A 54,083-nucleotide genomic window follows, 5' to 3' on the forward strand; every position below is an offset into this window, starting at 1 on the left:
CCGCCCATGCCTGCATCACGCCGTGGGTGAAGGCGCAGAGCTGGGCGGGCAGCTCCTCCTTGGCCAGGCCCTCGTAGGGGCCGGCGTCCACGTGCCGGACCAGCACGCCCGGCGCGAGCTCGACGACCGGGGCGAGACCGCCGGTGGTGGCCCGGGTGAAGATCTCGACCTCGATGTTGATCGCGGCCAGCCGCTTGGCCAGCTCCACGATGTAGACGTTCATGCCGCCGGCGTCGCCGGTGCCCGGCTGATGGAGGGGCGAGGTGTGGACGCTGAGCATGGCCACCCGGCGCGGGCTCCGGTGACGTCCGGGGAGCCGGAGCCTGGGCGGCGTCGCCAGGGAGCCGGCGAGCCGGGACACGTACTGGCTCACGTCGACGGTCCTTCCGCTGAGTGGGGGCGTAGCGGGCACTGCGGGCTGTGCAGGTACTGCGGGTATTGCTGACACTGCGGGTGCTGCGGGTACTGCGGGCACGGCAAAGGGGACAGCGCACGGCGCCCTCCAAGCGGCACAACACCGGAATGGCGCCATCCATTTCCGTTTTGCCAATTCATTGCCACCTCGCACGGCGCGTACCCTCGTGCCATGGCCCCGCGCACCACCCGTCCTGCCGCGATCCGTCCTGTCGGCACGGCGACCCGCGGGACCACCAACCCGAACCGGCTGCGCCGCATGGACCGCTGGATCGCCGCCGTCCACGGACCCGCCCTGCGCCGCTCCGCCGAGCCGCCCGTCGCGGTCGACCTGGGCTACGGAGCCGCTCCCTGGACCGCCGTCGAACTGCTCACCCGGCTGCGCACCGCCGACCCGCGCAGTGAGGTCGTCGGCATCGAGATCGATCCGGCCCGGGTCGCCGCCGCCAGACCGTACGAGCGCGAGGGCCTCACCTTCCTGCACGGCGGCTTCGAGGTCCCGGTGCCGGGCGCGGTCGCGCTGATCCGGGCCGCGAACGTGCTGCGCCAGTACGAGGAGGGCGAGGTGGCCGCGGTGTGGGCGCGGCTGTGCGCCCGGCTCGCGCCCGGGGGGCTGCTGGTGGAGGGGACCTGCGACGAGATCGGGCGGCGCCATGTGTGGGTGGCGCTCGACCGGACCGGGCCGCGGACGGTGACCTTCGCCACCCGGCTCGGCTCGCTGGAGCGGCCCTCGGACCTCGCGGAGCGGCTGCCGAAGGCGCTGATCCACCGCAACGTGCCGGGCGAGCCGGTCCACGCGTTCCTCCGCGACTTCGACCGGGCGTGGGCGGCGGCCGCCCCGTACGCCTCGCTCGGCGCGCGGCAGCGCTGGATCCGGGCCGTACGCGATCTGGCGGCGGACTGGCCGCTGACGGACGGACACCGGCGCTGGCGGCAGGGCGAGGTGACGGTGCGCTGGGAGGCCCTGGCGCCCGCGCCCCGCTGACCCCGCGCCAACTGCCGGTGAATTCACGGTAGGCCGGGAACGCAACTCGCCGATCACTCGTCCCCTCTGGGGGACATCGGCCGACAGGCCCCGGTATCCCCTGTTGCTTTCACGCTTCGCGTGGCACCATCACCAAGGTCACCGCCAAGTTACTGACGGTAAATCAGATATCGGTCGGGACCGTACAAGGGGGAGCTTGTGAACCGACGCCGCTGTGCCACCGCCGCGATCACCGTGGTCTGTGCCCTGACGGTGCTGGCCTCACCCGCCCTCACCCTCCAGGCCTCAGCCGCCCCGCGACCGCCGGCGGCGCCGTCGACCCCGCTGCCGCCCGCCCCTCCGAAGAAGACCCTCGAAGAGGTGCGCAAGGAGATCGACGGCCTGTACCGGCAGGCCGCCGCCGCCACCGACGCGTACAACCTCGCCGAGGAGAAGGCCAAGGAGCAGTCCGCCGAGATCGTGGAGCTGGCCAGGATGATCGTGGCCGGCCGCGAGAAGATCGACGCGCTCAAGGCGCAGGCGGGCGCGGCGGCCCGCGCCCAGTACCGCAACGGCGGGCTGCCCGACGACGCCCAGTTCGTCCTCACCGACGACCCGCAGCTCTTCCTCGACAACGCCGGCCGGCTCCAGGAGGGCCAGAAGGCCACCAAGGACCTGCTGGCCGAAATGGCCAAGACTCAGGCGCAGTTGACCGTCTACGCCAAGGACGCGGGCACCAACTGGACCAAGCTGGAGGCCAACCGCGTCAAGCAGGCCGAGGCGAAGAAGGACATCAACGACAAGATCGCCGCGGCCAAGAAGCTGGAGTCCGAGCTGGAGGCCGAGGAGCGGGAGCGGCTGCTGCGGCTCGAGGAGCAGGAGCAGTACAAGGCGCAGACCGCCTGGCTGAGCACCGGCGTCCTCAAGGGCCTGGACGGCAAGGCGACCGAGCAGGGCAAGCGGGCGGTGGAGTTCGCCACGGCGCAGATCGGCAAGCCGTACGTATGGGGTGCGGAGGGGCCGGGCTCGTTCGACTGCTCGGGGCTGACCCAGCGGGCCTGGGGCGTGGCCGGCCGGTCGATCCCGCGCACCTCGCAGGAGCAGTGGCGGCTGCTGCCGCGCGTGGACATCAAGGATATGCGGCCCGGCGACCTGATCGTCTACTACAAGGACGCGTCACATATCGGGATGTACGTCGGAAACGGGGCGATCGTGCACGCACCGAGGCCGGGGCGGAACGTGACGCTCGCGGGGGCGGGGTCGATGGAGATCCTCGGAGTCGTCCGCCCGGAGTGAGACCGGCCGGAGTGAGACCGGCCGGACCGAGACGCCGCGGAGTGATATCGGCCGCACTGAGACCGGCCGGAGCGAGGCGTTCCGCACCCGCCGCGCGCGTGATGTTCGTCATGGACTCCGGGGCAACAACCTCCCCATGCGCGGCATATGCCAATGGCTCATCGGTGCTCATACCGTGATCACCATTCCGTTGCCCGGCGGGGTACCGCTATGGTCCCGGTCTGGCGGGACGTCGTTCGTCGCCCTGCCGCGCCCTCGGGGGGAGGGAAGGAAACAAGACCGATGCCCGTACCCGTACCGCGACAGAGAAACGACTCTGCTGCGGCGTCAGGCGCTGCCACAGCTGTCACGGCTGCCACAGGCACCGATCTCACCCTCCTGGTCGTCGAGGACGACCCGGCGGGTGCCCTCGCCGTACCCGAAATGCTCGACGCCGACGGAACCCGAGTCCGTATCCGCACCGCCCGGAACCTCACCGAGGCCGAGCGGCTGCTCACCGACGACGTGCACTGCGTCCTGGTCGACCTGGCCCTGCCCGGGCCCCGGGCGGCCGGCGACGACCCCCTCGGGCCCCTGCGGCACGTCCTGCGGCTCGCACCGCGCCACGCCGTCCTGGCCCTCGCGGCCTCGGCCGACGCGGAGCTGGCGGCGGAGGCCGTACGGGTCGGGGCCCAGGACCACCTCTTCCGCGAGGAGCTCGACGGCCGGCTGCTGAGCCGGGCGATCCGGTACGCGGTCGAGCGCAAGCGGGCCGACGCCGTGCAGGTGAAGCTGACCGAGTCCCGGCTACGGGCCCAGGAGAACGCCCGGCTGGAACGCGGACTGCTGCCCACGCCCCTCCTCGAGGGCTCCGACCTGCGGTTCGCGGCCCGCTACCGCCCCGGCCGCTCGCGCGCCCTGCTCGGCGGCGACTTCTACGACACCGTCCGCACGCCGGACGGCACGGTCCACGCCATGATCGGCGACGTCTGCGGGCACGGCCCGGACGAGGCTGCGCTCGGCGTGGAGCTGCGCATCGCGTGGCGGGCACTGACCTTCGCCGGCCTGTGCGGGGACGAGCTGCTCTCGACCATGCAGCAGGTCCTGGAGCACGAGCGGGAGAGCGACGAGATCTTCGCGACGCTCTGCACGGTCGACATCGCCCCGGACGGCCGCCGGGCGGGCCTGTGCCTGGCCGGACACCCCTCCCCGCTGATCGCCCGGCAGGGGCGGGCGGCACGGCTGCTGCCGTACGAGGACGGCGGCCCGGCCCTCGGCCTGCTGCCGCGCGCCCGCTGGCCGCGGCGTCAGGTGGAGCTGGGCGGCTCGTGGAGCCTGCTGATGTACACGGACGGCCTGATCGAGGGCCGCTCGGCGGGTCCGGGTTCGCCGCGGCTCGGCCAGGACGGGATGGTCGAGATGATCAACCGGCAGCTGGCTGAGGGCCTGCGGGGCGAGGAGCTCCTGGAGGCGGCGGTGACGGAGGTGCGGTCGCTGAACGGCGGGGAGCTGACGGACGACGTGGCGGTCCTGGCACTGGAAAGGGCCCGGGGTTAGCCCCCGGGCCCGTTTCCGCGCTCGGTCGGTCAGCGTCCGCCGTTGTACGGACCGTACGGCCCGTCGCTGCTGGAGCCGCCGCGACGGCCGCCGCCCCCACCGGAGACCTGCTTGATGGCGGGCCGGACGTCGACCATGAAGACGATGGCCGCGATGAGTCCGGCGATCTGCAGGAAGAGCATCGGGAGCAGCAGGTTCAGGGCGAGGTTGATGCCCAGGATGATCAGCCAGAACTTCTTGGTCTGCTTGTCGGCCGCGCGGTAGGCGTCCTCGCGTGCCATGACCGCGAAGACGAGCGCGGCGACGGCCATGCCGATGAAGACCAGGCCGATCACCAGCCAGATGATGGAATCGAATCCCGCGCGCAACATGTCTGAACCGCCTCGTGAGTGGGTGGAGCGCCTCGCGGCCAAGGTACCCGGTACAACGCACCGGCCACCCTGATTGGTGCCCCGCCTGGCCCCGCCTTACTTCTCGGTGGCGCCGGCGGTCTTCTTGGCGGGGGCCTTGCGGGGAGCGGGCTTGCGGGCGGCGGGAGCCTTCCTGGCCTCGGGCTCCTCGGCCTTGGGCTCCGCCTTGGCCTCGACCTTGGGCTCCGGCTCGGGCTCGACGACGACGGCGATCTCGGTGATCTCCTCGGCCATCTCACCGCGCCACGCCTTCACGGCCTCCTCGCCGTGCGCGGCGACCTCCTCGTACTTCTCGCGCGCCTTGACCGCGTACTCGGCGGCGACGCCGACGCCCCGCAGGGCCAGGTCCTGGGCGGTCTCGCCGAGCTTCTTCAGGTCGGTGTCGAGGGTGCCGACGACCTCGGCGAACTTCGACTGGACGGTGGCCTGGGCCTCCTTGGCCCGGTCCGCCACCTTCTCCTGCACGGCCTTGGGGTCGGTCTTGCGCACGGCGTCGATCCGCGCGGGCGCCTCGGCGGCGATCTGCTCGATCAGCCCAGGGACCTTCTTGGCCTGCTGGACGGCGAGGTCGGCGGTGCCGGCGGCGAAGTAGAGGGGGGTACGCAGTTCTTCGATGATGGCCATGGGTGTGGTCCTCCCGGATGTGTACGTACTAGCTCGCGGTTCGTTCGGCATCGGGAGCGGTGTCGCCACCGTCGACCGCCTCGGCGGCGTTCTCCTTGCGGAAGGAGTCGTAGATCTGGAGCAGTACCTGCTTCTGCCGCTCGTTGATCGAGGGATCGGCAAGGATGACGGCTCGCGTCTCCAGCTCCTCCCGCTCCTTCTCGTCGAGAATCCCGGCCCGCACGTAGAGAGTCTCGGCGGAGATCCGCAGCGCCTTGGCGACCTGCTGCAGCACCTCGGCGCTGGGCTTGCGCAGCCCCCGCTCGATCTGACTCAGATACGGATTGGACACCCCGGCGGCGTCCGCGAGTTGCCGCAGCGAGAGCTGCGCGGTACGCCGCTGCTCGCGGAGGTACTCGCCGAGATTGCCGACGTTGAGTGATGCCATGCCACGAAGATGCCATCGCCTGCTAACTATTGCAAGCACATGCTTGCAATAGTGTCGTGTCTCACCGGGGCGGCCTCACCGCAGAGTTCGGCGCGGCGCTCCACGCGGGGCTCGACGCGGGTGCCCCATGGCCGAATGTGACAGACAGCCGTCATTGCGGTCACCCGGCGCCGTCGCGACGATGGACGCATGTCCCCTGCACACCGTGTCGTCATCGCGGTCTTCCCGGACGTCGACCTGCTCGACGTCACCGGCCCGGCCGAGGTCTTCGCCCTGGCCAACCGGGAGACCGGGGGCCGGGCGGGCTACGCGGTCCGGCTGGCGGGTCCCGGCACCGGACCGGTCACCACCTCGGCCGGGGTGCGTCTGGTGCCGGACCTGGACTTCGCCGACGTGGGGGCCGCGGTGGACACCCTGCTGGTGCCCGGCGCGGTGGACCTGCGCCCGGACGGTCCGGTGGCCAGGGTCGACGACACGGTGGTGGAGTGGGTGAAGGCCACGGCGCCGCACGCCCGGCGGATCGCCTCGGTGTGCGTGGGCGCGCATCTGCTCGCGGCCGCCGGGCTGCTCGACGGGCGGCGGGCGACCACGCACTGGTCGACCGCGGCGCAGCTCGCGGCCGACCATCCGCGGGTGCGGGTCGACGCCGACCCGATCTTCGTCCGCTCCGGCCGGGTGTGGACCGGGGCGGGCATCAGCACCTGCATGGACCTGGCGCTCGCCCTGGTGGCCGAGGACCACGGCGAGGAGCTGGCGCTTGCCGTGGCCCGGCAGCTGGTGATGTACCTCAGGCGACAGGGCGGCCAGAGTCAGTTCAGCGTGCCGCTGAGCCGGCCGGCGGCGGCCCGCAGGGACATCGACGAGCTGCGCGTGTTCATCACGGAGCACCTCGACGGCGATCTGTCGGCGCCCGCGCTCGCCGGGCGCATGTGTCTGAGCGAGCGTCATTTCGCCCGGGTCTTCCGCCAGGAGACCGGCACCAGCCCGGCCTCCTACGTGGAGGCGGCCCGGGTCGAGGCGGCCCGCCGCCTGCTGGAGACCACCGACCAGCCGCTGGACCGGGTCGCGGCAGCCGTCGGGATGGGCTCGGTGGAGACCCTGCACCGCGCCTTCCGCAAGCAGATCAGCACGACCCCGGCCTCCTACCGCCGCCGCTTCCGCACCACTTCCTGACCTTCTCCGTCACACGAGCGAGCCCTCACCCGTGGCTTCGCCATGCCCGCTCACCATCCGAAAGGAACCTTTTCTCCATGAATGCCTCCGCGACCCTGCGCGACGTCATCGGCCTCGACAACACCGCGCCCAAGCTCGGCGAGTCCACCCTGATCCTGATCGACTTCCAGAACACCTACCGCTCCGGCGTCATGGCCCTCGACGGCGCCGAGCCCGCCCTGGCCGCCGGGGCCCGCCTGCTCGCCGCCGCCCGCGCGGCGGGCACGCCGGTCGTCCACGTCATGGACGCCGGTTACGACATCACCTCCGAACTCGGCGCCATCAGCCCCGAAGTGGCGCCCGCCGACGGCGAACCCGTGGTGGTCAAGCAGGTCCCCAACGCCTTCCACGCCACCGACCTGGAGAAGACGCTGCGCGATCTGGACGCCGGACCCGACCTGGTCCTCGCGGGGTTCATGACCCACATGTGCGTCATGTTCAGCGCTCAGGGCGCCTTCAACCTCGGCTTCCGGCCCACCGTCGTCGCCGAGGCGACCGCCACCCGGGCCCTGCCCGGACCCGACGGCACCACCGTGTCCGCGGCCGCCCTCCAGACGGGCAGCCTGACCACCATCGCCGATCTCTTCGGCATCGTCGTACCGACCGTCGATCACCTCACCGTCGTGTGACCTGAATCACTCCTCGGGGATCGATGTCGCCGATGAGTTCGGAGGGGCCGGGGCGTCTCTATTGACGTACACACCCGGAGCGAAGAAGCGGAGCACGTCATGCGGATCGTCATCAGTGAGTTCATCAGCCTCGACGGCGTCGTGCAGGCCCCCGGCGGCCCGGAGGAGGACACGGACGGCGGCTTCGCGCACGGCGGTTGGACGCACCCCTTCTTCGACCCGGAGGTGGTGGGTGGGGCCTTCGACGACGCCGTGGCCAAGGCGGAGGGCCTGCTCTTCGGTCGGCGTACCTGGCAGACCATGGCCGGGGCGTGGCCCGAGCGGGCCGGCGACCCCTTCGCCGACCGGCTGAACGCCCTGCCGAAGTACGTCGTGTCCCAGACGCTCGGCGAGGACAAGCTCACGTGGAACAACACCACGCTGATCCAGGGCGACGAGGCCGTCGCCCGCATCCGGGAGCTGCACGCGACCGAGGGCGGCGACCTGGTCGTCATGGGGAGCGCCTCGCTCGTACGGACCCTGCTGAGCGAGGACCTGGTCGACGAGCTCCGGCTCATGATCATGCCGGTGCTCCTCGGTGGCGGTAAGTCGATCTTCCCGGCGGACGGCGGGCTGCACACCCTGGAGCTGGTCTCGACCGTCACCAGCGGCGCGGGCGTCAACGTCTGCACCTACCGCCGTCCGGCCACCGAGGGGTAGTCGGTGTAGCCCGTGACGAGGTCGGGGTTGGCCAGGAACGGGCCCTGTCGACCGCTCCCCTGTCGCCCACCAGCCTGTCGTCCTATTCCTGATAATCCGCGACGGATCGACTTTCGTTACCCTGGCAGGCATGACCGCCATGGCGCCCACGCGCACCGAACCGGACCTGTCCTTCCTCCTGGACCACACCAGCCACGTCCTGCGGACGCAGATGAGTGCGGAGCTCGGGGAGATCGGGCTCACCCCGCGGATGCACTGCGTCCTCGTCCACGCCCTGGAGGAGGAGCGCACCCAGGCGCAGCTCGCCGAGATCGGGGACATGGACAAGACCACGATGGTGGTGACCGTCGACGCCCTGGAGAAGGCCGGGCTCGCGGAGCGCAGGCCGTCCAGCACCGACCGGCGGGCGCGGATCATCGCCGTGACCGAGGAGGGGGCGAAGGTCGCCGCGGAGAGCCAGAAGATCGTCGACCGGGTGCACGAGAGCGCCCTGAACTCCCTGCCCGACGACGAGCGCGAGGTGCTGCTGCGGGCGCTGAACCGCCTGGTCACGGGACACCTGGAGACGCCGATGGAAGGCGCGAGGCCGGCCCGGAGGGCGCGCCAGAAGGGATGACGACCGAAGCCTCCGAGCCCCTCGATCCGTAAAAGATAGTCTGCAACAAAACTATCTGCTACGGTCTCTCCTGTTGCCTCCCAACGACAGGAGAGACCGCAATGCCCGCCACCTCCGCACCCGCACCCTCGCGCTCCCGCTGGCTCGCCCTCGGCGTCCTGGCCACCGGAATGCTGATGACGATCCTCGACGGCAGCATCGTGACCGTCGCCATGCCGGCCATCCAGAGCGATCTCGGCTTCACCCCGGTCGGCCTCAGCTGGGTCGTCAACGCCTACCTCATCGCCTTCGGCTCGCTGCTCCTCCTCGCCGGCCGCCTCGGCGACCTGATCGGCCGCAAGCGGATGTTCCTCGCGGGTACGGGGGTGTTCACCGCCGCCTCACTGCTCGCCGGCGTCGCCGGCTCCCCCGGTGTCCTGATCGCCGCCCGCTTCCTCCAGGGCGTCGGCAGCGCGATGGCCTCCGCCGTCAGCCTCGGCATCCTCGTCACGCTCTTCACCGCGCCGCGCGAACGGGCCAAGGCCATCGCCGTGTTCAGCTTCACCGGGGCGGCCGGCGCCTCGATCGGGCAGGTCCTCGGCGGCGTCCTCACGGACGCGCTCACCTGGAACTGGATCTTCTTCATCAACCTCCCGATCGGCATCGCGGCGATCCTCGTCGCCCTCCCCGCCCTGCCGGGCGACCGCGGCCCCGGGCTGAGGGCCGGAGGCGGCGCGGACGTCCTGGGCGCCCTGCTCGTCACCGCAGGTCTGATGCTCGGCATCTACGCGGTCGTCAAGATCGAGGAGTACGGCGCCGCTTCGGCCCACACCCTCGGCCTGGGCGCCCTCTCGCTCGCGCTCCTGGTCGGCTTCGTCGTCCGCCAGGCCAGGACCGCGAACCCCCTCATGCCGCTGCGGATCTTCCGCTCGCGCAGCGTCTCGGGCGCCAACCTGGTCCAGATGCTGATGGTCGCCGCGCTCTTCTCGTTCCAGATCCTCGTCGCGCTCTACATGCAGCAGGTCCTCGGTTACGGCGCCGCCAAGACCGGTCTCGCGATGCTGCCGGCCGCGGCCGTCATCGGCGTCGTGTCCCTGGGCGTCTCGGCCCGCCTGATCGCCCGCTTCGGCGAGCGCACCGTCCTGCTCACCGGCCTCGCCCTCCTCGTCGGCGTCCTCGGACTGCTGACCCGCGTCCCCGTGCACGCCTCGTACGTCACCGACCTGCTGCCCGTGATGCTGCTGGCGGCCGGCTTCGGCCTCGCCCTGCCCGCCCTCACCTCGCTCGGCATGTCCGGCGCGAAGGAGGAGGACGCGGGCCTCGCCTCGGGCCTGTTCAACACCACCCAGCAGATCGGCATGGCCCTCGGCATCGCGGTCCTCTCCACCCTGGCCGCCTCCCGCACCGAATCCCTCACCGAGGCGGGCCGCCCCGCCGCCGAGGCCCTGACCAGCGGCTACCACCTGGCCTTCGGGGTCGGAGCGGGTCTCCTCCTCGCCGCCTTCGCCGTCGCCCTCACGGTCCTGCGCCGCCCAGGGCAGGCACGGGTGGACGAGGCCCGGCAGCCCGCCCCCGCCGAGCGGGAGCCCCACCTCACCACCCTGTGAGACCGCGCACCCCCGCCCGAGGCCGCCCCAGGACCACCCTCCACGGTGCGCCCGGGGCGGCCTCGGTCGCTCGCACGGCGCCTGGGGCCTGTCCGGCCGACCACGGACCCGGCCGTGAGTCGACGAGACACCCCCTACGCCGGGGCGCGACCGCCGAAGGCCGCCAGGGTCCGCTCCAGCGCCGGCATCGCACGCACCACCCGGCGGGAGCGGATCAGCGCGTCCCAGGCCGGCTCGAACTTCTTCCAGCCGCCCGCGTACGCCAGGTGCCGCATCCGCTCGTGCGTCCCCGGCTGCGCCGCCGCGCCCCGCCAGATGTTGCGCCACCGGTAGAAGTCCCGGTACGCCCGCCAGTAGCCGTCCTCCAGCTGCTTCGGCGTCATCCCCGCCGGTCGGTACACGACATGCCGGGTGTCGTACAGATCCCAGTCCCGGTGCACGATCCGGTCCTCCGCCTCCAGCTGCTTCCACAGCCCTGTGGACGGATAGGGCGTCATGATGTGGAAGGTCGCCGTCTCGATGCCCTGCTCCACGGCCCACTCCACCGTCCGGTCGAAGACGTCCGGGCCGTCGTGGTCGAGCCCGAAGACGAAGCTCGCGTTCACCATCACGCCCACGTCGTGCAGCCGCCGTACCGCCGCCGCGTAGTCACGGCCGATGTTCTGGTTCTTCTTCCGCTCCGCGAGGTTCGCCCCGTTCACGGTCTCGAACCCCACGAACAGACTCCGCAGCCCCGCCTCCGCCGCCCGCTCCAGCAGCCCCGGTTCCAGGACCGACTTCACGGTCCCCGCCGCCTGCCACAGCCGGCCCATCCCGGCCATCCCGTCGAACAGGCCCTCGGCGAACCGCCGGTTGCCCAGCAGATGGTCGTCGAGGAAGTACAGATGGCGGCCCGGCAGCCGCTCGATCTCCGCGAGCGCGTCGTCCACGGCCTGCGTGTAGAAGGACTTCCCGCCCTCGAAGAACGCGTCCTTGTAGCAGAAGTCGCAGTGGTGCGGACAACCCCGCGAGACCACGATCGAGTTCGGCACCAGATACAGCTCGCGCTTGATCAGGTCCCGGCGCACGGGCGGCAGTCCGGCGAGCGTCCGACGCGTGGAGTCGTAGCGCCGCAGAGGCGCCCCGTCGCGGAAGTCCTTCAGGAACAGCGGCCAGGTGTCCTCCCCCGGCCCGGTGAAGATCGTGTCGGCGTGCGCGGCCGCCTCCTCCGGGAGCGAGGTGACATGCAGGCCGCCCATCGCCACGTGGACGCCGCGGGCACGGAAATGGTCGGCTATCTCGTAACTCCGCCGCGCGGAGGTGATGTACGGCTGCAGGACGAGCAGGTCGGGCGCCGGGAGGGACGCGATGTCGACCCGCTCGACATGTTCGTCGTACAGGGTCACCTCGTCGTCGGGGTCGAGGTAGCCGGCGAGGGTGGCAAGGCCGAGGGGCGGGAAGAGCGAGTACTTGATGGGCCGGAACAGCGGGCTCGTGGCCTCCGTCAGGGCGGGCAGGATCATCGTTACGCGCATGACAGCCCAGACTCGAACGGCTACGCGGCCGGTTCCAGGACTCGCGGGACCCGCCGCGTCAGCCCCACCCCCACCAGCACCACGACCATCCCGGCCACGACCCGTGGTGTCAGCGGCTCGTCGAGCACGAGGGCCCCGAGCGTCACCGACACCACCGGCAGCAGATAGCCGACCGTCGCCGCGCTCGTCGGGCCCTCTTCCGCGATCATCCGGTAGTTGAGGTGGAACGTGAGACCGGTCGCGAAGATCCCGAGCACGACGACCGCGAGCACCCCCGTCCACGTCGGCCGGGCCTCGCCGCCGGACGCCAGGGCGGGCACGCTCAGGACCGTCGCCGTCAGCAACTGCGCGGCGGAGAGCGCCAGCGGCGCAGTGCCCCGGCCGGTGAGACGGCGGGCCATGTACGCGAAGGCCACCGCGTAACTCGCCGACGCCGCAAGGAGTGCGAGCGCGCCGAGACTCATCAGGCCGCCGCCCCCGCTCCACGGGGCGAAGATCAGCAGGACACCGGAGAAGCCGAGCACCAGTCCGCCGAGCCGTGCCGGGGACAGGCGGCGCTCCGTGCCGAGGCCCAGGCCGATGAGCAGGGACCAGAGCGGGGTGGTGGCGTTCAGGACGCCCGCGACACCGCTGTCCACGGTCTGCTCGCCCACTCCGAACAGGAAGAACGGCAGGGCGTTGCAGAAGAAGGCCGCGACGACCAGCCGCCCCCAGATCCCCCGGTCCCGGGGCAGCCCCTGCCCCGCCGCGTACGCGAGGGCGAGAAGCACGCCCGCGCCCAGCAGGCACCGTACGAAGGTGATCCACCCGGGGGTGAGGCCGTGGTCGAGGGCCAGTTTGATCCACAGGAAGCCGGAGCCCCAGAGCAGGGCCAGGACGCCCATCCGTATCGCCGATGTCATGGCCTCCACGGTCCTCGCCCCGACTCGACAGGACAAGCGAAGAATCATGGGGTCGGCGTTAAGCTGTGCTACATGCTGGATGTCAGACGTATGCAGGTGCTCCGGGCGGTCGTCACCAGCGGCTCCATCACCGCCGCCGCGGCGAACCTCGGCTACACCCCCTCGGCCGTGAGCCAGCAGATCGCCGTCCTGGAGAAGGAGGCCGGCATCGCGCTGCTCGAACGCTTCGGCCGGGGCGTGCGTCCGACCGCCGCCGGGCGGCTGCTCACCGAGCACGCCGCCGAGATCGGCCGTCGGGTCGCCGAGGCCGAGACCGCGCTCGCCGATCTGCGGGCCGGCCGCACCGGGCAGGTGACCGTCCGCTACTTCGCCACCGCGGGCGCCGATCTCGTCGCCCCAGCCCTGGCCCGGTTCCGCGCCGAACACCCCGGCGTACGGGTCGACCTGAGGATCGCCGAAGGCCCGATGCCCGACGAGGAGGCCGACGTCACCCTCGTCGTCCGGCCGAGGGGAGCCACGGGCGGCGACGGCACGAGTCTGGTCCACCTCGTCGACGACCCGTACCGCGCCGTCCTCCCCAAGGGCCACCGGCTCGCCGACCGCCGGGTCGTCGACCTCGGCGAGCTCGCCGACGAGCCGTGGGTGGGCAGCGAGCGCCCCGGGCCGTGCCTCGACGCCGTGCTGGAGGCATGCGCGGCGGCCGGGTTCACACCGGACATCGCGGTGGAGTGCGAGGAGTACGCCACCGCGCAGGGCTTCGTCGCGGCCGGCCTCGGCGTCAGTCTGGTGCCCTTGACGGGCCTGGGCAGCCGGCACCCGAACGTGGTCGTCCGCAAGGTCCGCGGCCCGGAGCCGGTCCGTTCGATCCACGCGGCGGTACGGGAGTCCTCGCTGGCCCTGCCCGCCGTACGGGGTCTGCTGACCGCTCTTCAGGAAGTCTGAGCGGCAAGGCAGTCGGGCAGCGGCTCGCTGTGGACGATGTCCAGCCGGGAGACGGCGCGGGTCAGGACGACGTACAGCCGGTGCAGTCCGCGCTCCTCGGCCGCCACGATCGCGGCGGGCTCGGCGACGACGACATGGTCGTACTCGAGCCCCTTCGCCGCCGTCGCCGGCAGGACGGCCAGCCGCTCCCCGCCCCACTCGGCCAGCGCCCGTGCCAGCGGGCCGACGTGCTCCTGCGCCGCGATCACGCCCACCGAGCCCTCCTTCGTCAGCGCCGCGCCGACCGCCTCCACGACACGCGCCACCACGTCGGCGACCCGGGCGACCGTCACCTCCCCGTCCGGGCGCAGCGACCGTCCCGCCGGCACGCCCGCCCCCAGCTCCGGGAGCAGCCGGTTGGCCAGGTCCACGATCGCGGCGGGGACCCGGTAGCCGGTGGTCAGCGGCACGATCTCCGCCTCCGGCTTGCCCAGATGGGCCAGTTGCTCGCGCCAGTCGCGCGCCGCCCACGGGGTGGTCCCCTGGGCCAGGTCGCCGAGCACGGTCAGCGCGCCGAAGTCGGCGCGGCGGGCGATGGCCCGGCACTGCATCGGTGACAGGTCCTGGGCCTCGTCGACGACGACATGGCCATAGCCCTCGGGGCGTTCGATCAGCCCGGCCAGTTCGTCGAGCAGGACGAGGTCGGCGGCGCTCCACTTCGCCGAGCGGAAGGAGCGGGGCGGCTTCGCCCACCGGATCGCGGCCTGCTCCTCGGCGGTGAGCAGCGGGTCGCGGGGATCGGTGAGCAGGGCGGCGAGCACTTCTTCGGGTGTCGTCCGCGGCCAGCAGGCGTCCACGAACGCCGAGACGGGCCGCGCCCGTTCGGTCCTGCGCACCCAGGCGTTGCCCAGCGGCCCGGCCCGCCGTTCGGCCCTGAGCTGGAGGGCGCGGACGACCCGGGCCCTGACTCGTTCGCGGCCGGTGGCGTAGGGCGGCGCCTCCTGCCGTACCGCCGTGACGATCTCCGCGAGTTCCTCCGGCGCGATGCGCAGCCGGTACGAGCCTTCGGTGACGGCCAACTCGCCCTCGGGGACCGCCACGCGCGCGTACAGTGCCCGGCGCAGCACCTCGGCCATCCGTGCGTCGTGCTTGATCCGCGCCGCCGCCTCGCCGTCCACCGCGCGCACCTCGTGGCAGCCGATCTCCTCGTCGAGGGTGGACTGGCGGATCCCGGTCTCGCCGAGCGCGGGGAGGACCTCGGAAATATACGTCAGGAAGGTCCGGTTGGGGCCGAGGACGAGGAGGCCGGAGCGGCGGACGCGCTGCGGGTGGGTGTAGAGGAGGTACGCGGCCCGGTGCAGCCCCACGGCGGTCTTGCCGGTCCCTGGGGCGCCCTGCACGCACAGCGAGGTGGCGGGCCCCGACCGTACGAGGTCGTCCTGTTCGGGCTGGATGGTGGCGGCGATGTCCCGCATCGGGCCGACCCGCGGGCGCTCGATCTCCCCGGCGACGATGGCGCTGACGGCCTCGTGGCCGGCGGCCAGGTGCTCGTCCTCCAGGCCGGTCAGATCGGCCGATTCGCCCCGGCTGTACGGGGCCCAGCCGAACCGGCGCCGCCGGACCACGCCCTGTGGGTCGTGGGCGCCGGCCTGGTAGTAGGCGCGGGAGACGGGGGCGCGCCAGTCGACGACGAGGGGCGGGGCGGCCGGGTGCTCGGCGATCCGGCGGCGGCCGATGTGGTGGGTCTGGCCGTCCTCGCGGTCGAGGCGGCCGAAGAAGAGGGGTCCGGGCGGCTGCTCGCCGAACTCCTTGGCGCGGGTGCGCAGGTGGCGGCCGAGCACCTCGGCGTCGGCGCCGGAGGCGGCGACGTCCTCGCCGATGACGACCTGTTCGGCCACGTCCTCGGCCATCCGGCTCAGGGCGGCGTGGCAGGCGTCGTGATGGGTCCGTTCGCGAAGGAGTTCGAGGTCGAGATCGAGAGACGTCATGCGCCCAGGATAGGCGAATAACGTTACTGGGTTACATTTTTTACTTGGTTGCTAGTACGGGAGCCCGTCCCGCAGGCTACGGAAGGCCGCCTCGGCCGCCGCCACCGCATCCGGATACACGGTGTCCGCACTCTCCCCCGACGCGATCCGGCGCCCGTTCTCCTCCGCCAGGATCCGCAGGACGGCCACGATCTGACCGGCCGCGAGCCGCGCCTCCAACCCGCCCACCCCCAGCGCTTCCGCGAGCGCCTCCTCCGACCGGCCCTGATACGCGTACAACCGCGCGACGAGCGCCGGAGTCCCGTACAGCAGTCGCTGGAAGGCGAGGACGGCCGGGTGGTCACAGAGCCCGGTGACGGGTTCGCGCCGCTCCAGGCCGGCGAGGACGTGCGCCCGCAGCGCGTCGAGCGGCGACACCCCCGCGCCCCGCCCGGACACCACCCGCGCGGCCTCGTCCTCGTGGTCGGCGAACCGGTGGAGCGCCAGGTCCTCCTTGGCCGGGAAGTACCGGAAGAGCGTCGGCTTGGAGACGTCCGCGGCGTCCGCGATCTCGGCGACCGAGACGGCGTCGAAGCCCTTCTCCAGGAAGAGGGCGATGGCGGCCTCGGAGATGGCCCGCCGGGTCTGCTCCTTCTTCCGCTCGCGCAGCCCGCTCACTTCCCGCCCTCCCGCTCCACCAGCAGCGCGATACCGTCGAGGATCCGCTCCAGTCCGAAGCGGAACTCGTGGTCCGGCTCGTCCGCCTGGTCCATCACGCCCGAGTCGAGCATCCGCGCCACCGCCGGATAGCGATCCGGATCCGCGAGGCGCCGCAGGGTGTGGCCGTACCGGGAGAGCACCTCCTCGGGGCTCTGCCCGCTCGCGCCGATGACGGCGCCGAGGTCGGCCGTCATCAGCGCCTCGTTGCGGACGAATCCACCGACCAGCATGATCACCGAGACCTTGGCGCCCTCGTCGAGTCCGGTGCCCTCCAGGGCCACCATCGCCCGCTCCCACCAGGCGACCGTGTTCGGCGTCGCCGGCGGGCCGGAGAGCGGGATGCGGAGCATCCAGAGGTTGCGGTGGTAGACCTCGCGGGCGGCCCGGGCCCACTGCTCCACCGCCGTACGCCAGTCGGCGCCGGACCCGGGGACGAGGTCGGCGGGGGGCGGACCCATGGCCTCGTCCTGCATCAGGACGTACAGCTCGCTCTTGGCGCCCACATAACGGTAGAGGGACATGGGTGAGACGCCGAGCTCCTTGGCGATCCGCCCCATGGAGACGGCGTCGAGCCCCTCCACCGAGGCGACACCGACGGCCGTCGCCACGATCCGGTCGAGGGTGAGTCCGGGCTTCGGGCCCTTGGAGGGGCGCTCACGCAGCCCCCAGGCGGCCTCGATGCTCGCGGGCAGGAAGCCCCCGCCGCCCTCGCTCTTGCCGTCCGCCATCACAGCCGCCCTTCATCCGCTTGACGGCCATCCTAGTAATGCGTAACCCTTACACAGTAACGCGTAGGGCATACGCAGTACCGATCCCAGGGGGAACGTCCATGCCATCCGCCATCGAAGCCACCGGCCTGCGCAAGGCCTACGGAGACCTCACCGTCCTCGACTCCCTCGACCTCCGCGTCGAGCAGGGCACCGTCTTCGCCCTCCTCGGCCCCAACGGCGCCGGCAAGACCACGACCGTCCGCATCCTCGCCACCCTCACCGCACCGGACGCCGGGCACGCGCGCGTGGCCGGGCACGACATCGTCACCGAACGCTCCCGGGTACGCCGCGCCATCAGCCTCACCGGGCAGTTCGCCGCCGTCGACGAGACCCAGACCGGCGCCGAGAACCTGCGCATGATGGCCCGCCTCTCCGGCCTCTCCCGCGCGGCCGCCGAGCGGCGAGCCGCCGAACTCCTGGAGCGCTTCGGCCTCACCGCCGCCGGCGGGCGCCTCGCCCGGACGTACTCGGGAGGAATGCGGCGCCGCCTCGACCTCGCGGCCGGCCTGGTCCGTGACCCCGACGACACCGCGGTGATCTTCCTCGACGAACCGACGACCGGCCTCGACCCGCGCAGCCGCAAGGAGCTCTGGCAGGTGGTCAGGGACCTCTCCGACAGCGGCACCACCGTCTTCCTCACCACCCAGTACCTGGAGGAGGCCGACCGGCTCGCCGACCGCATCGCCGTGATGGACGCCGGCCGGATCGTCGCCGAGGGCAGCGCCGACACCCTCAAGTCACGCGTCGCCGGCCACCGTCTCGACCTCGTCCTGCGCGACGACGCGACCTATCAGCGGCTCGCGGGCCGGGCGAGCCACCACGCCCCCGACTCGCTCACCCTCGGCATCCCCACCGACGGCAGCGCCGCCCAGGTCCGGACCCTGCTCGACGAACTCGACCCGGACCGTACGGACATCGTCCGCTTCTCGCTCCACACCGCGACCCTCGACGACGTCTTCCTCGCCCTCACCGACAGGGAGCCCGCCCATGTCTGACGTCCTCACCGTGACCGGCACCCTGACCGCACGCGGCATCCGCATCAGCCGCCGCAACGTCGACGCCGTCATCACCTCGATGCTGCTGCCGATCATGCTGATGCTGATCTTCGTCTACTTCTTCGGCGGAGCCATCGACACCGGAACCGCGTACGTCACCTACGTCGTCCCCGGTGTCCTCATCCTCTGCTCCGGCTTCGGCTCGGCCGGCACCGCCGTCGCCGTCAGCGAGGACATGAAGGGCGGCATCATCGACCGGTTCCGCTCGCTCGACATCGGCGGCACGCCGATCCTCGCCGGCCATGTCGGCGCCAGCGTGGCCCGCAACCTCATCGCCACCGCGCTCGTCTTCGGCGCAGCCTTCCTCATCGGCTTCCGCCCCTCGGCCACCCCGCTCGGCTGGCTGGCCGCGATCGGGCTGCTCCTCGCCTTCATCACGGCGATCTCCTGGCTCTCCGCGGCGGCCGGACTGCTCACCCGCACCCCCGAGGCGGCGGGCGGAATCACCTTCTTCATGATGCTCCTGCCCTACCCGAGCAGCGCGTTCGTCCCGATCGAGACCATGCCCGGCTGGCTGCACGGCTTCGCCGAGCACCAGCCGGTGACCCCGCTCATCGAGTCTCTGCGCGGGCTCCTCCTCGACCAGCCGGTCGGCACCACCCCATGGATCGCGCTGGGTTGGTGCGCGGCCCTGCTCGCGCTCGCGGTCGCCGCGTCCGGAACGCTCTTCCGCCGCCGCACCGCGTGATCCGACCGCGTGATCCGACCACGTGATCCGACCGCGTGAACCGACCGTGCGGCGTCAGAAGATGTCGGGGCACCAGGGCCGGCGGGAGGCGCGCAGCAGGGCGTCCGCCCGGGCGGCCGCCCCCGGCGTGACCTCCTCGACCCGGCCGAGGGCCGCGAGCCGTACCACCGACTCGTCACCGAGCGAGAGGGTGCCCAACTCGGCTATGTCGAGGGCGAGATCGGCCGTCGCGGTGGACGGCGTACAGGTGGCGCCCTCCGGGGACGCGTCGAGGCGGTAGCGGCCGCCCGCCAGACCGGCGGCGTCCCGCAGATCGAGGACGAGGGTTCCGGAGGCTCCGTAACTACGGCCCTCCAGGACCTTGGCGACATCGAGGACCCGGACCCAGAGCATGTCGGCCAGCGTGGTGACGCGGGCGGCGCGCGGGTCGGGCAGCAGCAGCGGGAGAAGGTCGTCGGGCGCACGCTGGCCGGACTTGACCATCGTCACCCAGTCGATCGAGCACAGGTAGCGCCACAGCGCCCGCTCGGCCGCCGGCGTGACGGCGATCAGGTCCTTGACCTTGGCCGTGTTGAGGGGCTGCTTGCCGTCCTCCCACGTGTCGTCGCAGGTGTAGGAGACGAAGCCCTGGGGCTCGCCGGCCTCGTCGCGGTAGACGACGTAGAACGGCTCGGTCCATGGCGAGTTGTGGAAGGCGAGACCCGTCTCCATGTCCCAGCGACGGCTGTCACGCTCGACCATCCCGGCCCGGACTCCGGCGAGCCGGCGATGCAGCCCGGGGCCGATCTTGCGGATCTCCTCGCCGTCGGTGAGGTCGATCCGGCCGCCGTCCTCCGGCCGCCCGGTACGGCGCGGGTCGAGCCCCGCGCGGCGGACGTCCACGGTCCACTCGGCCGTCCAGGTCGCGGGGCCGAAGCCGAACCGGCCGTAGATCGGGTACTCGGCGGCGATGAGCGTGGCGACCGCGTCGCCCCGCTCCTTGGCCTCGGCGAGATCGTGCGCCATCATCCGGCTGAGCAGCCCCTGCCGGCGATGGGTCGCGGAGACGGTGACACCGCTGACGGCGTCGGCGACGAGCGAGCCGCCGCCGACCGTGCTCAACTCCTGCGTGAACGAACGGAAGGTGGCGACGACCCGGCCGCCGTCGAAGACACCCAGCACACGGGAGAGATCGGTGTGCGGCAGCCGGTCGGCGACCTCCTCGTCCGACACGACCGGTGGCCGGAGAAAGCCGGTGTGGACGGCCCGGAGCCAGTCGGGGTACTCGGACTCGACGACAGCACGCACCTCAAGACTCATCCTTCGAGGCTATGCCGGGCCCCCTGCCGTCGCACCCGAGTTTCCCGGGGCCCGCGAGGCACCGTCAGGTCAGCAGATCGTCCACCTGCGCCTCGCCCTCGCGATAGCGGCGGGCGATCTCCGCGCTGCAGTCGTCGGCCGTCCGCTGCAACTCCTGCCGCTGCCGCGAGACCTGCTGCTCGTACCCCGCGAGCCGCCCCATCGCCGTGTGCAGTTCGTCGTCCGTCCGCGCGCCGAGGTCCGACAGCTCCACCTCCGAGAGCATCTCCGTCGCCAGCCGCCGGTACTCCTCGCTGCGGGGCGTCGACAGCGTCACGTGCCGCGCCGAGGTCCGCAGCCGCGACGGCGCGTCCGCCAGGATCTCCGAGAGCCGGTCCAGGACCGGCGCCTCCGGATCCGTCCGCCGGGCCAGCTCGGCCCGCAGAATGTCGATCCGGCCCTGCAGCATCCGCCGTACGTAGCTGAGGTCGGCCTCGTCCCCCTGAGCGTCGCGGCGCAGCGCGCGCAGTTCCGGCAGCCGCAGGGCGGCGATGTCGGGCTGCGGCCGTTCCGGCAGCGCGGTGGCAGCCCTCCGCTGCGCGGGTGGGCGTACGGCCGCGACGGCTCGGGTCAGCGGTACGGGACCGGACGGCGTCTGCCCGGCGCCAGGTGCACTCATGTGAATCGTCCCCTCGACCGGTGCGGAACCGCACCGCCTCCAGGCATGGTGCCACTCCTGCATGTGCATGTGCAGGCGCTCTGCACCCGTTCAGCCCCAGATGCGTCGGTCTGTAGGTTGGTCCGTATGCGAGCAGTGGTACAGAGGGTCGACGGCGCGAGCGTCGTCGTCGCAGGGGAGACGGTCGGCGAGATCGTCGGCGAAGGCTTGTGTGTGCTGGTGGGAGTCACCCACGAGGACACGCCGGAGAAGGCGGCCCAGCTCGCCAGAAAGCTGTGGTCCGTCCGAATCCTTGAGGGAGAGAAATCCTGTTCGGACATCAATGCGCCCTTGCTGGTGATTTCGCAGTTCACCCTCTACGGGGACGCCCGCAAGGGCCGCAGGCCCACCTGGAACGCCGCCGCGCCCGGACCCGTCGCCGAACCCCTCGTCGACGAGGTCGTGGCGCAGCTGCGCGCGCTGGGCGCGCGGGTGGAAACGGGCCGGTTCGGAGCGTCCATGCGTGTCTCGCTCACGAATCACGGCCCGTTCACGGTCCTGATCGAGGTCTGAGGAACTACGGCTCGACGACGGTCTCCTGTGCGGCGGCCGTGTCGCCGGCGAGCAGCTCCGCGTCCACCGGCACGTTCCGCTTCACCATCGCCAGCGCGATCGGACCGAGCTCGTGGTGGCGGGCCGAGGTGGTGATGAAGCCGAGCTGCCGGCCCTCGGCGCCGTCCGACGCGAGCCGGATCGGGGTGCCGTGGCCCGGCAGATGGACCTCGCTGCCGTCCAGGTGCAGGAAGACCAGCCGCCGCGGCGGCTTCCCCAGGTTGTGGACGCGGGCGACGGTCTCCTGCCCCCGGTAGCAGCCCTTCTGCAGATGCACGGCGCTGCCGATCCAGCCCAGCTCGTGCGGGATGGTCCGGTGGTCGGTCTCGAAGCCGAGCCGCGGCCGGTGCGTCTCGATCCGCAGCGCCTCGTACGCGAGGATCCCGGCGGCCGGGCCGTGGGAGGCCGCGAAGGACTCCAGGTCGGCGCGGGGCAGGAACAGATCGCGGCCGTGCGGGGTCTCCCGTACGACCAGGCCCTCCGGCACCTCGGCGATGGAGCCGGCCGGCAGATGGACGACGGCGAAGTCGTCCGTACGGTCGGCGACCTCGACCCGGTAGAAGAACTTCATCGACTCCAGATAGGCGATGAGCTCCTCGCGCGTGCCGGGCTCGACGTGCGCCCATACCGTCTCGCCGTCGTCGACGAGGTAGAGCGCGTGCTCGATGTGGCCGTTGGCGGAGAGGATCAGCGCCTCGGTGGCCTGGCCGACCGGCAGGTCGCTGACGTGCTGGGTGAGCAGCAGGTGGAGCCAGCTCAGCCGGTCGTCCCCGGAGACGGTGACGACACCGCGGTGCGAGAGATCGACGAAACCGTCGCCCGCGGCGAGGGCGCGCTGTTCACGGAACAGATCGCCGTAGTGGGCGGCGACGCCTTCGTCACGGCCTTCGGCGGGGACGGCGCCGGGCAGGGCCAACAGAGGGCTGTGCGTTGAATGTCGCTGCATGGCGTCCAGCCTACGACTCGGCGGAGGCCGCCTTGCGGGAGCAGTCCTGACACCGGCCGAAGATCGCGAAGTGCTTCATGTCCGTCTCGAAGCCGAAGGTCTCCCGGAGCTTGCCGGTGAACTCCGCGGCCACGTCCACGTCCGCCTCGATGACGTTCGTACAGTCCCGGCAGACCAGGTGGAGGTGATGATGCCGATCGGCGAGGTGGTACGTCGGCGCCCCGTGCCCCAGATGGGCGTGGGAGACGAGACCGAGCTCCTCCAGGAGCTCCAGGGTCCGGTACACGGTGGAGATGTTCACACCGGACGCGGTCTTGCGGACCTCACCGAGGATGTCGTCGGGGGTCGCGTGCTCGAGCGTGTCCACGGCCTCCAGGACAAGCTGGCGCTGGGGCGTCAGCCGGTAGCCGCGCTGCCGCAGGTCGCTCTTCCAGTCGGTGCTCACCACGCCCCCCAGTGTAGGAGGGCGTGGCGGGAAACCGAGGGGCTCCAGAGGCTTACTTGAAGAAGGCGATGCCGTCGTCCGGCATGTCGGGGAGGTTGCGCGCCATCTCGGCGACCTCCTCCGGCGTCACGACCTTCTTCAGGTGCGCCGACATGTACGGGCGGAGCGGCACCTCGGGGGTGGCCTTCTCGCCCACCCACATCAGGTCGCCTTTGACGTAGCCGTAGAGCCGCTTGCCGCCGCTGTACGGGCCGGAGGCCGCGGTACGGGCCACCGCGTCCGTCACCAGGTCGATCTGGGGCTTCTTGTCGGCGAGGTCGCCGTACCAGATCTCCACGATGCCCTGGTCACGGACCATGACGGTCTCGACCTTGCGGTCCTTGTCGATCCGCCAGTAGCCGCTCTCGCTCTCCAGCGGACGGACCTGGTTGCCGTCGTTGTCCAGGACCCACGAGTGCGAGTGGTACTCGATGAAGTCACGGCCGTCGTGGCTGAACGTCACGGACTGGCCGAAGTTGCACTTCTCGGCACCGGGGAAGTCGGCCACGCCCGCGCCTTCCCACGTTCCGAGGAGGAACGCGAGGGGGACGAGGTCCGGGTTGAGGTCGGACGGGATCTCGATCATGAGCAGCTCTGTCGATCTGTAGAGGTGATTAGCGCTGGCCCTGGTACAGCTTCTTCACGGCCAGACCGGTGAACGCGAGCACGGCGACGCAGACCAGGGCCAGGAGGACTTCGAAGAAGATGATCACAGGTGCTCCTCGAATGAGCGGTGAAGGCAGAACGGGCCGGGCCCCAGCTTACTGGGCTGGTTCCCGGCCCCGCTCTGTGAGGTGCGTCCTGCGCGATCAGCCCAGGAGCTGGTTCTGGAGGGTGACGGTCTGCTGGAACGGGACCTCCAGCGCCTCCCCCTTCCGGGACTGGGTGATCAGCGCGAGGGTGTCGCCCGCCTGGATGTAGGCCCAGCGGGTCTGATCGGCGTTCTTCGGCAGCTCGACGAAGGTGTAGAGGGCGGTGTACGACACCCGGACCGCGGTCGCGATCTCGCTGTCCATCGTGATGCCCTCGACCCCGTCGAGGAGCGGGCCGTCGACCGAGCCGGCCTGGACGGCGTCGTCCTTGAAGGCCTCGGCGAAGGCCACCGAGTTGAACCGGAGCAGATACACCTTGGTCGTCGTGCCGTCGGGCGTGGTCCAGCCACGGGCCGCGATGTGCCGCAGCGCGGACTCGGTCAGCGCTTCCTTCAGCTCGGCGCGGTCGTCCTGCCGGTAAAGGGACAGGTACTGGTCCACGGTGACCCAGCCGCCGTTCAGCTTCGGGTCGGGCGTGGCGCCCACCGGGGCCGGCAGGAGGAGTTTGCGCAGGTCGGCGTGGTGGATCTCGCCCACGTTGTCCTGGGTGAAGGGGCGCGGGGCGTCGGCCGGGAGAGCGGGGAGGCTGAGCTTCGGGTACTCCCAGCGACCGTCGCTCTCGGTCGCGAGACCGGGCACGTCGGTGCGCTCCATGGAGGTGATCCCGAGCGCGCTCCCGGCACCGAGCCCACCGCACACGAGCACGGCGGCGGTCCAGCGGGCGACGGCCCACAGAACGCGGCGGGAGGGCCTCCGGGCGGGCGCCACCGGCGGCCCCGCATGGGTGAGCGGGACCTGCTGGGCCGGGATCGCGTCCTGCGGCTCCGTCTGGGACGGGATCCTCGCGTCCGCCTCAGTCTCCGTCTCCGTCTGCTCGGTCGTCATACGTACTCCCCCGGGGACTCGATGTGGTCCAGCTGCTTCCTCACCAGCTCCGCCACCGCGGACTTCTCGAACGGCTTGGCGCCCGCGGAGGTGACCGTGACGAGGACTTCGGAGTCGTACGCCACGCAGATCATCCCGTCCAGCTGCTCGTCCTGCTCCTTCTTGTCCAGGTCCTCGTCCTCCGGACGCATGAAGCAGGCGGAGTTCTTGTGTCCGTCGATCTTCGGCCCCTTCGGGAACTTCAGAAAACCGAACAGTTCCTTCTGGACCTGGAACATGTCGCGGATCTGCTTCTTGTCCTTCATCCGCGTGATGTGCACGGTGACTTCGAGACCCTGCGCCGGCCAGGCGTAGGAGCGGAACGCCGTCCCCTGCACGCCCAGCCGCTCGATCCGCTTCTCGTAGTCGCGGCGCTTCTTGCCGGAGAGACCCTTGCCCTCCTGCTTCAGCAGCGCGGTGGCCTCCTTCCCGCCCAGCTCGCCGTCGTTCCCGTTCCCCTCGATGTCGGGGCCGAGTTCGTAGGCGGACGGGACCGGCAGCAGCAGCTTGCTGAGCGGCGTCGACGCCTTGCCGCGGGCGGTGTCGAGCGCCGGGTCCTTCGGCGCCTTCGACATGTCCGGCTGCTCCCACACCACCGTCGGCGCGGTGCGGTCCGCGGAGCTCACGGTGACGCCCGTGTACGTGACGCCACCGCCGATCGCCCCGAGGACCAGTACGGTGGGCAGGACGACCGTCAGCAGCTTCCGCCCCCGGCCGGGCTTCTTCGGCTCCTCGGCGGGAACGGTCGCGGCGAACACGTTGTCCGCGTCGATCACGGTGTTCTGGTCCTCGGTCACAGGCGCCCCAACTGTCGCTCGGCCACCGAGGCGATCTCCTTCTTCGAGATCTTCTTGGTGTCGTAGATGAAGATCTCCACCGCGATGTCACCGCGGTGGAGATACGCCCGGGCCTCGTAGAGGTCCAGGTAGCCGGCCTCCTTCTGCACGGGGAAGACGTAGTAGTGACCGTTGGCCGAGCCCTTGACCGGATCGCCCTCGTTCTGGGCGTACTCCTCCTCGGGCATGTAGCGCATCTGCTCCTCGGAGTGGTCCTGCGCGCCGAGGAAATCGCTGGAGCGGTACTGGACGAGCCGGATCTCGGTGGTCTTGTACTCGCCCGTCTGCCATGACGTGGCCGCGATGCGCCGGACCTTGTTGTCCAGCTGGTACGTGAACGCGCGGCCGGGCTCGTTGTACTCCGTCGCGTACTCGGACAGCGACAGCCAGCCGTCCTCGTCCGTGAACTCCGCCTTCTTCGAACCGGCCGGCTTCGGCAGCAGCAGCTTGCGCAGATCGCCGTCCGTCTTGACCTTGCGGTCCTCGGCGGCCGTGAGCGGCGCCGGCTTCTGGCCCTTCGGGAGCGGCTTCGGGTAGGCGAGGTCCAGCTGGTTCAGAGCGGGCAGCGGTGTCGGCTCACGCTCGGCCTGGATGCCGTACCCCACCGCCGTACCGCCGACGATGCCGAGGACGGCGGCGACGGCGATCAGTGCGACCGTACGGCCGACCCGGCGGCGGCGCGGCGGCTCGGCATCCGATGCCGGAGCCGGAGCCGGTTCCGGGTCCGATGCCGGAGCCGGAGCCGGTTCCGGGTCCGCGACCGGTGCCGCTGCCGCTGCCGGCGCCGGTATCGGCTCCGGTATCGGCTCCGGTGCGATCCCGGCGTTCTCCGTTGTTTCTGTGGCTTCCAAAGGGTCCCCCCACGAGACCTGAAGCGCAGATTCCGTAACCCGCGCACCCAACTGACACACGAGGGGTGCATGAGGTTGCAGAGGCCCGCATTACAGTTCGGTATATGGCGAAGAAGCTCGTGATCAAGGTGACCGCCGGGGCCGACGCCCCCGAACGCTGCTCCCAGGCCTTCACCGTGGCCGCGGTCGCCGTGGCCAGTGGGGTCGAGGTCTCGCTCTGGCTGACGGGCGAGTCGTCGTGGTTCTCGCTCCCGGGGCGCGCGGCCGAGTTCGAGCTGCCGCACGCCGCGCCGCTGCCGGACCTGATCGACTCGATCCTGGCGGCCGGGCGGATCACGCTCTGCACGCAGTGCGCGGCCCGCCGCGAGATCACCGAGAAGGACGTCCTGGAGGGCGTACGGATCGCCGGCGCGCAGGTCTTCGTCCAGGAGGCCATGGCGGACGACACCCAGGCGCTCGTCTACTGAGCCAAAGCTTTCGGCTTCAGGGCTCGCAACGCCAGGCTCCCCGCGTCAGTGCTCGCGGCGCTTCTTGCCGTCGAGCTCGTCCCACCACTCGTCCGACTGCGGGTCCCCGGACGGGTCGTCCCACCAGCGGTCCTCGGGTCCCCGCCGGTTCGCGATCATCGCGGCGACCGGCGGGATGAGCATGGCGACCACGCACATCCCGATGGCGACCGGCATCGAGAAAAGCCGCACGACGGCCCACGCCCCGATGAAGAGCACCAGACAGATGCCCATCATCCAGAAGTACGTATGTCGCCGTCGCGCGTACATACCTTCAGATTACGACCGGACGTCGACCCCGGTCAGATCGGCGGTGGCGGCACCCTTGCCGTCCCGCTCCCGCGAGGGGACGAGCTCGGTCCGCGCCGCGGCGCCGTCGTTCCCGTCCACACCGGTCGCACTCGTGCGCCCCAGCCAGAGCAGCAGGAGGGCGAGCGCGCCCGCGAGCGCGGGCCAGTAGAAGTACCGGAAGTCACCGGCGGGCACCGTCGGCAGGTAGCCGGCGAAGTACGCCACCGCGCTGATCCCCAGCACGCGGATCGGCATCGCGTACTGACCGCGGCCCGGCCGGAACATCAGCGTGAGACCGACGGCCAGCCAGAACCAGCCCGCGAAGAGGAACGGCAGGTCCTGGCCCATGCCGACGACGTAGTAGCGGAGCATCGCTGTACGCCGCTCGTCCGGCTCGCCGATTCCGGGGATGTTGTCCAGGCTGCCGTTCTGGTACGTGTACCGGCCCTGGAACAGCACCTTCGAGAAGACCTGGAGGCGGTACTCGGCGTACTGCGGCAGATGGCTGGGCATCTCGCTGACCCACATCGAGGTCAGCTCGTCCGCGTGCCTGCCGAGATCGGCCAGACCCGCAGCCTTGTCGCGCGGGTAGCAGCGCCAGTAGGCGTCGGACAGGTTCTTCTCCGGCTGGCACGCCTTGGCCGTGACGACCATGTTCTGCTGGAAGTCCGGCGTCGTCGCCGCCTTTCCGGCCGCCTTGCGTACCTCGTCCACCGTCAGGACGTGCACGAGGTCGTCCAGCAGGATCTGCGAGAACTGGCGGGTCTCCACCGGCTTCGCGACGCCGGAGACGACACCGCTCGACACGGCGAAGGCCGCGATCAGGGCGCCGGCCGAGATCAGCCACTTCCGCCGTCCGGGCGCGGGCCACAGGGCGCGTACGAGCATGAAGAAGACCGGGATGCCGGCGAGCACCGCGTTCTTGCGGACCAGCAGCGCGTAGGCGATGAGGAGCACGCCGAGGGCCAGGAGCGCCCAGCGCGTGCGGGTGCGGTCGGCCGGCAGATCCCGGGCGACGAAGGCGACGGCGCAGGCGGCGAGGAGGGCGAACGCCATCTGGACGTCCTTCCACACCACCCCGGTGAAGTTGATGACGAACGGGGCGAGGCCGAGCGCGAGGATCGCGAGCGAGCCCACGCGCTTGCCGGTGCGCATCCAGACCCGCCAGGCGATGGTCCACAGCGCCGCCCACAGGACGGCGGACTGCAGCGCGGCCATGGCGCCGGGGCGGCCGGTCACCTCGATGAGCCCGCGCCACAGCAGCGCCATCACGGGCGGGTGCCAGTCCGTCATGGTCTGGTTGCCCAGCGCCTGCTGCAGCTGGTCGGAGCTGTCCAGGCTCAGGAAGCCGGGAGAGAAGAGGAGGGCGGTGCCCCAGCCGCAGAACACGGCGATGACGGCGAGAGCCCAGGGCCAGAGCCGACGATCTGTCAGATTGGACCACATCCGCGAGATCGGTCGCACGGGTCGCTCAGGTCTCATGGGGCGGGAGCCTAACAGCACAAGGTCGACACGCTTCACCCACCGAACGCGCATCGGGTACGCACGTCCGCGGGACTTCTCCGCGGTCTACGCGGCCTGGAACACGTACCGCCGGTAGACGACGAATCGGACCAGGGTGGCCACCGCCCAGCCGAAGAGACGGGTGATGTTGTCGGTCAGCGCCGAGTCGAAGCCCAGCTCCCTCGACAGGAAGACCGGAGCGGCCGTGATAACGATCCCGGCAAGATTCACGAGGACGAACACGACGACCTCGCGGGGCGTCGTCTCCGTGCGCTGCTCGCGGTACGTCCAGTGCCGGTTGCCGACCCAGCTGACCACCATCGCCGCCGCGGTGGCGACCACCGACGCCATGACCGGCAGCGATGCCATGGGCCCGTCGATCGCCCCGGGAAGGCCGAAGACGAGAAGGTTGTAGCCGCCGGCGTCCACGACGAACGCGAGCGCCCCTACGACCCCGAACTTGGCCACTTCCCGCCACAGAGCACGGACGACATCGCGCAGGCGGAGGCGCAGGGAGACTTGATCGGACATGAAAAAGAGAGTAACCGCAGGGTATTCTCACCGGTCTCCACACTATGCCCACTCGTCGTATCGATGCCCCGCTCGCGTCGTGGGTATACGACAAGTCCGAAGGACCAACAGATGAGACCCACGATCGCCTGCGTCGTCCCCTGCTACAACGAGGAGGCGGCCATCGGCAAGGTGGTCCGTGATCTCCGGGCAGCGCTGCCCGAGGCAGAGATATACGTCTACGACAACGCCTCGACCGACCGCACGGTGGAAGTCGCCCTCGAGGCCGGCGCGATCGTCCGGCACGAGAAGCGCAAGGGCAAGGGCAACGTCATCCGTCGTGCCTTCGCCGACGTGGACGCGGACGCGCTGCTCATCATCGACGGTGACGACACCTACGACGCGTCGCGCGCCCGCGACCTGGTCGACCTGCTCTTCGAGGGCCCGTACGACCACGTCGTCGGCGCTCGCCGCGAGACGGTCGAGGGTGCGTACCGCCCGGGTCACGCGGTCGGCAACAAGATGCTGACGGGCGCCGTCCGTACGCTCTTCGGCAATGACGTCACCGACATGCTGAGCGGTTACCGCGTCTTCTCGCGGCGCTACATCAAGTCGTTCCCGGCGCTGTCGCACGAGTTCGAGACCGAGACCGAGATGACGGTCCACGCCCTGAACCTGCGGCTGCCCACGGCGGAACTGCCCGTCGACTTCAAGGACCGCCCGGCCGGCAGCGAGAGCAAGCTGCGCACCTACCGGGACGGCTGGCGCATCCTCAAGATGATCCTCGGCCTGGCCCGCCGTCAGCGTCCCTCGCTGTTCCACAGCGTGCTCGCGGGCCTGCTCGCCCTGGTCTCCCTGGGCCTCGGCACGCCGGTCATCGTCGACTACATCAACACGGGCCAGGTGCCGCGCTTCCCCACGGCCATCCTCGCCGCGGCGATCATGACCATCGCGGTGCTCGTGCTGCTCGTGGGGTACATCCTCGAGTCGTTCATGCACCTGCGCCAGGAGCAGTCCCGGCTCGCCCACCTCGCCTACCCCGCCCCGAGCCGCTCCCCGCAGCAGTTCGACGCGGACAAGGCCGCGGGCCGTCAGGAAGAGACGCTGGCCCGTTCGTAGGTCCTCGGACATACGGAACAGCCCCCGCCGGGCGTACCCGGCGGGGGCTGTTCCGTTCGGCGCGAAGGGCCGCGGCTGCTTGTTTCGGTGGCGTCCAACCCCCGGAAGCCGCGGCCCTCCGGCCTGCTCGGCGTCGCGGCGTCACACCGCGATGGCGACCTCCGCGAGACCACCGTGCTGCGCCACGACCTGGCGGTCGGCGGTGCCGCCCGGGACCAGGGCGCGGACCGTCCAGGTGCCCTCGGCCGCGTAGAAGCGGAACTGGCCGGTCGCGGAGGTCGGGACCTCCGCGGTGAACTCGCCGGTCGAGTCCAGGAGGCGGACGTAACCGGTGACGGGCTGGCCGTCCTTGGTCACGTAGCCCTGGATGGTGGTCTCACCGGGCTTGATCGTCGAGGCGTCGGGGCCGCCGGGCTGCGCACCACACATGTCTTCTGTCCTTACGGTCGGGAGGTCCGGGGAGGGGTCCGGAGGATTACTTGTTGGCGCCGAGCTCGATCGGCACGCCGACGAGGGAGCCGTACTCGGTCCACGAGCCGTCGTAGTTCTTGACGTTCTCGACGCCGAGCAGCTCGTGCAGCACGAACCAGGTCAGCGCGGAGCGCTCACCGATGCGGCAGTAGGCGATGGTGTCCTTCGCCAGGTCGACCTGCTCGTCCTCGTAGAGGGCCTTGAGCTCGTCGTCCGACTTGAAGGTGCCGTCGTCGTTGGCGTTCTTCGACCACGGGATGTTGCGGGCGCTCGGCACGTGGCCGGGGCGCTGCGACTGCTCCTGCGGGAGGTGGGCCGGGGCGAGCAGCTTGCCGGAGAACTCGTCGGGCGAGCGCACGTCGACGAGGTTCTGGGCGCCGATCGCGGCCACGACGTCGTCGCGGAAGGCGCGGATCGAGGTGTCCTGGGCCTTGGCCTTGTACTCGGTGGCCGGGCGGGACGGCACCTCGGCGACGAGGTCGCGGGAGTCGAGCTCCCACTTCTTGCGGCCGCCGTCGAGGAGCTTCACGTCCTGGTGGCCGTAGAGCTTGAAGTACCAGTAGGCGTAGGAGGCGAACCAGTTGTTGTTGCCGCCGTAGAGGACGACCGTGGTGTCGTTCCCGATGCCCTTCGCCGAGAGGAGCTTCTCGAAGCCCTCCTGGTCGATGAAGTCGCGGCGGACCGGGTCCTGGAGGTCCTTGGTCCAGTCGATCCGGATCGCGTTGCGGATGTGGTTCTTCTCGTAGGCCGAGGTGTCCTCGTCGACCTCGACGACGGCGACCTGCGGGTTGTCGAGGTTCGCCTCGACCCAGTCGGCGTCTACCAGGACGTCGCTGCGGCTCATGCTGTTTCTCCTCCGGGGCAGTGTTCGGCGGTCTTGCGCAAGGTGGTGCGGGTACGCGTCATCGCGGTGCACGTGGTGCGTACGGCTACACGGGGGTGGCCCCGACTGTTCGTCGAAGGGCCTGAGGAATACGGGAGTCGGGCGTCCCGCTCAGACTGAGCGACAGAGCATGGCGGCGACGCGGCACAGGTCTACTGCCCGCCGCTTCGTGAGATCCGCCTGTCGCTTCATGCCCACGATCGTAGGGACGGACAGGCGGCCGTGTCACCGGTGTGTCGTATTTTGAGACGCGATCGTCCGAGATGTGGGACGCGATCACAGGGAACGGGGCTGCGGCCCCGCTCCGGACCATGGTGTCCCGGTTCCGCTTCTACGGTTCGGACGGGGCCGTCTCACCATGTGGCCGAACCTGGGTTCGAAGGGCACCGAAGGGGGCGGAAGGAGGCCGAAAGGGGCGATGCGGGGGCGGGTCAGCCCGCCAGCACGACGTCCTTGCCGGTGACCGTGATGGCCACGCCGTCCTCACGGGCCTCGACCTTCTCCAGCTTCATGCCCGCCGGAAGGCCGCCGATCTCCCGGTCGAAGTCGGTGCGCTGCCGGACGAGACGCTCCAGTCCGGGGATGCCGTCACCGGGCACGCTGTCGGCCCTCACCCGGATCGTGTCCCCGTCGATCAGCGTCACCGTCGAGACGACGCTGCGGTTGACCGTGCGGCCCAGGATCTCGACCCCGCCCGTGACCTTCAGCTTGCCGTTGCCGCCGTAGGCGACCTTCACCTCGCGCTCGGAGGCCGCGGCGAGGTCCTCGTACGAGATCAGCCCGGTACCGCTGACGGTGCCCGCGCGGGCGCTCGTGTAGTCCCCGTTCAGCGTCACGTCGTGGAGGGAGGCGGTCAGCTCGCCGATCCGGATCTTCCGGCCGCCGGCCGTGGCCTCGACGCCGGTCAGCTTCACGTCGACCTCGTCGAAACGCTTGTCCATGATCTGCGTCAGGAAGGGGAAGCCCTTGATGTCGACGTCCGTCGAACCGGCCCTCGCGGGCCCGAGCCGGACCCGGTCGGCGGCCTCCGACTCCGCGTAGGAGACCGCGAGCCGGTCGATACCGACGAAGATCCCCCCGAGCAGTACGGCCACGATCAGCAGTACGCGCAGTGCTCGCATGGCCTGTCCGCCCCCAAAAAGTCTCCGGCCCCCGACACCAAGATCGACGTGTCGGGGGGCCTGATGGTTCCCGCGGGGCATGTGAGGAGCGCTACGCGAGCGCGCGGCCCAGCAGATAGACGGCGGGAGCGGCGACGGTCAGCGGAAGCGCGACGCCGGCGGTCATGTGGACGAAACGGGACGGGTAGTCGTAGCTCGCGGCCCGCAGCCCGACCAGCGCGCACACCCCGGCGCCCAGGCCGAGCAGCGCTCCGGAGGCGCCCAGGTCGGTGAACCCGCCGGCCGCGATGCCGGCGCCCGCGGCGGCGAGGAGCGCCACGACGACGGAGGCCGGACCCGGCAGCGGGAGCGCCTTGGCGAGGACGGCGGCGGCGACGGCGGTCCCGCCGACGACCACGGCGTCCGGGGCGGCACCGAGGTGCCCGGTGGCCACGATGGTCAGCGCCGCGGAGGCGACGGTCGCCATCAGGCCGTACATGCGCTCGTCGGGGTCGGCGTGGCTGCGCAGCTGGAGGACCAGGGTGAGGAGCACCCAGACACCGAGGGTGCCCATGATCGCGGCGGGGGCGTGCTCCCGGCCCACGGCGAGCAGCGCGACGTCGGCGGTCAGGCCGCCGGCGAAGGCGAGGGCGATGCCCTGCCGGGCCGGCCACATGCCGTTGAGCCGGAACCAGCCGGCGGCGGTGACGGCCTGGAGCAGGACGAGCGGCACGAGCAGCCCGTACGGGCCGACGGCCGCGCCGGCGGCGAGCAGGACGCCGAGGGCCGCGGTGAGGGCGGCCGGCTGCATCCCCGGCTCGATGATCGGCGAGCGGCCCTCGGCCCTGGCGCGCTGGGCGTCGGTGACCCGGGTGTTGCCGGAGGTGGTGGGCGCGGAGTACGCGGGCGCGGCGGCCGGGTCCGCGTAGGCCATGTCCCCGGCCGGCGTCTCGGGCGGCAGCGCGTGCGCCGCCTGCGGCGGCAGGTACGCGGTGTCGTACGCCACCGGCTGCGGCGCGGGCTTGGCCGTGGGCTGAATCGCGGGCTGGTACTGGGTGTCCCAGGTCTGGCCCTCCCACGTCTGTGTGACGTTGGGGTCCTGGTACTGGTACCCGTGCTGCTGCTGCCCTGCGTACGGGTCGTGGCCCGGATCGTACGGCTGCTGCTGATCGCTGCTCATGCTGTGCGGTTCACCCTCCTGCGAACGGCGGGAGCACCTCGACCGTGCCGCCCTCGGCAAGGCGTACGGTCTCATGCGGGCGGGTCCCGACGGGGTCACCGTCGATGAGGAACGAACACCGCTGGAGTACGCGGACGAGCTCGCCCGGGTGCTTCTCGCGGGCCGTCTCCAGCGCCTCGGCCAGGGTCTCGGCGGTGTACGGCTCCTCGGCGACACCGGCGGCGGCCTTGGCCGCGGCCCAGTAGCGGATGGTTCCCGCTGCCATAGCGGCGCTCCCTTCGTTCGTGTGCGCGCCGCTGTCCATGATGGGCTATCGGCGGGTGAGCCAGTCCCCCAGCCGGGCGAGCAGCTCCTCGCCCGCCGCGTTCTCCGCGTGCCCCATGCCGTGCTCCAGCCACAGCTCGCACTCGCCCGCCGCCGCCAGCATCCGCGGGTGGTCGACCGGGAAGTACGGGTCGCGGTCGCCGTGCACGATCAGCAGCGGGGTCGGCGCGATCATCGGAACCGCCTCGACGGGTGACAGCGGTACGGGATCCCAGTCCTGGTTGTGGATCCGCGTCCGCAGCCCGTAGCGGCCGACCAGCCGGCCCATCGGCCGGGTGATCACCCAGTGGACCCGCCGCATCGGGGGCGTACCCCGGTAGTACCAGCGGGCGGGGGCGCTGACGGCGGCGACCGCGTCGGTGTGCCCGCCCGTGTCCCGTTCCAGGGCCGCGTGGCGCAGGACGATCGAGCCGCCCATGGAGAAGCCGACCGTCGCCACGCGCGCGTGGCCCAGCTCCCGGGCCCAGCGCACCGCGGCGGCGAGGTCGAGGACCTCCCGGTCGCCGACGGTGGAGCGGCCACCCGAACGGCCGTGTCCGCGGAAGGAGAAAGTGACGACGGCCGCGCGCCCGGCGAGGGTCCTGGCGGCCCTGCGGACGGCGGGCCGGTCGGCCGAGCCGGTGAAGCCGTGGGCCAGAACCACGGCCGTGTCGGTGACACCCGCCGTACAGGGTTCGTAAACAGCTTCGATACGGACACCGTCATCTGTCAGCAAAGTGGCACGCTGGGGTCGAGGAGTGATCGAGGAAACATCCACGATGTGAAATCGGCCCTCTGCCTCGGAACTCATGTGAGCTATTCTGCTTGCCAGAGGATCCGGGCAACGCAGCCCCCGGGTCCTTTTGTGTTTTCCGACCGTTGTTACGGACGGATGAACAAAAGCTCTCAGGGCGCGAGAGCCAGCAGAGATGCGTACGAAGCAGTGCCGTAGTCCTCGCAGGGACCGAGGAGGAACCGACGTCATGGACGAGCGAACGAAGCACGACCGACCGACGACCGAGGTAGGTGGAGCGCAATGAGCTCACTGCTGCTCCTGACCAACGCACTCCAGCCGTCGACCGAGGTGCTTCCCGCACTCGGCCTGCTGCTGCACAACGTGCGGGTGGCCCCCGCCGAGGGCCCCGCGCTCGTGGACACCCCCGGCGCGGACGTCATCCTGATCGACGGCCGGCGTGACCTCCCGCAGGTCCGCAGCCTCTGTCAGCTGCTCCGCTCCACCGGGCCGGGCTGCCCGCTGATCCTCGTCGTCACGGAGGGCGGTCTCGCGGCCGTCACCGCCGACTGGGGTATCGACGACGTGCTCCTCGACACCGCCGGACCGGCCGAGGTCGAGGCCCGGCTGCGGCTCGCGATGGGCCGCCAGCAGATCGTCTCCGACGACTCCCCGATGGAGATCCGCAACGGTGATCTCTCGGTGGACGAGGCGACGTACAGCGCCAAGCTCAAGGGCCGGGTCCTGGACCTGACCTTCAAGGAGTTCGAGCTCCTGAAGTACCTCGCGCAGCACCCCGGCCGCGTCTTCACCCGCGCACAGCTCCTCCAGGAGGTGTGGGGGTACGACTACTTCGGCGGCACCCGAACGGTGGACGTCCACGTACGGCGTCTGCGGGCGAAGCTCGGCCCCGAGCACGAGTCGCTGATCGGCACCGTCCGCAACGTCGGCTACCGCTTCGTCACCCCGGAGAAGGTCGAGCGGGCCGCCGAGGAGGCGCGCGCCAAGGAGGGCGCCCGCACCTCCCAGGTCAAGGAGGCGGACCGGGATGTCGCCCCCGCGGAGGACCTGAACGTGGTGTAAGCCACAGTGTGACCTGCCGGTAGGTAGGTCACCCCGCGTAGACTGCCGCGCGTGGCCAAGGTGACGCGGGATGACGTAGCGCGACTGGCGGGTACTTCGACCGCGGTCGTGAGTTACGTCATCAACAACGGACCCCGGCCGGTTGCCCCGGCCACGCGCGAGCGTGTCCTCGCCGCCATCAAGGAGCTGGGCTACCGGCCCGACCGGGTGGCCCAGGCGATGGCGTCCCGCCGCACGGATCTCATAGGCATGATCGTCCCGGACGCGCGCCAGCCGTTCTTCGCCGAGATGGCGCACGCCGTCGAACAGGCGGCCGCCGAGCGCGGAAAGATGGTCCTGGTCGGCAATTCGGACTACCGCGACGAGCGCGAGGTCCACTACCTCCGCGCCTTCCTCGGGATGCGGGTCTCCGGTCTGATCCTGGTCAGCCAGGGCATGAGCGAGCGGGCCGCGAGCGAGATCGAGGCCTGGGACGCCCGGGTGGTGCTGCTGCACGAGCGGCCCGAGGCGCTGGACGACGTGGCCGTCGTCACCGACGACATCGGCGGCGCCCAGCTCGCCACCCGGCACCTCCTGGAGCACGGGCACGAGTACGTGGCCTGTCTCGGCGGCATCCCGAACACCCCGGCGGTGGGCGACCCGGTCGCCGACCACGAGGAGGGCTGGCGGCGGGCCATGCTGGAGGCCGGCCGTTCGATCGAGGGCCGGCTCTTCGAGGCCCCGTACAACCGCTACGACGCGTACCAGATCGCGCTGAAGATCCTCTCCGGCCCCGACAGGCCGCCGGCGATCTTCTGCTCCACCGACGACCAGGCCTTCGGTGTGCTGCGCGCGGCGCGCGAGCTGCGTATCGACGTGCCGACCGAACTGGCCGTGGCGGGCTTCGACGACGTGAAGGAGGCGGCCCTCACGGACCCGCCGCTCACGACGGTCTCCTCGGACCGGCCCGCGATGGCCCGGGCGGCGGTGGACCTCGTCCTGGACGACTCGCTGCGGGTGGCGGGCTCGAAGCGCGAGCGGGTGAAGCAGTTCCCCTCGGCCCTGATCGTCCGGCGCTCCTGCGGCTGCCACGGCTAAGTCTTTATTTAGGGCATACGGGGTTCTGTCGGGCTTCTCAGGCCGTCCTCAGAGAGTTCTCATGTACGGCTCCGAGAGTCGTACCCATGACGGACTACCAGCAGCCGCAGCAGCAGCCGTACTACCCGCCGCAGCCTCCGCGCCCGCCGTACGACCCGACGCAGCCGGTCACCACCGAGCCGGGTACGACGATCTGGCCGTCCGGCGGGCACGTACCGCCCCCGGTCGCGCCCACCGCCCCCGGTCCGGCCCACGCCTCCCCCGAGCCGCGCCGGCGCGCCAGGCGGGGCGTCGGGCTGATGGCCGCGGTGGCGATCGCCGCGGCCGCCGTCGGCGGCGGCACCGCGACGCTGGTCCAGCAGCTCACCGCGGACACCACCACGAGCGCGTCCCCTGTGAGCGGGACGACCGTCTCCGCGAGCAGCAAGGGCACGGTCGCCGGCGTCGCCGAGGCCGTCTCCCCGTCGACCGTGGAGATCTCCGCGAGCTCGACGTCCGGCAAGTCCACCGGTTCCGGCGTGATCATCACCGGCGACGGCGAGATCGTCACCAACAACCACGTGATCTCCGGCGCCTCCTCGATCAAGGTCCAGCTGTCCAACGGCAAGACCTACGACGCGGAGGTCGTCGGCACGGACCCCGACAAGGACCTGGCGCTGATCAAGCTGCAGGGCGCGTCCGGGCTGAAGGCGGCCACGCTCGGGAACTCCGACAACGTCAAGGTCGGCGATCAGGTCGTCGCGATCGGCTCCCCCGAGGGCCTGACCGGCACGGTCACCAGTGGCATCGTCTCCGCCCTCGACCGCGATGTGACCGTGGCCAAGGACGACGGCCAGGAGCAGCAGCAACAGCAGTACGACCCGCGGCAGGGCTGGCCGTTCGAGTTCGGCGGGCAGCAGTTCAACGGCGACACCGGCTCGTCGAAGACGACGTACAAGGCGATCCAGACGGACGCCTCGCTCAACCCCGGGAATTCCGGCGGCGCGCTGATCAATATGAACGGCGAGATCATCGGGATCAACTCGGCCATGTATTCGCCGAGTGCTTCCAGCGGTTCTTCGGCCGGCAGCGTCGGACTCGGCTTCGCGATCCCGGTCAACACCCTCAAGGCCGACCTGGACAACCTCCGGTCCGGCGACGGCAACTGAACACGTGCGAGGCTGGCCCCATGACTGGCCCGGTGAATGAAGGCGACCGCATCCTGATCGTCGACGACGAGCCCGCCGTGCGGGAGGCGCTGCGGCGCAGCCTGGCCTTCGAGGGGTACGGGACCGAGGAGGCCGTCGACGGTGTCGACGCCCTCGCCCGGATGGAGTCGTACGCCCCCGATCTCGTGGTCCTCGACATCCAGATGCCGCGCATGGACGGTCTGACGGCGGCCCGCCGCATCCGGGCCTCCGGTTCGACGGTGCCGATCCTGATGCTCACGGCGCGGGACACGGTCGGTGACCGGGTGACGGGGCTCGACGCCGGCGCCGACGACTACCTGGTGAAGCCCTTCGAGCTGGACGAGCTGTTCGCCCGGATCCGGGCGCTGCTGCGCCGCAGCTCGTACGCGTCGGCCGGCGAGCCGCAGCCCGAGGGCGATGTGCTGAGCTTCGGCGATCTGCGGATGGACCTCGCGACCCGCGAGGTGACGCGGAGCGGGCGGCCGGTGGAGCTGACCCGGACGGAGTTCACGCTCCTGGAGATGTTCCTGGCGCATCCGCGCCAGGTGCTGACGCGGGAGCAGATCCTGAAGGCGGTGTGGGGCTTCGACTTCGAGCCGAGCTCGAACTCGCTGGACGTGTACGTGATGTACCTGCGCCGGAAGACGGAGGCGGGCGGCGAGCCGCGCCTGGTGCACACGGTGCGGGGCGTGGGGTACGTCCTGCGCGGCGGAGGCCCGGAGTGAGCGGTCCTGTGACGTGGTTCCGGTCGCGGCCGCTGCGGTCCCGGCTGGCGCTCCTGACGGCGACCGCGGTCGCGGTGGCGGTGGCGGCGGTGTCGCTGGCGTGCTGGTTCGTGACGCGGGCGCAGCTGGAGGCGGAGCTGGACTCCTCGCTGCGCAACATCAAGCTGGACGACCGTTCGGTGACCGACCTGACCCTCGCCTGCGCGCGGGGTGTCGACGCGCCCGTGCAGTTCGCCGGTTCGTACACCGTCCAGATCGTGATGAGCAGCGGCAAGCTCTGTACGTACGGCCCCTCGCCGATTCCCGTCCAGGCCCTTGACCTGGCGGTGGCGCGCGGGCAGTTGCCGTACGCGCTGCACACGACGAAGGCCGAGAACGGCGGCGAGATGCGGGTCTACACCTATCCGCAGCCCGCCGCGTTCCAGGAGGTGGTCGGTGTCTCCGTCGCGCGGCCGCTGTCGGAGATCGACAACTCGATGTCCACCCTGCGCTGGGTCCTGCTCCTGGTCTCCGGGATCGGTGTCGTCGGCGCCGGAGCGGCCGGCCTGTGGGTGGCGCGGACCGGCCTCGAGCCGGTGAACCGGCTGACGGACGCGGTCGAGCACGTGACCGCGACCGAGGACCTGACGATGCGCATCCCGGTCGAGGGCGAGGACGAGATCGCCCGGCTGTCGCGCTCCTTCAACGCGATGACGGCCGCGCTGGCCGTCTCCCGGGACCGTCAGGCACAGCTGATCGCGGACGCGGGCCACGAGCTGCGGACCCCGCTGACCTCGCTGCGGACGAACATCGAGCTGCTCGCCCGCAGCGAGCAGACCGGCCGTGCGATTCCGCCCGATGACAAGCGGGCGCTGCTGGCCTCGGTGAAGGCCCAGATGACCGAGCTGGCCGCGCTCATCGGCGACCTTCAGGAGCTGGCCCGCCCGGACGCGGCGCAGCCGGGCCCGCTGGAGGTCGTACCGCTCCACACGATCCTGCGCTCGGCCCTCGACCGGGCGCGGCTGCGCGGCCCCGAGCTGACCTTCCGTACCGACCTGGCGCCCTGGTACGTCCGGGCGGAACCGGCGGGTCTCGAGCGCGCGCTGGTGAACGTCCTGGACAACGCGGTGAAGTTCTCGCCGCCTCGGGGCACGGTCGAGGTGACCCTGATGCGGGGCGAACTGACGGTCCGCGACCACGGCCCCGGGATCGCGCCCGAGGAACTCCCGCACGTCTTCGACCGCTTCTGGCGCTCCCCCTCGGCCCGGAGCCTCCCCGGCTCGGGCCTGGGCCTCTCGATCGTGGCCCGCACGGTCCAGCAGGCGGGCGGCACGGTGACCCTGACGGCCCCGGAGGACGGCGGCACGTCGGCGGTCCTCCGCCTGCCGGGCGCGCCGACTCCGCCGCCGTCAGTTGTGGCGGATGAGGGACTCGACCAGGCCTGAGCGGGTGTTCGGGAAGTCCAGGGGGACGATGCCCAGGCCCTTCCAGCCGCTCGCCGTACCGTCCAGGAAGCCGTGGACGCGCGGGTTGAGGTTGTCGGAGTTCCAGCGCGGCGGCAGATAGGCGGACGTGCTGACGAAGTTGATGTACAGCTTGCCCGGCTGCTCGACGGCTGTGCGGAAGTGTGCCTCGATCTTGGGGTACTTGGCGTTCGGTGCGGCGTTCCAGTCGTCCTGGATGGCGAGGACGCCGCCGTCCCACCACTTGAGGCCGGGCAGCCCGCCGTTGTCGGCGATGAGGACGACCTTGCCGCGCGCCTCGCCGAGCACGGGGAGCGTGTCGCCGATGCGGAACAGCGAGCGCCAGCCCCGGTTGTCGAGGTAGTCGTCGAAGATCCGGCGGAAGGTGGCGTCGGACTCCCCGGAGTACTCCTGCTTGACCCGCATCAGGACGGTCTCGGATGGGTGGGCGGCCAGGAAGTCGCGGCAGGCGATGAGGACGTCGCCGAACATCATGTTCTGGTACGAGGCGCCGTGGTGGATGGCGAAGGAGCCGCCGGTGACCCGGCAGCGTATGTCGAGGAACCGGATTCCGGAGGCGAGCTGCTGCGCGATGGTGGTGTTCTGGCACTCGGACCAGAGGCCGCCGTAGCGCGCGCCGGAGTCGTGGGTGCCGGGGATGGTGAGCTTCTGGAGCGGGGTGGGGTCGCCGTGGCCGGCCATCCAGTCCTGGAGCCCGAGGGCCCCTCGGGTGCGCGCCCGGGCGGGCGCTCCGATGAGGACGGTGGCGGTGGTCGCCACGGCTCCCGCGAGAAAGCTTCGTCGGTCCATGCGCGGAGTATGACGCGTACGCGTCAAGCTTGCCAGAGTGCGGCGTGCACGAAAGGGGCGGCGGACCGTCGGAACGGTCCGCCGCCCCTCCCGGGGTGCTACGGAGCTACTTCACGATCGTGATCCGGCCCGTGGCCGGCGCGGCCAGCGGGGAGGTGGCGGTGGAGTGGGCCCCCAGGTAGGCGGTGAACAGGTCCAGGTCGGACGCGCCGACCAGCTTGTTCTTGTGCTCCTTCAGGACGGCGAAGCCGTCACCGCCACCGGCCAGGAACTCGTTCATCGCGACCCGGTAGGTCTTCGACGGGTCGATCGCCTCGCCGTTCAGCTTCACCGAGGAGGTGACGATCCGGTCGGCGCCGGTCTTCGTCATGTCCAGGGTGTAGGTGAAGCCCTTCGAGACCTGAAGGATCTTCGGCGCCACCTGGTTCGCGCCGCTGACCTGCTGCTGAAGCGCGGTGATGAGCTGGGCACCGGTCAGGTCGACCGCCGTCATCATGTTGGTGAACGGCTGGACCGTGTACGCCTCGCCGTAGGTCACGACCCCGTCGCCCTCGGCGCCGGACGCCTTGTGGACCAGGGGCGCGCGGACACCGCCCGGGTTCATCAGCGCGAGCTGGGCGCCGCCCTTGTCGGCCGGGGCCATGCCCTCGAGCTGCGCGTCGGCGATCAGGTTGCCCAGCGGCTTCTCGGGCGCCTCGGCGGGGTTGTCGATGTCGCCGGCGATGTAGCCGACCGGCCGGGACGCAATCGGCGCGGCCAGCGTCTTCCAGCGGTCGATCAGCTTGGTCATGTCCTCGGCCTTCGGCACGTCACGGGTGACGACGTGGTTCGCGGAGGCCACGGCCGTGCGGACGATGTCCTTGGAGCGACGGTCGTAGGTGAGCGTCGTGTCGGTGTAGAGCTTGCCGAACGAGGCCGCCGAGGTGACCGTGCGCGGCTTGCCCGCCGGGTCCGGGATCGTGCACGCGTACGCCTGGTGGGTGTGGCCGGTGACCAGGGCGTCGACCTGCGGGCTGACGTTCTTGGCGATGTCGACGATCGGGCCCGAGATGCCGTCGCCGGGGCCCGGGCTGTCGCAGTTGTAGTTGTACGCGCCGGAGGCCGGCAGGCCGCCCTCGTGCAGCAGGGCGACGATCGACTTGACGCCCTTGCGCTCCAGCACCTTGGTGTACTTGTTGATCGTCTCGACCTCGTCGCCGAACTTCAGGCCCTTGATGCCCTCCGCGGAGACGATGTTGGCCGTGCCCTCCAGGGTCACGCCGATGAAGCCGATCTTGACGCCGTTGCGCTCCCAGATGAAGTACGGGTCGAGCAGCGGCTTGCCGGTCTTCTCGTCCGCCACGTTGGCCGCGAGGTACGGGAAGTTCGCCCCCTGGAAGGTCTTGCCCTCCTCGAAACAGCCGGCGGTCGGGTGACAGCCGCCGTTCTGGATGCGGGCCAGCTCGCGCGCGCCCTCGTCGAACTCGTGGTTGCCGACGGAGCTCACGTCGAGCTTCAGCTTGTTCAGCGCCTCGATGGTCGGCTCGTCGTGGAAGAGCCCGGAGACCAGCGGGGATGCGCCGATCATGTCGCCCGCGGCGGCGGTGACGGAGTACCGGTTGCCCTCGCGGGCCTGCCGCAGGTGCGTGGCGAGGTACTCGACGCCACCGACGCCGTCGATGGTCCTGGTCGTGCCGTCCTCGTTGAGGTGGGTGAGCCGGCCGGCCGAGCCGGTCGGCGGCTCCAGGTTGCCGTGGAGGTCGTTGAAGGAGAGCAGTTGGACGTCGACGTAACGTCCGTGGCCGCCGCCCCCGCCCTTGGTCCCCGAGGCGCCCGCGGGCAGCGCGGCGACGAGCGCGCCGACGGTGGCGAGCCCCGCGCCCACGGCGAGTATCCGCCGCGCCGTCCTGTTCTTCTTCGGTGTCGCTGACATCGCTCCCCTGTCCCCTCGCCCCTTTTGTGGCGCTGCTCGACTCCTGCTGTGCCAGCGCAGCCTAGAGTCAACGCGCGTAGCGCAACAGGGGGTACCGGGTTACAACTCAGTTGATTCCGTAGGCTCGGAGCATGACTCCTGACCCGACACCGGCCCTTGAGCCCGGACGGCAGATCCTCACCCTCGACGAGCTCTCCCCCGAGCAGGTCCAGGACGTCCTCGACCTGCTCGAAGCAGCCGACCGCGGCGACGGGCTGCACGCCGTGTCCGAGCAGGGGCGGCTGTATCTGCGGCACGGCAGGCGCGAGGGCGTACGGCACTTCCTGCTCACCGTCGGATCGCACCTCTACGGCTACGCCCAGCTGGAGGACACCGACCCGGTGGAGGCCCCGGCCGCCGAGCTGGTCGTGCATCCGTCCCACCGCGGCCGCGGACACGGGCGGGCGCTCGGGGCGGCACTGCTCGCGGCCTCGGGCAAGCGGCTGCGGGTGTGGGCACACGGCGGGAAGCCGGCGGCGCGACACCTGGCCCAGGTGCTCGGCCTGACCCTGTTCCGCGAACTGCGTCAGCTGCGCCGCCCGTTGGTGCCGCTCGACATCCCCGAGCCCGTGCTGCCCGAGGGCGTCACCGTCCGTACGTTCACGCCCGGCCAGGACGACGCGGCCTGGCTCGCCGTGAACGCGGCGGCCTTCGCCCACCACCCCGAGCAGGGCTCGCTCACCCAGCGGGACCTGGACGACCGCATGTCCGAGCCGTGGTTCGACCCGAAGGGCTTCTTCCTCGCGGAGAAGGAGGGGCGGCTGATCGGCTTCCACTGGACGAAGGTGCACGCCGAGGAGCAGCTCGGCGAGGTGTACGTGGTCGGGATCCTGCCCGAGGCGCAGGGCAGCGGCCTCGGCAAGGCGCTCACCGCGATCGGGCTGCGGCATCTGGCGGCGCAGGCGCTGCCGACCGCGATGCTCTACGTGGACGCGGACAACAAGGCCGCGGTGACCGTGTACGAGCGGCTCGGGTTCGTCACGCACGAGGTGGACCTGATGTACCGCACGGAGTCCTGAACGCGCGGATGAACGGGCCCCGCAGGGAGTCCTGAACGCGCGGTGAGCAGGGGGCGGTTGACACCGCCCCCTCTCTTCCACCACCCTTTCACTACTTGATTAGTGAAAGGGTGGTGGAAGGAACGTGCTCGAATACCGGATCGACCGGCGCAGCGGGGTCGCCACCTACCTCCAGATCGTCCAGCAGACCAAACAGGCCCTGCGCATGGGCGTACTGGAACCCGGCGACCGACTGCCCACCGCACGCGAGGTCGTGGAGGCGACGGCCATCAACCCGAACACGGTCCTCAAGGCCTACCGCGAACTGGAGCGCGAAGGGCTCGTCGAGGCCCGCCGCGGCCTCGGCACCTTCGTCCGCGCGACGCTCGGAACCGGCCCCGCCGACTCACCCCTGCGGGGCGAACTCGTCGACTGGGCGCGCCGGGCACGGGCGGACGGCCTGGACCGGGACGACGTGGCCGCGCTCTTCACATCCGTACTGAAAGAACACTTCGAGGGGGACGACGCATGACCGGCGACATGGCTCTGGAGGCCAGAGGGCTGGGCAAACGGTACGCGGGACGCAAGCGGAGATGGGCCCTGTTCGACTGCTCGTTCCAGCTGCCCGCCGGCCGCGTCTGCGCCGTAGTCGGCCCCAACGGCGCCGGCAAGTCCACGCTCCTCGCCCTCGCCGCGGGGCTGCTCAAGCCCACCGAGGGCACGATCCACGCCCCCGCCCGCGAGAACCTCGCGTACGTGGCCCAGGACAAGCCGCTCTACCCGCAGCTCACCGTGGCCGAGACGCTCCGGATGGGCCGCGAGCTCAACCCGGACCGCTGGGACGCGGCCCTCGCGGAGCGGATCGTCGCCGCCGGGCCCCTGGACCCGGACGCCCGGATCCGTTCCCTCTCCGGCGGTCAGCGCACCCGCGTCGCGATGGCCCTCGCGCTCGGCAAGCGGCCGGAACTCCTGCTCCTGGACGAGCCGATGGCCGACCTCGACCCGCTGGCCCGCCACGAGCTCATGGGCATCCTGATGGCCGACGCCGCGGAACGCGGCACGACGGTCGTCATGTCCTCCCACATCCTGGGCGAGCTGGAGGGCGCCTGCGACCACCTCATCCTCGTCGAGGACGGCGGGGTCCGCCTCGACGGCGCCATCGACGACCTCCTCGCCGGCCACACCCTGGTCAGGGGCCCGGTGGCCGACCTCGCCCCGCACACCGTCGTCGACTCCCGCACGACGGGCCGTCAGCTCACCGCCCTCGTCCGGCGGGAGGGGCCGCTCGAAGGCGCCTGGCACACCTCCACGCCCACCCTGGAGGAACTCCTCCTCGCCCACCTCCGCGCCGCCCGCACCCCCGAAGGAGCCTCCGCATGAGCAGCCTCGCGTTGAAGGGCCCGTACTGGGTGACGGTCCGCCAGCACCGGCGCGCGCTGCGGGTGGCGGCGGTCGCCGTGGCCGCGGCCCTCGTCGTCGTCGGTGGGCTGCGCCTGTGGGACGCCATGGTCCCGGACATGGTGATGGAGGGCGGTGACAAGGTCCCCGCCGACGACGACCACGGCTACGGACTGCTGCGCTGGGGCATGGAGTACTTCTCCGTCGCCATGGTGCTGCTTCCCCTCCTGGTCGGCGCGTTCGTCGCGGGCCCCATGGTCGCCCGCGAGCTGGAGTCCGGGACGTACAAGCTCGCCCTCAACCAGTCGGTGGCCCCCTCCCGGTGGCTCGGCGCGAAGCTGCTGACGGCGGCCGGGGCGACGGCGGTGATCATCGCCGCGCTGATGGCCGTCTACCAGGTCGGTCTCGCCCGTGTGGAGGGCTCCCTCGAGCTGCACTGGGCCGACCGCGGCGCGTACGAGGCCTCCGGCACGACCCTGCTCGCCCAGTGCCTGCTGGCGATCGCGGTGGGCGCCCTCGTCGGGCAGCTCGTCCGGCGCACGGTCCCGGCCATGGCCGTCACCGGGATCTTCGTGGGCCTGCCGATCCTCCTCCTCGGTGCGTACCGCTGGGACTTCCTGTCCGTCGAGACGATCACCGGACCGATCAACGTCTCGACCGGGATCCTCGTCGCACCCGGAGACGGATTCATGACCGACCACGGCCTGCTCGCCGCGGACGGGGGGCGCATCACCGACTGGCCGTGCTGGGGCAACGAAGACACGTACACCTGCCTCGCCAGGCAGGGCGTCACCGGCCAGTACCTCGACTACCACCCGGCCTCGCACTTCTGGCCGACCCAGCTCATCGAGACCGGCATCGTCCTCGCCCTCGCCGCCCTCGCCCTCCTCGCCGCCTTCCGCGTCCTGCGCGCCCGGCACCCGTAACCCACGGAACAAGGCACCGAAAACCGCCCGGCGGGGCCCTTCAGGGGCCCCGCATCCGATTCCCGCCCACGACGCCCCCGAGCGGACCCACCGCCGCCGCCCGACCCACGACGCCTCCGGCACAGGTTGCCCACGGTCGCCCGCACGACATGTCGTTGTTACCGGCCATTCAGACGCGCTTGCGACGCTCACGCAATGAAGCCTGCCGTGCCTCCTCTCGCCAAGGGGCTCCCCAAAGGGAGACTTCCCTCGCCCACGGCCCGCTCCGACGCGCCCGACCACCCCTTCGCGCGGAAGAATGGGGCCATGAGCCAGCAGCCTGCCGAGGTCCCGGTCCAGTCCTCCGCCAAGCCGTCCGCGAAGAACGCCAAGAGCGCCAAGGCGTCCGCGAAACCGGCCGTGAAGCCGTCCGCGCAAAGCGCCCAGAACGGTGAGCCGACCGCGCAGCCGTCCGTCGGCTCCATAGCCGCGCACCGGCCCCACACCGTGAACGCGGGCCCGGCCTCGGACCTCGAGCCCGAGCTGGACACCGACCTCGACGCGTACGAGGACGACGGCGCCGCCGGCGAGCTCCCCCAGGGCCGCTTCCTCGACCGCGAACGCAGCTGGCTCGCGTTCAACGAACGAGTCCTCGAACTGGCCGAGGACCCCACCACACCCCTCCTCGAACGAGCGAATTTCCTCGCCATCTTCGCGTCGAACCTCGACGAGTTCTTCATGGTGCGCGTCGCCGGCCTCAAGCGCCGGATCGCCACCGGGGTCGCCACGCGCTCCGCCTCCGGACTGCAGCCCCGCGAGGTGCTCGACCTGATCTGGACCCGCTCGCGCGAGCTCATGGCCCGGCACGCCGCCTGCTACCAGCAGGACGTCGCCCCGGCCCTCGCCGACGAGGGCATCCACCTGATCCGCTGGCCCGAGCTGACCGAGAAGGAGCAGGCGCGGCTCTTCACCCTCTTCCGCCAGCAGATCTTCCCGGTCCTCACCCCGCTGGCCGTCGACCCCGCCCACCCCTTCCCGTACATCTCCGGCCTGTCCCTGAACCTCGCCGTGGTCGTACGCAACCCGGTCAGCGGCCACCGCCACTTCGCCCGCGTCAAGGTGCCCCCGCTGCTCTCCCGCTTCCTGGAGGCCTCCCCGCAGCGGTACGTCCCGCTGGAGGACGTCATCGCGGCGCACCTGGAAGAGCTCTTCCCCGGCATGGAGGTGCTGGCCCACCACATGTTCCGGGTGACCCGGAACGAGGACCTCGAGGTCGAGGAGGACGACGCGGAGAACCTGCTCCAGGCCCTGGAGAAGGAGCTGCTGCGCCGCCGCTTCGGGCCGCCGGTCCGCCTGGAGGTCGAGGAGTCCATCGACCCGTACGTCCTCGACCTGCTCGTCCGCGAGCTGAAGGTCTCCGACGCCGAGGTCTACCCGCTGCCCGGCCCGCTCGACCTCACCGGCCTCTTCGGGATCGCCTCGCTTGACCGGCCCGAGCTGAAGTACCCCAAGTTCGTCGCCGGCACCCACCGGGACCTCGCCGAGGTCGAGTCCGCCTCCGCGCCCGACATCTTCATGGCACTGCGCGAGCGGGACGTCCTGCTGCACCACCCGTACGACTCCTTCTCCACCTCCGTCCAGGCGTTCCTTGAGCAGGCGGCCGCCGACCCGGACGTCCTCGCCATCAAGCAGACCCTGTACCGGACCTCCGGCAAGTCCCCGATAGTCGACGCCCTGATCGACGCCGCCGAGAGCGGCAAGCAGGTCCTCGTCCTCGTGGAGATCAAGGCCCGCTTCGACGAGCAGGCCAACATCAAGTGGGCGCGCAAGCTGGAGGAGGCCGGCTGCCACGTCGTCTACGGCCTCGTCGGCCTCAAGACCCACTGCAAGCTGTCGCTCGTCGTCCGGCAGGAGGGCGAGGTGCTGCGCCGCTACTCGCACGTCGGCACCGGCAACTACCACCCCAAGACGGCCCGGCTCTACGAGGACCTCGGCCTGCTCACCGCCGACCCGCAGGTCGGCGCGGACCTCTCCGACCTGTTCAACCGGCTCTCCGGCTACTCGCGCCGCGAGACCTACCGCCGGCTGCTGACCGCGCCCAAGTCCCTCCGGGACGGTCTCGTCTCCCGGATCCACAAGGAGATCGCCCACCACCGGGCGGGCCGGCCGGCGTACGTCCGGATCAAGGTCAACTCGATGGTCGACGAGGCCGTCATCGACGCCTGCTACCGGGCCTCGCAGGCGGGCGTCCCGGTCGACGTCTGGGTCCGCGGCATCTGCGCGATCCGCCCCGGCGTCGCCGGCCTCTCCGAGAACGTCCGGGTCCGCTCGATCCTCGGCCGCTTCCTGGAGCACTCCCGGATCTTCGCCTTCGGCAACGGCGGCGAGCCCGAGGTCTGGCTGGGCAGCGCCGACATGATGCACCGGAATCTGGACCGGCGCATCGAGGCCCTGGTCCGGGTCTCCGACCCGGCCCACCGGGCGTCCCTGACCCGGCTGCTGGAAACCGGAATGTCCGATACCACCACTTCCTGGCACCTCGGCCCGGACGGGAACTGGACGCGGCACGCGACCGACCCGGAGGGCCAGCCGCTACGGCACGTCCAGGAGATGCTCATCGACGCGCGGAGGCGCCGGCGTGCACAACCCTGACCACCTTTCCGTCTCCACGGGCGTCACGGCGGGAGAGGTCCTCTCCCCCTACCTCCAGGCGCGGGCCGGAGACTTCCTGCGGGGCCTGCGCCTGCACACCGAGAGCGGCGCGGACACGGCGGGCTCGGAGGAGGCCGCCCGGTCGCTCCGGGCCGCCGCCCGCCGTATCAGCGGCACCCTGCACACCTTCCGGCCGCTCCTGGACGCCGCCTGGGCCGACCAGCTGCGCACGGAGCTGGCCTGGCTGTCGGGAACGCTCGCGCTTGAGCACGCCTGCACCTCCCGGCTCGTCCGGCTGGTGGACGCGCTGTCCCGCCTGTCGAGCGGCGGCGGCCCCGTCCCGGTGGCACGGGGTACGGACACGGGCCAGGGACTGACGGTCGGCGCCGCCCGCGCCGGCGCCCTGCTCGAACGCCAGCTCACCCTGGCCCGTACGCGAGCCCACTCGGCGGCCCTCCAGGCACTGGGCTCCTCCCGCTTCCACGCGGTCGCCGACGCCGTCGCGCTCCTCGCCTCCGAGGTACCGCTCGGGCCCGCGGGGGCGGCCCCGGCGATCGAGGTCCTCGACGCGCCGGCCGCGGTCGTCGAGCACCGCCTCACGGAGTCCGTGGCCGGCCTGCCGCTGGCCCGCGCGGCCCACCCGTACAACGCGGACGCCCTCGCCCTCGCGGCCGGCGAGGCCCAGGACGCGCCCTGGCACCAGACACGGCTCCTGCTCCGCCTCCACCGGTACGCATGCGAGGTCCTGCACGGCACCGATCCGGACCCGGTCCTGTACGAGGCCGGCCGCGCCCTGGACCGCCACCGCGACGCCTCCGAGGCCGCCGCCGCGGCCGCCACGGCGGCCCGCACCCCCCGGATCGCCCCGGCCACCGCGTACGCCCTCGGCGTCCTCCACGCGGACCAGCGCCACGAGGTCGAAGCCTCCCGCTTCGCCTTCCAGCGCGCCTGGCAGCGCACGACGGCGCCGGTCCCGTGATCCTCGCGGCGGGGTGCGTCCTGTGGCGCCCCGCGCCGTCGGGCCAGGGCATCGAGATCGCCCTGGTCCATCGGCCCAAGTACGACGACTGGTCGCACCCGAAGGGGAAGCTGAAGCGCGGCGAGACGGCCGAGGAGTGCGCGGTCCGCGAGGTACAGGAGGAAACCGGCCAGTCCTGTGTCCTGGGCCCGCGCCTCCCCACGGCCCGCTACCTGGCGCAGGGCCGCCCGAAGGAGGTCACGTACTGGTCGGCCCGCGCGCTCGGGGGCACGTTCACCCCGACGACGGAGGTCGACCGCGTGGCCTGGCTCCCCCTGGCTGCCGCCCGCCGCCGCCTGACCCAGCCCCGCGACAGAGACCTCCTGGACGAGCTCGCCTCGGATTAGTCGGCGGGCGTACGTTCGACAGGGGCTGAACGGGTAGGCGCAACGGGCGGCGCCCCTTGCGGGCGGCCTCCGCACCGGCCTCCGACACCCACGAGGGGAGGGCACCCTGCACCCCCGACACGCCGCCCGCCCCAGGGCCCCGCACCGCGCCTTCCGGCACGGTTCACTTGCCGTTCACTCTCCCCCGTCGGCCGCTTCACCTGATCTGCCTAATTTCGGCCGTACAAGGTGCACAAGCACAGCGCTGCACCCACAACCCCGACACACGCCGCCGTAGAACGTTCAGGACATCAGGTCCGCGGCAGGCGGCTTCTGGAAGGAACACCCGAAAGTGAAGCTTTCGCGCATGAACGGGCTTCGCGCCTCCGCGATCGGTGCCCTCGTCGTTTCCGGCGCCCTCGTGCTCTCGGCGTGTGGTTCGGACGACAACACCGGCACCCCGCCGAACGGCGAGAAGACCTCGGCCGCGGCGTCGAACATCAAGTGCGACGGCGCCAAGGGCCAGCTCCTCGCCGCGGGCTCGTCCGCGCAGAAGAACGCCATGGACCTGTGGGTCAAGAACTTCCAGGCCGCCTGCTCCGGCGTCGAGGTCAACTACCAGGCCATCGGCTCCGGCGGCGGTATCACCAAGTTCAACCAGGGCCAGGTCGCCTTCGCCGGCTCCGACTCCGCCCTGAAGGAGGAAGAGGTCGCCGAGTCGCAGAAGATCTGCAAGGGCGGCAAGGGCGTCAACCTGCCGATGGTCGGTGGCCCCATCGCCATCGGTTACAAGCTGGACGGCGTGGACAACCTGATCCTCGACGCCTCCACCATCGCCAAGATCTTCAACACCGACATCAAGAAGTGGAACGACCCGGCGATCGCCAAGCTGAACCCGGGCGTCAAGCTGCCGGACAGCAACATCCAGGCCTTCCACCGCTCCGACGAGTCGGGCACCACCCAGAACCTGGGCAAGTACCTCTCCACCGCGGCCCCGGCCGACTGGAAGCACGATCCGAAGTCGAAGTCGTGGCCCGCCCCGGGTGGCCAGGCCGCCAACGGCTCCTCCGGTGTCGCCACCGCGGTCAAGGACGCCGAGGGCTCCATCGGCTACTTCGAGCTCTCCTACGCGACCGCCAACAAGATCTCCACGGTCTCCGTGAACACCGGTGCCGCCGCCCCGGTCGCCGCGACCACGGAGAACGCCTCCAAGGCCATCGCCGCCGCCAAGGTCAAGGGCACCGGCAGCGACATGGCCCTCTCCCTCGACTACGCGACCAAGGCCGAGGGCGCCTACCCGCTCGTCCTGGTCACGTACCAGATCGCCTGCGACAAGGGCAACAAGGCGGAGACCCTGCCGACCCTGAAGGCGTTCCTGAACTACGCGATCAGCGAGGACGGCCAGAAGGTCCTCAGCGACGCCGGCTACGCCCCGATGCCGGCCGAGATCGCGACCAAGGTCCGCGAGATCGTCCCCACCCTGTCCTGATCCCCGGCCGGGGCCGGTCCGTCGGCCACCACCGACGGACCGCCCCCGGCATCCGGTGCACCGCCGCCAGGAGCCCCGTACATCCGTACAGGCTCCGCAGACCGGAGAGTCAGAATGGCTTCGACAACCACACCACCCATAGAAAACGGGCGTGCCAAGGGCGCGACCCGTCCCGGTGACCGGGTCTTCCTCGGTCTGTCCCGCGGATCCGGCATCACGCTCCTGGTGATCATGGCCGCGATCGCGGGCTTCCTCACCTACCGCGCGATCCTCGCGATCTCGCAGGACTCCACGAACTTCTTCACCACCTTCGAGTGGAACCCGGCCGGCAACCCGCCTGTCTTCGGCATCGCCGTCCTCGCCTTCGGCACGGTCGTCTCGTCGATCATCGCCATGGTCATCGCCGTGCCGGTCGCGATCGGCATCGCGCTGTTCATCTCGCACTACGCGCCGCGCAAGCTGGCCAAGCCGCTCGCGTACGTGGTCGACCTGCTCGCCGCCGTCCCCAGCATCATCTACGGCCTCTGGGGCGCGATCTTCCTGGTCCCGTACCTGGACGGCCTGAACCAGTGGCTGGACGAGTACCTGGGCTGGACGTACATCTTCGACAAGGCAGGCGACGGCGTCGCCCGCAACATGTTCACCGTGGGCATCCTGCTGGCGATCATGATCCTGCCGATCATCACCAACGTGACCCGCGAGGTCTTCCTCCAGGTCCCGAAGATGCACGAAGAGGCCGCCCTCGCCCTCGGCGCCACGCGCTGGGAGGTCATCCGGATGTCGGTGCTCCCCTTCGGCCGCTCGGGCATCATCTCCGCCTCGATGCTGGGACTCGGCCGCGCACTCGGTGAGACGATGGCGGTAGCCGTCGTTCTCTCCCCCAGCTTCATCCTCTCGGGCCACCTGCTCGACCCGGGCGGCGGCACCTTCGCCCAGAACATCGCCGCCAAGTTCAACGAGGCCAACGAGTTCGGCCGGGACGCGCTGATCGCCTCCGGTCTCGTCCTCTTCGTCATCACCCTGCTGGTCAACGGCGCGGCCCGGTGGATCATCGCCCGCCGCAAGGAGTACTCGGGGGCCAACGCATGAGCCACGCCATACAGGACCGCCCGCCGGTACAGAGCGTGGTCAAGCACGACCCGCTCAAGCACGCCCGGCTCCCCCGCTGGACCCCGCTCGCCACCGCCATAGGGTCGATCGCCGCCGCTGTCGGCCTCGGACTCGCGGCCGGCTGGCACAGCCGCATCCAGTGGGGCCTGATCGCCGCGCTGTTCTTCGTCCTCGCGACGTACGCGATCACCTCCAAGGTCGAGGGCTCCCGCCAGGCCAAGGACCGGGTCGCGACCAGCCTCGTCTGGGTCTGCTTCATCCTGGCCGTCATCCCGCTGCTCTCCCTCGCCTGGGTCACGATCAGCAAGGGCCTGGAAGTCCTCGACCCGTACTTCCTGAGCCACTCGATGAACGGCGTCCTCGACGCCGAGGCCGGCGGCGGTGTCTACCACGCACTGCTCGGCACGATCGAGCAGGTCCTCATCGCGACCCTGATCGCCGCGCCGATCGGCCTGCTGACCGCGATCTACCTCGTGGAGTACGGCGGCGGGAAGCTCGCCCAGGCGGTCACCTTCTTCGTCGACGTCATGACGGGCATCCCGTCGATCGTCGCGGGCCTCTTCATCCTCGCCACCTGGAATCTGATGCTGGGCTTCGGGCCCTCCGGATTCGCCGGCGCGATGGCCCTCGCGATCCTGATGATGCCGGTCGTGGTCCGCTCCACCGAGGAGATGCTCAAGCTCGTCCCGAACGAGCTGCGCGAGGCCTCCCTCGCCCTCGGCATCCCGAAGTGGCGCACGATCCTGAAGGTGGTCCTGCCCACCGCGATCGGCGGCATCACCACGGGCGTCATGCTCGCGGTCGCCCGCATCACCGGTGAGACGGCCCCCGTCCTGCTCCTCGTGTTCGGTACGAAGCTCATCAACCCGAACCCCTTCGAAGGCGCTCAGTCCTCCCTGCCGCTCTACGTGTACGAGCAGTACGCGGTCGGCACCGACGCCGCAGTGGCCCGCGCCTGGGCCGCCGCGCTCGTCCTGATC

Annotated in this window: 58 protein-coding genes (2 of these 58 only partly in view); 29 read left to right on the forward strand and 29 right to left on the reverse strand. The window is 71.0% G+C overall.

Features of this window, described 5'->3' with window-relative positions; genetic code table 11:
- On the reverse strand, nt 1-373 hold the 5' portion of the coding sequence (gene mshA, locus ABZ939_RS22495; protein ID WP_361857888.1) for a D-inositol-3-phosphate glycosyltransferase. Its footprint begins 971 nt before the window's first position; only the first 373 of its 1,344 coding nucleotides appear in the window; its start codon is at nt 371-373; its stop codon lies beyond the left edge, outside the window.
- A 213-nt stretch (nt 374-586) separates the two neighbouring features.
- Between mshA and ABZ939_RS22500 the strand changes: the two genes are divergently transcribed.
- From ABZ939_RS22500 to ABZ939_RS22510, 3 genes are all read left to right on the forward strand, one after another.
- Entirely contained in the window at nt 587-1,399 is an 813-nt protein-coding gene (locus ABZ939_RS22500) for a class I SAM-dependent methyltransferase (protein ID WP_361857890.1), read from the forward strand.
- A gap of 198 nt (nt 1,400-1,597) precedes the next feature.
- Nucleotides 1,598-2,674: a C40 family peptidase gene (locus tag ABZ939_RS22505; RefSeq protein ID WP_361857893.1), complete on the forward strand. Its 1,077-nt coding sequence runs from the start codon at nt 1,598-1,600 to the stop codon at nt 2,672-2,674.
- Nucleotides 2,675-2,956: 282 nt separating this feature from the next.
- Nucleotides 2,957-4,210: a fused response regulator/phosphatase gene (locus tag ABZ939_RS22510; RefSeq protein ID WP_361857896.1), complete on the forward strand. Its 1,254-nt coding sequence runs from the start codon at nt 2,957-2,959 to the stop codon at nt 4,208-4,210.
- Between the two features lie 29 nt (nt 4,211-4,239).
- On the opposite strand, the gene ABZ939_RS22515 is transcribed toward ABZ939_RS22510, so the two are convergent.
- The 3 genes from ABZ939_RS22515 to ABZ939_RS22525 form a co-directional block, all read right to left on the reverse strand.
- Nucleotides 4,240-4,581: a DUF2516 family protein gene (locus ABZ939_RS22515; protein WP_361857899.1), complete on the reverse strand. Its 342-nt coding sequence runs from the start codon at nt 4,579-4,581 to the stop codon at nt 4,240-4,242.
- Between the two features lie 96 nt (nt 4,582-4,677).
- Entirely contained in the window at nt 4,678-5,244 is a 567-nt protein-coding gene (locus ABZ939_RS22520; RefSeq protein WP_361857902.1) for a hypothetical protein, read from the reverse strand.
- 28 nt (nt 5,245-5,272) lie between these two features.
- Nucleotides 5,273-5,671 (reverse strand): helix-turn-helix transcriptional regulator, encoded by a 399-nt coding sequence (locus ABZ939_RS22525; RefSeq protein WP_361857905.1) that lies wholly within the window; start codon nt 5,669-5,671, stop codon nt 5,273-5,275.
- Nucleotides 5,672-5,860: 189 nt separating this feature from the next.
- Here ABZ939_RS22525 and ABZ939_RS22530 point away from each other — a divergent pair, with 189 nt between their 5' ends.
- The 5 genes from ABZ939_RS22530 to ABZ939_RS22550 all read left to right on the forward strand — a co-directional run bounded on the left by ABZ939_RS22530 (nt 5,861) and on the right by ABZ939_RS22550 (nt 10,413).
- Nucleotides 5,861-6,844, forward strand: a complete 984-nt coding sequence (locus tag ABZ939_RS22530; protein WP_361857908.1) for a DJ-1/PfpI family protein — start codon at nt 5,861-5,863, stop codon at nt 6,842-6,844.
- Between the two features lie 77 nt (nt 6,845-6,921).
- Nucleotides 6,922-7,512, forward strand: a complete 591-nt coding sequence (locus ABZ939_RS22535) for an isochorismatase family protein (protein WP_361857911.1) — start codon at nt 6,922-6,924, stop codon at nt 7,510-7,512.
- A 99-nt stretch (nt 7,513-7,611) separates the two neighbouring features.
- The gene (locus ABZ939_RS22540; protein ID WP_361857914.1) at nt 7,612-8,211 is read left to right on the forward strand and encodes a dihydrofolate reductase family protein; all 600 of its coding nucleotides are present in this window, start codon (nt 7,612-7,614) and stop codon (nt 8,209-8,211) included.
- A gap of 130 nt (nt 8,212-8,341) precedes the next feature.
- Nucleotides 8,342-8,827 carry a MarR family winged helix-turn-helix transcriptional regulator gene (locus ABZ939_RS22545; protein WP_361857917.1) on the forward strand — a complete coding sequence of 162 codons (486 nt, stop codon included), beginning with the start codon at nt 8,342-8,344 and terminating at the stop codon, nt 8,825-8,827.
- Between the two features lie 101 nt (nt 8,828-8,928).
- The gene (locus ABZ939_RS22550; protein WP_361857920.1) at nt 8,929-10,413 is read left to right on the forward strand and encodes an MFS transporter; all 1,485 of its coding nucleotides are present in this window, start codon (nt 8,929-8,931) and stop codon (nt 10,411-10,413) included.
- Nucleotides 10,414-10,547: 134 nt separating this feature from the next.
- On the opposite strand, the gene ABZ939_RS22555 is transcribed toward ABZ939_RS22550, so the two are convergent.
- Together ABZ939_RS22555 and ABZ939_RS22560 are read right to left on the reverse strand one after the other, a co-directional pair.
- A complete protein-coding gene (locus ABZ939_RS22555; protein ID WP_361857923.1) occupies nt 10,548-11,927 on the reverse strand; it encodes a radical SAM protein in 1,380 nt (459 codons plus the stop codon).
- A gap of 20 nt (nt 11,928-11,947) precedes the next feature.
- Nucleotides 11,948-12,829 (reverse strand): DMT family transporter, encoded by an 882-nt coding sequence (locus ABZ939_RS22560; protein ID WP_361857926.1) that lies wholly within the window; start codon nt 12,827-12,829, stop codon nt 11,948-11,950.
- Between the two features lie 72 nt (nt 12,830-12,901).
- Here ABZ939_RS22560 and ABZ939_RS22565 point away from each other — a divergent pair, with 72 nt between their 5' ends.
- Nucleotides 12,902-13,771: a LysR family transcriptional regulator gene (locus ABZ939_RS22565; protein WP_361857928.1), complete on the forward strand. Its 870-nt coding sequence runs from the start codon at nt 12,902-12,904 to the stop codon at nt 13,769-13,771.
- Here the strand turns inward: ABZ939_RS22565 and ABZ939_RS22570 are convergent.
- The 3 genes from ABZ939_RS22570 to ABZ939_RS22580 are packed head-to-tail and all read right to left on the reverse strand — an operon-like array spanning nt 13,759 to nt 17,165.
- The gene (locus tag ABZ939_RS22570) at nt 13,759-15,738 is read right to left on the reverse strand and encodes an AAA family ATPase (protein WP_361857931.1); all 1,980 of its coding nucleotides are present in this window, start codon (nt 15,736-15,738) and stop codon (nt 13,759-13,761) included. The two genes, ABZ939_RS22565 and ABZ939_RS22570, sit on opposite strands and share 13 nt — an antisense overlap.
- Before the next feature lie 51 nt (nt 15,739-15,789).
- Nucleotides 15,790-16,395 carry a TetR family transcriptional regulator gene (locus ABZ939_RS22575; RefSeq protein ID WP_361857934.1) on the reverse strand — a complete coding sequence of 202 codons (606 nt, stop codon included), beginning with the start codon at nt 16,393-16,395 and terminating at the stop codon, nt 15,790-15,792.
- The gene (locus tag ABZ939_RS22580; RefSeq protein ID WP_361857937.1) at nt 16,392-17,165 is read right to left on the reverse strand and encodes a TetR/AcrR family transcriptional regulator; all 774 of its coding nucleotides are present in this window, start codon (nt 17,163-17,165) and stop codon (nt 16,392-16,394) included. Before ABZ939_RS22580 ends, ABZ939_RS22575 begins: the two co-directional genes overlap by 4 nt.
- 101 nt (nt 17,166-17,266) lie before the next feature.
- On the opposite strand from ABZ939_RS22580, the gene ABZ939_RS22585 reads away from it, so the two are divergent.
- The gene (locus tag ABZ939_RS22585; RefSeq protein ID WP_361857940.1) at nt 17,267-18,202 is read left to right on the forward strand and encodes an ATP-binding cassette domain-containing protein; all 936 of its coding nucleotides are present in this window, start codon (nt 17,267-17,269) and stop codon (nt 18,200-18,202) included.
- Complete coding sequence (locus ABZ939_RS22590) at nt 18,195-18,950, forward strand: ABC transporter permease (RefSeq protein ID WP_361857943.1); 756 nt, start codon at nt 18,195-18,197, stop codon at nt 18,948-18,950. The genes ABZ939_RS22585 and ABZ939_RS22590 overlap by 8 nt, the downstream gene beginning before the upstream one ends.
- Before the next feature lie 54 nt (nt 18,951-19,004).
- Here the strand turns inward: ABZ939_RS22590 and ABZ939_RS22595 are convergent, their stop codons facing one another.
- Both ABZ939_RS22595 and ABZ939_RS22600 read right to left on the reverse strand, forming a co-directional pair.
- The gene (locus tag ABZ939_RS22595; protein ID WP_361857946.1) at nt 19,005-20,249 is read right to left on the reverse strand and encodes a GNAT family N-acetyltransferase; all 1,245 of its coding nucleotides are present in this window, start codon (nt 20,247-20,249) and stop codon (nt 19,005-19,007) included.
- Between the two features lie 64 nt (nt 20,250-20,313).
- Nucleotides 20,314-20,907, reverse strand: a complete 594-nt coding sequence (locus ABZ939_RS22600; protein WP_361857948.1) for an ABC transporter substrate-binding protein — start codon at nt 20,905-20,907, stop codon at nt 20,314-20,316.
- 126 nt (nt 20,908-21,033) lie between these two features.
- On the opposite strand from ABZ939_RS22600, the gene dtd reads away from it, so the two are divergent.
- Entirely contained in the window at nt 21,034-21,459 is a 426-nt protein-coding gene (dtd, locus tag ABZ939_RS22605) for a D-aminoacyl-tRNA deacylase (protein WP_361857951.1), read from the forward strand.
- Between the two features lie 4 nt (nt 21,460-21,463).
- On the opposite strand, the gene ABZ939_RS22610 is transcribed toward dtd, so the two are convergent.
- From ABZ939_RS22610 to ABZ939_RS22635, 6 genes are all read right to left on the reverse strand, one after another.
- Nucleotides 21,464-22,444 carry a folate-binding protein gene (locus ABZ939_RS22610; protein WP_361857954.1) on the reverse strand — a complete coding sequence of 327 codons (981 nt, stop codon included), beginning with the start codon at nt 22,442-22,444 and terminating at the stop codon, nt 21,464-21,466.
- Between the two features lie 10 nt (nt 22,445-22,454).
- Nucleotides 22,455-22,892 carry a transcriptional repressor gene (locus ABZ939_RS22615; RefSeq protein WP_361857957.1) on the reverse strand — a complete coding sequence of 146 codons (438 nt, stop codon included), beginning with the start codon at nt 22,890-22,892 and terminating at the stop codon, nt 22,455-22,457.
- 49 nt (nt 22,893-22,941) lie between these two features.
- Complete coding sequence (locus tag ABZ939_RS22620; protein ID WP_361857960.1) at nt 22,942-23,514, reverse strand: FABP family protein; 573 nt, start codon at nt 23,512-23,514, stop codon at nt 22,942-22,944.
- 223 nt (nt 23,515-23,737) lie between these two features.
- Nucleotides 23,738-24,625: a hypothetical protein gene (locus tag ABZ939_RS22625; RefSeq protein ID WP_361857962.1), complete on the reverse strand. Its 888-nt coding sequence runs from the start codon at nt 24,623-24,625 to the stop codon at nt 23,738-23,740.
- Nucleotides 24,622-25,461, reverse strand: a complete 840-nt coding sequence (locus ABZ939_RS22630) for a hypothetical protein (protein WP_361857965.1) — start codon at nt 25,459-25,461, stop codon at nt 24,622-24,624. Before ABZ939_RS22630 ends, ABZ939_RS22625 begins: the two co-directional genes overlap by 4 nt.
- Nucleotides 25,458-26,351, reverse strand: a complete 894-nt coding sequence (locus ABZ939_RS22635; protein WP_361857968.1) for a hypothetical protein — start codon at nt 26,349-26,351, stop codon at nt 25,458-25,460. Before ABZ939_RS22635 ends, ABZ939_RS22630 begins: the two co-directional genes overlap by 4 nt.
- 104 nt (nt 26,352-26,455) lie before the next feature.
- On the opposite strand from ABZ939_RS22635, the gene ABZ939_RS22640 reads away from it, so the two are divergent.
- Nucleotides 26,456-26,818 (forward strand): DsrE family protein, encoded by a 363-nt coding sequence (locus ABZ939_RS22640; RefSeq protein WP_361857971.1) that lies wholly within the window; start codon nt 26,456-26,458, stop codon nt 26,816-26,818.
- Between the two features lie 45 nt (nt 26,819-26,863).
- On the opposite strand, the gene ABZ939_RS22645 is transcribed toward ABZ939_RS22640, so the two are convergent.
- From ABZ939_RS22645 to ABZ939_RS22655, 3 genes are all read right to left on the reverse strand, one after another.
- Nucleotides 26,864-27,127: a DUF3099 domain-containing protein gene (locus ABZ939_RS22645; protein WP_361857974.1), complete on the reverse strand. Its 264-nt coding sequence runs from the start codon at nt 27,125-27,127 to the stop codon at nt 26,864-26,866.
- A gap of 9 nt (nt 27,128-27,136) precedes the next feature.
- The gene (locus ABZ939_RS22650) at nt 27,137-28,630 is read right to left on the reverse strand and encodes a hypothetical protein (RefSeq protein WP_361857977.1); all 1,494 of its coding nucleotides are present in this window, start codon (nt 28,628-28,630) and stop codon (nt 27,137-27,139) included.
- An 87-nt stretch (nt 28,631-28,717) separates the two neighbouring features.
- Nucleotides 28,718-29,182: a GtrA family protein gene (locus tag ABZ939_RS22655; protein ID WP_361857980.1), complete on the reverse strand. Its 465-nt coding sequence runs from the start codon at nt 29,180-29,182 to the stop codon at nt 28,718-28,720.
- Nucleotides 29,183-29,293: 111 nt separating this feature from the next.
- Between ABZ939_RS22655 and ABZ939_RS22660 the strand changes: the two genes are divergently transcribed.
- Entirely contained in the window at nt 29,294-30,280 is a 987-nt protein-coding gene (locus ABZ939_RS22660) for a glycosyltransferase (RefSeq protein WP_361857983.1), read from the forward strand.
- Between the two features lie 141 nt (nt 30,281-30,421).
- Here the strand turns inward: ABZ939_RS22660 and ABZ939_RS22665 are convergent, their stop codons facing one another.
- The 7 genes from ABZ939_RS22665 to ABZ939_RS22695 all read right to left on the reverse strand — a co-directional run bounded on the left by ABZ939_RS22665 (nt 30,422) and on the right by ABZ939_RS22695 (nt 35,028).
- Complete coding sequence (locus ABZ939_RS22665) at nt 30,422-30,709, reverse strand: DUF1416 domain-containing protein (RefSeq protein ID WP_265867432.1); 288 nt, start codon at nt 30,707-30,709, stop codon at nt 30,422-30,424.
- 46 nt (nt 30,710-30,755) lie between these two features.
- On the reverse strand, nt 30,756-31,595 hold the full coding sequence (locus tag ABZ939_RS22670; RefSeq protein ID WP_361857987.1) for a sulfurtransferase: 840 nt from the start codon (nt 31,593-31,595) through the stop codon (nt 30,756-30,758).
- A 150-nt stretch (nt 31,596-31,745) separates the two neighbouring features.
- Nucleotides 31,746-31,826 (reverse strand): putative leader peptide, encoded by an 81-nt coding sequence (locus ABZ939_RS22675; RefSeq protein ID WP_350497993.1) that lies wholly within the window; start codon nt 31,824-31,826, stop codon nt 31,746-31,748.
- A 239-nt stretch (nt 31,827-32,065) separates the two neighbouring features.
- Nucleotides 32,066-32,755, reverse strand: a complete 690-nt coding sequence (locus tag ABZ939_RS22680; protein WP_361857990.1) for a DUF2993 domain-containing protein — start codon at nt 32,753-32,755, stop codon at nt 32,066-32,068.
- 91 nt (nt 32,756-32,846) lie between these two features.
- Nucleotides 32,847-33,914 (reverse strand): hypothetical protein, encoded by a 1,068-nt coding sequence (locus ABZ939_RS22685; RefSeq protein ID WP_361857993.1) that lies wholly within the window; start codon nt 33,912-33,914, stop codon nt 32,847-32,849.
- A gap of 10 nt (nt 33,915-33,924) precedes the next feature.
- Complete coding sequence (locus tag ABZ939_RS22690; RefSeq protein WP_361857996.1) at nt 33,925-34,179, reverse strand: MoaD/ThiS family protein; 255 nt, start codon at nt 34,177-34,179, stop codon at nt 33,925-33,927.
- Between the two features lie 45 nt (nt 34,180-34,224).
- Nucleotides 34,225-35,028 carry an alpha/beta fold hydrolase gene (locus ABZ939_RS22695; RefSeq protein ID WP_361857998.1) on the reverse strand — a complete coding sequence of 268 codons (804 nt, stop codon included), beginning with the start codon at nt 35,026-35,028 and terminating at the stop codon, nt 34,225-34,227.
- A 225-nt stretch (nt 35,029-35,253) separates the two neighbouring features.
- On the opposite strand from ABZ939_RS22695, the gene ABZ939_RS22700 reads away from it, so the two are divergent.
- From ABZ939_RS22700 to ABZ939_RS22720, 5 genes are all read left to right on the forward strand, one after another.
- Nucleotides 35,254-36,033, forward strand: coding sequence for a response regulator transcription factor (locus ABZ939_RS22700; RefSeq protein WP_361858001.1), 780 nt, complete (start codon nt 35,254-35,256; stop codon nt 36,031-36,033).
- 51 nt (nt 36,034-36,084) lie between these two features.
- Entirely contained in the window at nt 36,085-37,110 is a 1,026-nt protein-coding gene (locus tag ABZ939_RS22705) for a LacI family DNA-binding transcriptional regulator (RefSeq protein ID WP_361858004.1), read from the forward strand.
- A gap of 86 nt (nt 37,111-37,196) precedes the next feature.
- Nucleotides 37,197-38,258: a trypsin-like peptidase domain-containing protein gene (locus ABZ939_RS22710; RefSeq protein ID WP_361858007.1), complete on the forward strand. Its 1,062-nt coding sequence runs from the start codon at nt 37,197-37,199 to the stop codon at nt 38,256-38,258.
- A 20-nt stretch (nt 38,259-38,278) separates the two neighbouring features.
- Nucleotides 38,279-39,004: a response regulator transcription factor gene (locus tag ABZ939_RS22715; protein WP_361858010.1), complete on the forward strand. Its 726-nt coding sequence runs from the start codon at nt 38,279-38,281 to the stop codon at nt 39,002-39,004.
- Complete coding sequence (locus ABZ939_RS22720; RefSeq protein WP_361858013.1) at nt 39,001-40,428, forward strand: HAMP domain-containing sensor histidine kinase; 1,428 nt, start codon at nt 39,001-39,003, stop codon at nt 40,426-40,428. Before ABZ939_RS22715 ends, ABZ939_RS22720 begins: the two co-directional genes overlap by 4 nt.
- Here the strand turns inward: ABZ939_RS22720 and ABZ939_RS22725 are convergent.
- On the reverse strand, nt 40,393-41,256 hold the full coding sequence (locus ABZ939_RS22725; RefSeq protein ID WP_361858016.1) for a phosphatidylinositol-specific phospholipase C: 864 nt from the start codon (nt 41,254-41,256) through the stop codon (nt 40,393-40,395). The genes ABZ939_RS22720 and ABZ939_RS22725 overlap by 36 nt on opposite strands.
- Nucleotides 41,257-41,362: 106 nt before the next feature.
- A complete protein-coding gene (locus ABZ939_RS22730) occupies nt 41,363-43,168 on the reverse strand; it encodes a bifunctional metallophosphatase/5'-nucleotidase (RefSeq protein ID WP_361858019.1) in 1,806 nt (601 codons plus the stop codon).
- A gap of 131 nt (nt 43,169-43,299) precedes the next feature.
- On the opposite strand from ABZ939_RS22730, the gene mshD reads away from it, so the two are divergent.
- From mshD to pstA, 10 genes are all read left to right on the forward strand, one after another.
- Nucleotides 43,300-44,226: a mycothiol synthase gene (gene mshD / locus ABZ939_RS22735; protein WP_361858022.1), complete on the forward strand. Its 927-nt coding sequence runs from the start codon at nt 43,300-43,302 to the stop codon at nt 44,224-44,226.
- Between the two features lie 124 nt (nt 44,227-44,350).
- Nucleotides 44,351-44,737, forward strand: coding sequence for a GntR family transcriptional regulator (locus ABZ939_RS22740; protein WP_361858025.1), 387 nt, complete (start codon nt 44,351-44,353; stop codon nt 44,735-44,737).
- A complete protein-coding gene (locus ABZ939_RS22745; RefSeq protein ID WP_361858028.1) occupies nt 44,734-45,585 on the forward strand; it encodes an ABC transporter ATP-binding protein in 852 nt (283 codons plus the stop codon). The genes ABZ939_RS22740 and ABZ939_RS22745 overlap by 4 nt, the downstream gene beginning before the upstream one ends.
- Nucleotides 45,582-46,529, forward strand: a complete 948-nt coding sequence (locus ABZ939_RS22750) for an ABC transporter permease (RefSeq protein WP_361858030.1) — start codon at nt 45,582-45,584, stop codon at nt 46,527-46,529. Before ABZ939_RS22745 ends, ABZ939_RS22750 begins: the two co-directional genes overlap by 4 nt.
- Before the next feature lie 306 nt (nt 46,530-46,835).
- Nucleotides 46,836-49,160 (forward strand): RNA degradosome polyphosphate kinase, encoded by a 2,325-nt coding sequence (locus tag ABZ939_RS22755; protein ID WP_361858033.1) that lies wholly within the window; start codon nt 46,836-46,838, stop codon nt 49,158-49,160.
- Nucleotides 49,147-50,139 (forward strand): CHAD domain-containing protein, encoded by a 993-nt coding sequence (locus tag ABZ939_RS22760; RefSeq protein ID WP_361858036.1) that lies wholly within the window; start codon nt 49,147-49,149, stop codon nt 50,137-50,139. Before ABZ939_RS22755 ends, ABZ939_RS22760 begins: the two co-directional genes overlap by 14 nt.
- A complete protein-coding gene (locus ABZ939_RS22765; RefSeq protein ID WP_361858039.1) occupies nt 50,136-50,525 on the forward strand; it encodes an NUDIX hydrolase in 390 nt (129 codons plus the stop codon). Before ABZ939_RS22760 ends, ABZ939_RS22765 begins: the two co-directional genes overlap by 4 nt.
- Nucleotides 50,526-50,856: 331 nt before the next feature.
- The gene (gene pstS, locus ABZ939_RS22770; RefSeq protein WP_361858042.1) at nt 50,857-51,993 is read left to right on the forward strand and encodes a phosphate ABC transporter substrate-binding protein PstS; all 1,137 of its coding nucleotides are present in this window, start codon (nt 50,857-50,859) and stop codon (nt 51,991-51,993) included.
- 114 nt (nt 51,994-52,107) lie between these two features.
- Complete coding sequence (pstC, locus tag ABZ939_RS22775; protein WP_361858045.1) at nt 52,108-53,082, forward strand: phosphate ABC transporter permease subunit PstC; 975 nt, start codon at nt 52,108-52,110, stop codon at nt 53,080-53,082.
- Nucleotides 53,079-54,083, forward strand: partial view of a phosphate ABC transporter permease PstA gene (gene pstA, locus ABZ939_RS22780; protein WP_361858048.1) — the 5' portion only. It continues 72 nt past the right edge of the window; 1,005 of the gene's 1,077 nt are visible here — the first part of the coding sequence; it begins with the start codon at nt 53,079-53,081; the stop codon falls past the right edge of the window. The genes pstC and pstA overlap by 4 nt, the downstream gene beginning before the upstream one ends.

It is taken from the genome of Streptomyces sp. NPDC046712 (assembly GCF_040645695.1).
GTDB lineage: Bacteria > Actinomycetota > Actinomycetes > Streptomycetales > Streptomycetaceae > Streptomyces.

What these genes read in the sequence shown, in the direction of transcription:
- ABZ939_RS22660 (WP_361857983.1), top strand. Translation starts at nt 29,294, where the DNA reads ATGAGACCCACGATCGCCTGCGTCGTCCCCTGCTACAACGAGGAGGCG.
- ABZ939_RS22745 (WP_361858028.1), top strand. Translation starts at nt 44,734, where the DNA reads ATGACCGGCGACATGGCTCTGGAGGCCAGAGGGCTGGGCAAACGGTAC.
- ABZ939_RS22715 (WP_361858010.1), top strand. Translation starts at nt 38,279, where the DNA reads ATGACTGGCCCGGTGAATGAAGGCGACCGCATCCTGATCGTCGACGAC.
- ABZ939_RS22545 (WP_361857917.1), top strand. Translation starts at nt 8,342, where the DNA reads ATGACCGCCATGGCGCCCACGCGCACCGAACCGGACCTGTCCTTCCTC.
- ABZ939_RS22515 (WP_361857899.1), bottom strand. Translation starts at nt 4,581, where the DNA reads ATGTTGCGCGCGGGATTCGATTCCATCATCTGGCTGGTGATCGGCCTG.
- ABZ939_RS22620 (WP_361857960.1), bottom strand. Translation starts at nt 23,514, where the DNA reads ATGATCGAGATCCCGTCCGACCTCAACCCGGACCTCGTCCCCCTCGCG.
- ABZ939_RS22560 (WP_361857926.1), bottom strand. Translation starts at nt 12,829, where the DNA reads ATGACATCGGCGATACGGATGGGCGTCCTGGCCCTGCTCTGGGGCTCC.
- ABZ939_RS22550 (WP_361857920.1), top strand. Translation starts at nt 8,929, where the DNA reads ATGCCCGCCACCTCCGCACCCGCACCCTCGCGCTCCCGCTGGCTCGCC.
- ABZ939_RS22600 (WP_361857948.1), bottom strand. Translation starts at nt 20,907, where the DNA reads ATGAGTGCACCTGGCGCCGGGCAGACGCCGTCCGGTCCCGTACCGCTG.
- ABZ939_RS22645 (WP_361857974.1), bottom strand. Translation starts at nt 27,127, where the DNA reads ATGTACGCGCGACGGCGACATACGTACTTCTGGATGATGGGCATCTGT.
- ABZ939_RS22710 (WP_361858007.1), top strand. Translation starts at nt 37,197, where the DNA reads ATGACGGACTACCAGCAGCCGCAGCAGCAGCCGTACTACCCGCCGCAG.
- ABZ939_RS22700 (WP_361858001.1), top strand. Translation starts at nt 35,254, where the DNA reads ATGAGCTCACTGCTGCTCCTGACCAACGCACTCCAGCCGTCGACCGAG.
- ABZ939_RS22540 (WP_361857914.1), top strand. Translation starts at nt 7,612, where the DNA reads ATGCGGATCGTCATCAGTGAGTTCATCAGCCTCGACGGCGTCGTGCAG.
- ABZ939_RS22590 (WP_361857943.1), top strand. Translation starts at nt 18,195, where the DNA reads ATGTCTGACGTCCTCACCGTGACCGGCACCCTGACCGCACGCGGCATC.
- mshD (WP_361858022.1), top strand. Translation starts at nt 43,300, where the DNA reads ATGACTCCTGACCCGACACCGGCCCTTGAGCCCGGACGGCAGATCCTC.
- ABZ939_RS22500 (WP_361857890.1), top strand. Translation starts at nt 587, where the DNA reads ATGGCCCCGCGCACCACCCGTCCTGCCGCGATCCGTCCTGTCGGCACG.
- dtd (WP_361857951.1), top strand. Translation starts at nt 21,034, where the DNA reads ATGCGAGCAGTGGTACAGAGGGTCGACGGCGCGAGCGTCGTCGTCGCA.
- ABZ939_RS22685 (WP_361857993.1), bottom strand. Translation starts at nt 33,914, where the DNA reads ATGAGCAGCGATCAGCAGCAGCCGTACGATCCGGGCCACGACCCGTAC.
- pstC (WP_361858045.1), top strand. Translation starts at nt 52,108, where the DNA reads ATGGCTTCGACAACCACACCACCCATAGAAAACGGGCGTGCCAAGGGC.
- ABZ939_RS22565 (WP_361857928.1), top strand. Translation starts at nt 12,902, where the DNA reads ATGCTGGATGTCAGACGTATGCAGGTGCTCCGGGCGGTCGTCACCAGC.
- ABZ939_RS22535 (WP_361857911.1), top strand. Translation starts at nt 6,922, where the DNA reads ATGAATGCCTCCGCGACCCTGCGCGACGTCATCGGCCTCGACAACACC.
- ABZ939_RS22665 (WP_265867432.1), bottom strand. Translation starts at nt 30,709, where the DNA reads ATGTGTGGTGCGCAGCCCGGCGGCCCCGACGCCTCGACGATCAAGCCC.
- ABZ939_RS22555 (WP_361857923.1), bottom strand. Translation starts at nt 11,927, where the DNA reads ATGCGCGTAACGATGATCCTGCCCGCCCTGACGGAGGCCACGAGCCCG.
- ABZ939_RS22650 (WP_361857977.1), bottom strand. Translation starts at nt 28,630, where the DNA reads ATGAGACCTGAGCGACCCGTGCGACCGATCTCGCGGATGTGGTCCAAT.
- ABZ939_RS22690 (WP_361857996.1), bottom strand. Translation starts at nt 34,179, where the DNA reads ATGGCAGCGGGAACCATCCGCTACTGGGCCGCGGCCAAGGCCGCCGCC.
- ABZ939_RS22755 (WP_361858033.1), top strand. Translation starts at nt 46,836, where the DNA reads ATGAGCCAGCAGCCTGCCGAGGTCCCGGTCCAGTCCTCCGCCAAGCCG.
- ABZ939_RS22525 (WP_361857905.1), bottom strand. Translation starts at nt 5,671, where the DNA reads ATGGCATCACTCAACGTCGGCAATCTCGGCGAGTACCTCCGCGAGCAG.
- ABZ939_RS22655 (WP_361857980.1), bottom strand. Translation starts at nt 29,182, where the DNA reads ATGTCCGATCAAGTCTCCCTGCGCCTCCGCCTGCGCGATGTCGTCCGT.
- ABZ939_RS22625 (WP_361857962.1), bottom strand. Translation starts at nt 24,625, where the DNA reads ATGACGACCGAGCAGACGGAGACGGAGACTGAGGCGGACGCGAGGATC.
- ABZ939_RS22610 (WP_361857954.1), bottom strand. Translation starts at nt 22,444, where the DNA reads ATGCAGCGACATTCAACGCACAGCCCTCTGTTGGCCCTGCCCGGCGCC.
- ABZ939_RS22640 (WP_361857971.1), top strand. Translation starts at nt 26,456, where the DNA reads ATGGCGAAGAAGCTCGTGATCAAGGTGACCGCCGGGGCCGACGCCCCC.
- ABZ939_RS22510 (WP_361857896.1), top strand. Translation starts at nt 2,957, where the DNA reads ATGCCCGTACCCGTACCGCGACAGAGAAACGACTCTGCTGCGGCGTCA.
- ABZ939_RS22680 (WP_361857990.1), bottom strand. Translation starts at nt 32,755, where the DNA reads ATGCGAGCACTGCGCGTACTGCTGATCGTGGCCGTACTGCTCGGGGGG.
- ABZ939_RS22730 (WP_361858019.1), bottom strand. Translation starts at nt 43,168, where the DNA reads ATGTCAGCGACACCGAAGAAGAACAGGACGGCGCGGCGGATACTCGCC.
- ABZ939_RS22530 (WP_361857908.1), top strand. Translation starts at nt 5,861, where the DNA reads ATGTCCCCTGCACACCGTGTCGTCATCGCGGTCTTCCCGGACGTCGAC.
- ABZ939_RS22670 (WP_361857987.1), bottom strand. Translation starts at nt 31,595, where the DNA reads ATGAGCCGCAGCGACGTCCTGGTAGACGCCGACTGGGTCGAGGCGAAC.
- ABZ939_RS22725 (WP_361858016.1), bottom strand. Translation starts at nt 41,256, where the DNA reads ATGGACCGACGAAGCTTTCTCGCGGGAGCCGTGGCGACCACCGCCACC.
- ABZ939_RS22750 (WP_361858030.1), top strand. Translation starts at nt 45,582, where the DNA reads ATGAGCAGCCTCGCGTTGAAGGGCCCGTACTGGGTGACGGTCCGCCAG.
- ABZ939_RS22675 (WP_350497993.1), bottom strand. Translation starts at nt 31,826, where the DNA reads ATGAAGCGACAGGCGGATCTCACGAAGCGGCGGGCAGTAGACCTGTGC.
- ABZ939_RS22570 (WP_361857931.1), bottom strand. Translation starts at nt 15,738, where the DNA reads ATGACGTCTCTCGATCTCGACCTCGAACTCCTTCGCGAACGGACCCAT.
- ABZ939_RS22595 (WP_361857946.1), bottom strand. Translation starts at nt 20,249, where the DNA reads ATGAGTCTTGAGGTGCGTGCTGTCGTCGAGTCCGAGTACCCCGACTGG.
- ABZ939_RS22580 (WP_361857937.1), bottom strand. Translation starts at nt 17,165, where the DNA reads ATGGCGGACGGCAAGAGCGAGGGCGGCGGGGGCTTCCTGCCCGCGAGC.
- ABZ939_RS22585 (WP_361857940.1), top strand. Translation starts at nt 17,267, where the DNA reads ATGCCATCCGCCATCGAAGCCACCGGCCTGCGCAAGGCCTACGGAGAC.
- ABZ939_RS22520 (WP_361857902.1), bottom strand. Translation starts at nt 5,244, where the DNA reads ATGGCCATCATCGAAGAACTGCGTACCCCCCTCTACTTCGCCGCCGGC.
- ABZ939_RS22695 (WP_361857998.1), bottom strand. Translation starts at nt 35,028, where the DNA reads ATGAGTTCCGAGGCAGAGGGCCGATTTCACATCGTGGATGTTTCCTCG.